Below are 57671 nucleotides of genomic sequence, written 5' to 3' on the forward strand. Positions count from 1 at the left end.
TCGACCCGGACCCCGTGCGCGGTCAGCCGTGCGGCCAGCTCGGCGGCCAGGGCGTCGAGTTCGCGGTACGTCAGGTGTCGGTCGCCGGCCTCCAGGGCGATCGCGCCGGGGGTGCGGAGCACCTGGGCGGCGAACAGCTCGGCGATGTCGGCGGCGGGCTCCTCGGCGGCGGTGGCGTTCCAGTCGACCAGGACGCGCCGGCGCTCCTGCCCGGTCAGCAGCGGCAGCCGCGCGGGCGGGCGGTGGGCGCCCTCGGGCAGGCCCGCCAGGACGGCGGTGAGCTGCCCGGCGAGCCGGCGCACCGTGGCTTCGTCGAACAGCCGCGGGTCGTAGCAGAGCCGCAGCGACAGTTCCGGGCCCGGGTAGGCCAGCAGGGCGAGCGGGTAGTTGGTGGTCTCGATGCCGTCCAGCTCGCGCAGCCGCAGGCCGTGGGCGTCGGCCGCGTCCTCGTCGACCGGGTAGTTCTCGAAGACCACCAGGCTGTCGAACAGGGCGGTCTGCTCGGGCAGTTCGGTGCAGGACCGCATCCGGACGAGCGGGACGAAGCCGTGCCGCCGGTCCTCGCTCTGCTCGCGCTGGAGGGTCCGCAGCCAGTCGAGCAGGGTGCCGTCGGCGGGCAGCGTGGTGCGGGTCGGCAGGGTGGTGATGAACAGGCCGGTCATCGTCTCGACGCCGGGCAGCTCGGGCGGCCGCCCGGAGGAGGTGGTGCCGTACACCACCTCGGCCCGCCCGGCCTGGCGGCCCAGCAGCACCGCCCAGGCGCCCTGGACGAGCGTGTTGAGGGTCAGCCCGGAGCCGCGCGCGAGGTCCTCCAGGGCCCTGGTCGCGGCGGCGGGCAGGGTGAACGGCACGGCCCGGGTGGACTCCGCGCGGTGGCTGCGCACCGGCTCCCGGTCGTACGGCAGCGGTGTGGCCTCGGCCAGGCCAGCGAGGCGGGTACGCCAGTGCCGTTCGGCCTCGGCGTGGTCGCGCTCGGCCAGCCAGGCCAGGTAGTCGCGGTAGGGGCGGCGCTCCGGCACGGTGCCGTACGGGACGTCCGCTCCCGGGCCGGCCAGGGCGGCTCCCGAACGGACCAGGGCGGCGTGCACCGCGAAGACGTCGGAGAGCACCTGGAACAGGCTCCAGCCGTCCAGCACCAGGTGGTGGAAGGACCAGAGCACCCGCACCCGGCCGTCCGAGAGCCGGATCAGCAGCAGCCGCTGCAGCGGGGCCTTCGCCAGGTCGAGGCCGCGGGCCCGGTCGCGGTCCAGCAGTTCGGCCGTCCGGGTGCGGCGCTCCTCCTCGGGCAGCTCGCGCCAGTCCAGGTGGGTGACGGGCACGGCCACCCGGCGGTGCACCACCAGCAGCGGCTCGGGCACCTCCTGCCAGCGGACGTGGGCGCGCAGCACCGCGGTGCGGTCGGTGACCCACTGCCAGGCCTCGGCGAGGCGCGCCGGGTCGGGCACCCCGTCGAGGACGAAGTCCAGCTGCTGGAAGTAGGCGCCGCTGTCCTCCTCGGCGAGGCCGTGGAAGAGCATGCCGGACTGGGTCGGGGTGAGCGGCAGGACGTCCTCCACCGCGCCCGGGTCGGCGCCGGTGATCCGGTCGACCGCCGCCTGGTCGAGCCGGGCCAGCGGGAAGTCGGACGGGGTGCGCCCGGCGGCGCCGGGGCGGGCCGCGTGGCGGGCGAGGTCGGCCAGCTCCGCGGCGAAGCGCCGGGCCAGCGCCTCGACGGTCCCGCCGCGGTGGACGGCGGCGGAGTGGAACCAGGTGAACTCCAGCGCGTCGCCGTCCAGGCGGCCGACCACCTCCAGCGGGTGGGGGCGTTCGACGGCCGGGTCGGCGTCCAGCTCCAGCGGCCGGAAGGTGCCGCGGAACAGCCCGTCCTGGCCGTCCGGCAGGGCGATGCGGCCCAGGTAGTTGAAGCCGATCCGGGCCGGCGGGAGCTCGGGCGCGGTGCCGGGGCGGCCGAGGTGGCGCAGCGCCTCGAAGCCGAGGCCGCGCCGGGGGACGGCGCGCAGCTGCTCCTTGACCTGCTTGAGGACGGTGTCCCAGTCGGCTCCGGCGGGGGCGGCCAGGGCGACGGGGTGGCGGGTGGTGAACCAGCCGACCGTACGGCTGAGGTCGAGGTCGGGGAACAGCTCCTCGCGCCCGTGGCCCTCGACGTCCACCACGACCCGCTCCAGTCCGCTCTCCCCGCACAACGCCCGGCCGAGCGCGCTCAGCAGCACGTCGTTGGCCTGGGTGCGGTAGGTGTCGGGCAGGGTGCGCAGCAGGGCGGCGGTGTCGGCGGCGCTCAGCCGGACGGTGACGGAGCGTTCGGTGGCGTAGGTGTCCGGGCCGTCCAGCTCCGCCGCGAACGGCTCGGCGCTCGGCGCGGGAACGGCCCGCGCCCAGTAGGCGCTCTCGTCCTCGAAGCCGCCCCCGGCGGCGAAGGCGCTCAGCCGCTCGGACCACTGCCGCAGCGGCGAGGACTTCGCCGGCAGCGCGGCGGCCCCGCCCCGGCCGTCCCGGCGGGCGCGGTAGGCGGTGTCGAGGTCCTCCAGCAGCACCCGCCAGGAGACCCCGTCCACCACCAGGTGGTGCACCGCCAGGTGCAGGACGGGCGGGCGCCCCTCGGCGCGCTCGTGCAGCACGGCGCGCAGCAGCGGCCCGCCGCCGCCCAGGTCGTAGGGGCCGAAGTGCGGGGTGTCCCGGTCCGGTCCGGTGTGCCGGGCCAGGGGGATCCGGGCGGCCGGATCCTGGATCCGCCACCGGACGGCCCCGGCGTCGTCCGGGGCGGTGAAGGCCGAGCGCAGCGCGTCGTGGTGGGCGACCAGGTCGTTCAGGGCGTCCTCCAGCGCCGCCCGGTCGAGGTCGTCGGGCAGCAGCAGGGAGAGCGCCTGGCCGAAGTGGCCGGCCCGGTCGGCGGCCCGCTCGAACCACCAGCGCTGGATCGGGGTCGGCACGGCGTCGCCGGTGGCGGTGACCGGCGCGGGGGCGGCCGGGGCTTGGGCGTCCTCCGCGGCCAGGGCGAGCGCGGCGACGGTCTGGTGGCGGTAGAGGTCCCGGGAGGTCACCGCCAGTCCGGCCTGCCGGGAGCGGGCCACCACCTGGATGCCGAGGATGGAGTCGCCGCCGAGGTCGAAGAAGTTGTCGTCGGCGCCGACCCGCTCCAGCCGCAGCACCTCGGCCCAGATGCCGGCGAGCGCGCGTTCGGCGGGCGTGCGGGGGGCGACGTGGCGGGTGGCGGGCGCGACCGGTCCCGGGTCGGGCAGCCGGCCGCGGTCGAGGGTGCCGTCGGGGCCCAGCGGCAGGGCGGTCAGCGGCACCACGACGGCGGGGACCAGGTGATCGGGCAGGGTCAGGGCGAGGGTGCGGCGCACCGCCTCGGGCTCGATCCGGCCGCCGGGGACGGGCACGGCGTAGCCGACCAGCCGCCCGGTGCCCTCGGTGAGGACGGCGGCCGCCTCGGCCACGCCCGGGCAGCGCCGCAGCGCCTGCGCCGCCTCCTCCGGGTCGGTCTGTAGCCCCCGGGGCTCGGCCCAGTGCTCGACCCGGCCGAGGTGCTCCAGTTCGCCGTCGGCCGTCCACCGCACCAGCTCCCCGGTGCGGTGGAGCCGCTCCCCCGGCGCTCCGTACGGGTCGGCGACGAGCCCCTGCTGCTGGGGGAAGTCCCCGGCGAGGTACAACTCGCCCGGGACGCCCACCGGTTGGGGTCGCAGCCCGCGGTCGAGGACGTACGCCCCGGTCCACCCGGGCAGGGCCGCCGCCAGGACGCCCGGGAGCTCCACGGGTGCCTTCCGGGCGTCGAGCAGCGCCCGCTGCTCCGCCTCGGGGATCATCGGCAGTTCGGCGAGGGTGCGCTGCGGCCCGTCCGCCATCCCGGCCAGCAGGTGGTGCAGCCGGTCCGCCAGCGCGGTCACGGTCCGCCGGTCGAACAGGTCGGTGTCGTACTCCACCGTCAGCGTGCAGCCGCCGGCCTCGTCGGGGGTGAACTCCAGCACCAGGTCGAAGCGGGCGGCCGGGCGGGGCAGCGGGTGGTCGGTGAAGCGCAGTCCGCCGGTGGGCGCCGGGGTGGTGGGGGTCTGCTGGACGACGACGACCTGGACCAGCGGGGTCCGGCTGGGGTCGCGGGGCGGGGCCAGTTCCTCGACCACCCGGTCGAAGGGCACCTCGGCGTGGGCGAAGGCGTCCAGCAGGGTGGTGCGCATGCTCTCCACGAAGCGGTCGACGGTGGCCCGTTCGTCCACGTCGCCGCGCAGCACCACGGTGTTGACGAAGAAGCCGGTCACCTCCTCCAGTTCCCGCCGCTCCCGCCCGTTGGTGACGGTGCCGAGGGCCACGTCCCGTTGGCCGGAGTAGCGCGAGAGCAGCAGCGCGGACGCCCCGGCGAACAGGGTGAACACGGTGGTGCCGCGGCCCGCGGCGAGGTGGCGCAGCCGCTCGACCAGTTCGGCCGGGAGGTGGTGGCGGTGCGCCGAGCCGTGGCCGGCGCGCTGGGCGGGCCGGGGGCGGTCGGTGGGCAGCCGCAGGGTCGGCAGGCCGGCCAGGGTGCGCTTCCAGTAGGCGAGGTCCGGTGCGTGGTCGGTGCGGCGGTGCTGCTCCCAGTGGGCGTAGTCGGGGTACTGGAGGGCGGGGGCGGGCAGGGTGTCCGGTTCGCCGGCGGCCTCCGCGCGGTGGAGTTCGGCCAGTTCGCGGGTGAGGACGCCCACCGACCAGCCGTCGGTGACGATGTGGTGCTGCGCCAGCAGCAGCAGGTGCTCGTCGTCGGCGAGCCGGATCAGCAGCAGCCGGGTGAGCGGGCCCGTGGTCAGGTCGTAGGGCCGGGCCAGTTCCTCGGCCAGCAGGCGGTCGGCCGCCGCGGCGCGCTCCCCGGCGGGCAGGGCGCCGAGGTCCTCGGTGCGCAGCGGCGGTTCGGCCCGTTCGGCGACCTGCTGGACGAGCCGTCCGTCGACGGTGGCGACGGTGGTACGCAGCGAGTCGTGCCGGGCGGTGAGCCGCCGCAGCGCCCGGCCGAGGGCCGCCCGGTCGAGGGGGCCGTGCAGCCGCAGGGCCACGCCGGTGTTGTTGGCGGTGCCGCCGGGGGTGAGGTCGTCCAGGAACCAGAGCCGGCGCTGGGCGCTGGACAGCGGCAGCGGCTCGCCGCGCGGGGCGGGCGGGACGGGCTCGTTCGGCGCGGCGGTGGCCGGCTGGTCGAGCAGCGGGGCGAGGGCGGCGACGGTGCGGGCGGTGAAGACGTCCCGCAGGGTGAGCCGGGCGCCCAGCCGTTCGGCGATCCGGGTCAGGGTGCGGGCGGCGAGGACGGAGTCGCCGCCGAGGTCGAAGAAGTCGTCCTCGGCGCCCACCGCGTCGAGGCCGAGGACCTCGGCCCAGATGGCGGCGAGGTCCCGCTCCCGCCCGGTGCGCGGGGCGAGCGGTGCGGCGGCGGTCCGCCGGGCGGGCGCGGGCAGCGCCCGCTGGTCGATCTTGAGCTGTGGGGTGAGCGGGAACGCGTCCAGGACGACGACGGCGGCGGGCACCAGGTGGGCGGGCAGCGCGGCGGCCAGGGCGGTGCGCAGCTCGGCCGGGTCGGGGGCGTGCCCCGGGTCGGTGGGCGTGGCGTAGCCGACCAGCCGGGTGTGTCCCGGCTCGTCCTCGCGGACGATGACGACGGCCTGGTCGACGGCGGGGTGGGCGCGCAGCGCGGCCTCGATCTCGCCGGGCTCGATCCGGAAGCCGCGGACCTTGACCTGCCGGTCGAGCCTCCCGAGGAACTCCAGCTCCCCGTCGGCGTTGCGGCGGGCCCGGTCGCCGGTGCGGTAGAGCCGGGCGCCGGGCGGGCCGAAGGGGTCGGCGACGAAGCGCGCGGCGGTCAGGCCGGGGCGGCCGAGGTAGCCGCGGGCGACGCCCTCGCCGCCGAGGTACAGCTCGCCGTCGGCGCCGGCCGGTTGGGGCCGCATGGCCTCGTCGAGGACGTACACCCGGGCGTGCGGCAGCGCGTCGCCGATGCCGGGGGTGCCGGTGCCGGCGGCGAGCGGTCCGGTCCAGGTGGCGACGATGGTGGCCTCGGTCGGGCCGTAGGAGTTGATCATGCGTCGGTCGGGCGCCCAGCGGTCGACCAGTTCGGCGGGGCAGGCCTCGGCGCCGACGATCAGGGTGCGCAGGTGGTGGCCGGCGCCGGCGGGGACGGTCGCCAGGGCGGCGGGCGGGATCAGGGTGTGGGTGATGCGGTGCTCGTCCAGGACGGCGGCGAGTTCCTCGCCCAGCCAGGGGCCGTCCGGGGGGATCACCAGGGTGGCGCCGGTGAGGACGGAGACGAACAGCTCCAGGACGGAGGCGTCGAAGCTGGGCGAGGAGAACTGGAGCACCCGGTCCCCGGGCCGGACCGCGTAGTTCTCGACGGCGGCGGCGGTGAAGCCGGCGATCCCGCGGTGGGTGACGACCACGCCCTTGGGGGTGCCGGTGGAGCCCGAGGTGTAGATCACGTACGCCGGGTGGTCGGTGCCCGCCACGGCCGGGACGCCCGGGTCGCCGGGGTCGCCGGGGTCGCCCGTCTCCAGCGTGTCGCGGACCGCGGCCGGATCGTCCAGCACGATCACGGGGTCGGCGTCGGCGAGCATCAGCGCCCGCCGCTCGGCGGGGTAGGCCGGGTCCACGGGCAGGAAGGCGGCGCCCGCCCGGACGACGGCCAGTTCGGCGGCGACGAGTTCCATGGAGCGCGGCAGGACCAGCGCCACCGTGCGCTCCGGTCCGGCGCCGCGCCGGCGCAGCTCGCGGGCCAGCCGCTCGACGCGTTCCGCGAGGTCCTGGTACGTCCAGGCGCGCCGGCCGTCGGTCACCGCGGGTGCGTGGGGCGTGCGGGCCGCCTGGGCGGCGAACAGCGCGTCGAGGGTCCGGGGTGCGACGGCTCCCGGGGCTTCGGCGGTGCCGCCGGCCTGCGGCGGAGCGGACGGGCGCACGGGCTGGGCAGGCCGGTCGGCCATGGCGGAAGGTCCTTCCGATGGGGGCGACGACGAGGGCACCGGGGCAGGCGGTAGCCGCCCCTCGGGCCCGGGGAACGGTGTGGCGGTGGTGCGGGAGTGCGGGAGTGCCGGGAGTGCGGCGGCGGCGGGGCCGGCCGGTTCAGCCGGCGGCGGCCCGGCGGGCCGTGCGGCCGGAGACCTGCACCCGGTCGATCCGGCCGGTGGCCGCGTCGCGGTGGAAGCGTCCGCCGGGCTCGGGGCGGCCGGTGTCCGGGTCGAGCAGGTCGTAGGAGAGGTCGGAGTAGCAGCGCAGCGGGAGCGGCAGGTCGCCGTCCACCGAGAGGGTGGCCGGTCCGTCGCCGGCCGACTCGACCCGGTAGCGGATCGAACCGTTGCGGTAGTCGCCCGCGCACTCGGCCAGGGCCGCGGCCTCGGCGAGCGGCACGGGGCCGGCGGCGCCCACCGGATCGATCGCCGCGGGCACCCGCACCCCGACCAACTCCTGGAGTTCGGCCGCGAGTTCCCGCCAGAGGGCGGTGGCGGCGCCGGCGTTGCCGGTGAAGGCGACCACGACGCCGCTGTCCGGGTCGGCCCGCAGGTGACAGGAGGTGCCCATGGCGTTGCCGTCGTGGCCGCACCAGAGCCGGCCGTCCTGCCGGTAGAGCGCCACTCCGGCGCCCCAGCCGTCCGCGAGCGCTCCGGGCCGGGCGCCGGGCAGGGCGCGGCGCATCAGCTCGGCGACGTCCGGGGGCAGTGCCTTGGCCCGGCCGACCAGGGCGGCGCCGAGGGCGGCGAGGTCCGCGGCGCTCGCCAGCAGGGCCCCGGCCGGGGCCTCCAGCGGGGCCAGGTTCTGCCGGACCGCCCGGGCCAGGCCGGTCGCGGCGTTGAGCGCGTGGCCGGTGGCGACGGGCCGCCCGGGGGCGGCGGTGTCGACGAACACCGCCGTGGTGCCGAAGGGTTCGAGCAGCAGGGCGCGCACCGCCTCGCGCCAGGGCATCCCGGTCACCGTCTCGACCAGGCGCCCGGCGGCGACGTAGCCGGCGTTGGAGTAGGAGAAGTCCGTCCCGGGCCGGAACAGCGCGTCCGGGGCGGTGCACACGGCGGAGAGGTAGCGCGTCGCGGTGGTGCGGGCGGCGGCGTCGGAGTCCGGCCCGGTGGGCAGTCCGCCGGTGTGGCCGAGCAGGTGGCGAATCGTTACTTCAGGCAGCTGTCTCAGCTCCGGAAGGTGCTCGGCCGCCGGTTCGTCGAGGTCGAGGTCGCCGTCGTCGGCGAGCAGCAGCACCAGGGCGGCGGTGTAGGGCTTGGTGAGCGATCCCACCGGGACGGCGGTGTCCTCGGTGAACGGCTCCCCGGTTCCGGTGTCCGCCACCCCGGTGTGCAGGGCGACGGTCTCCGCGCCGGTGTCCAGCACCAGTTGGGCACCGGGCACCCGGTGGGCGCGCGCGAGCGCGTCGAGCCGGTGCTGCAGCTCGCTGCGCGGGAGGAGCGGCGCCCGTTCTCGGACGGGCGCCGGGCTGGCGTACGGCATGACGGTAGCTCCCACTGGTTCTCGGCCGCGGGCGCGCCGGGCGCCGCGGTGGAATTGCGGATTGGTGTGCGGCACAGCGGGAATTCCCCGGCCTTCGGTGCCGTCTGCTCGATGCGCCCAGTTCAGGACGCGCGGGAACTCAGGACGCGCGGGAACGAGGGGATTCGGCGCACGCCCGGCCCGCGCCGGCCGGCCGCCCCGGGAACGGGAATCCCCGGGCACCCGCCGACCGCGCGCCGTACCGGCCACGCGGAGCCGTTCCGGGGACGCACCGTCGCGCCCGGGGCGGGCGGTACGAATGCGACCGGAATTCCCCCGCCGGGCGGTGAACGGCGGCCCCGCACAAGGGCGCGCGGTGAACCGCGAACCGGCCGAATACCCCTACCCCACCGGAACGATCCAACAGAAACCCGTCCCCCGTCGACGGACCGCTCTCCCGGCCCCCACCTGCGCAATGGCCGTATCCGGCATGTCCATCCCCCTTATTCGCGATCCACCCCCGCGCCCGCCGCGCGGTACGCGCCGACGCGGCCGAGGAGTCGCGCAATCCCTGCCGTCCCGAACGTCCGGACGACGAACGCGCAACAGTCTTCACGGCGGCTCAGCCGCTCGCAACCCCTACCGATTGAACGGAAAGTGGCCCCATCGGTAATCGGAACCCCAAAATCCCAGGTGCGACTCCCGGCCGTGGCCGGAACGGCCGATGTGGGGCGCACATTCTTTGGCTGAAAATACAAGGTTCAGATCTCACCAGTCACTCGAACAATCATTCGCGGCAATATTCGAGTGATTTCCCGGGCGCCTGTGACGGATGTGTCGGAACGCGACGGAATCAACCGGGTGTGTCGCGAGTGACACCACCCGGCCCCGCCAGCAGCCCCAGGGCCGCCTCGACGAGCGGGCCGGGAGCCGGGCCGACGTCCAGCACCGCGCCCCGCTCGTCCGGCTGGAGCGGCTCGAGCGCGGCGAGCTGCGAGTCGAGCAGCGAGCGCGGCATGAAGTGGCCGGTGCGCCCGCCGATCCGCTCCGCCAGCAGCTCGCGGCTGCCCGTCAGATGCAGGAAGAAGGCGTCCGGGCAGGCCTCCCTCAGGGTGTCCCGGTAGCGCCGCTTCAGCGCGGAGCAGGTGATCACCCCGCCGCCGCCCGCCGCGTCCCGTTCGCCCAGCCACCGCCCGACGGCCCGCAGCCAGGGCCCGCGCCGCGCGTCGTCGAGCGGGATGCCGGCCGCCATCCGGGCGATGGAGTCAGGACGGTGGAAGTCGTCCCCGTCCGCGAAGGGCACCCCCAGCCGCTCCGCGAGCAGCCTGGCCACCGTGGACTTGCCCGTGCCGGCCACCCCCATGACCACGACGCACGGGGTGCGGCGCGCACCACCGAGGGGCATCGGAGCGCCTACCACCACTTCACGGGCGGCCCCTGCGACCCGGCCGGGTACTCGTCCAGCGGAACCAGGCCCCGCTCCCAGCCGGTCAGCACGGGTTCCAGCACCCGCCAGGCCTCCTCGGCCTCGTCGCCGCGGATCGACAGCGCCGGATCCCCGTTCAGGACGTCCAGCAGCAGCCGGCCGTAGGCGGGCAGCTGCTGCGGCTCCATCCCCGCGGTCATCAGGATCGGCGCCAGCCCGTGGGCGTGGGCGCCGATGCCGGTCAGCTCCAGGGCCAGCCCCTCCGGCTCCAGCTCGAACCGCAGCACGTTGGGCCGGGCCTCCCCGCTGTGGCCGAACGGCAGGTGCGGCACCGGGCGGAAGTGCACCGCGACCTCCTTGCGGTCCTCGCCCAGGGCCTTGCCGCTGCGCAGCCGGAACGTCGTACCGGCCCACCGCCAGCTGTCCAGCTCCAGTTCCACCTCGGCGAAGGTCTCGGTGCGGCGCTCCGGGTCGACGCCCTCCTCCGCGGCGTAGGCGGGGACCTCACGCTCCCCGATCCGGCCGGGCAGGTAGCGGGCCCGCCGGGTGCGGTGCAGCACGTCGTGCTCGGTCAGCGGCCGCACCGAGCGCAGCACGTCCACCTTGCGGTCGCGCAGGTCCCGTTCGCCGAGCGTGATCGGCGGTTCCATCGCCACCAGGCAGAGCAGCTGCAGCAGGTGGTTCTGGACCATGTCCTTGAGCGCCCCGACGTGGTCGTAGTACCCGGCCCGGCCCTCCAGTGCCAGCGTCTCGTCCCAGACGATGTCCACGTGGGAGATGTGGGTGCTGTTCCAGATCGGCTCCAGCACCCGGTTGGCGAGCCGGCTGCCGAGCACGTTCTGGACGGTCGTCATGGCCAGGAAGTGGTCGACCCGGAACACCGCCCGTTCCGGCACCAGGTCGGCGAGCAGCCGGTTCAGCTCCTGCGCGCCCGCCAGGTCCTCGCCGAACGGCTTCTCCAGGACGATCCGGCTGCCGGCCGGCAGGCCCGCCGCGTGCAGGGCGGTGACCACGGCCGGGAAGAGCGCCGGCGGGAGCGCCAGGTAGACGGCCACCGGCCCCTCGCCGGCGACCACCGCGGCGACGTCGGCCGGGTCGGTGACGTCGGCCCGCCGGTAGTCCAGGGCGTCGAGCACCGCCTTCCTGGCGTCGGCCGGCAGGTCCCCGCCGTGCCGGTCGAGCCGCTCCTCGGCCCAGGCGCGGTACCGCCCGGTGTCCCAGTCCTCCCGGCTCGCCCCGGTCACCCGCAGCGAGTCGCCGACGTGCCCCGCCGCCCGCAGCGCGGCCAGTGCCGGCAGCAGGAAGCGGGCGCTGAGGTCCCCGGTCGCGCCGAGGATCGCGAGCCGGTCGATCATCCCCGCCCACCCCTCGCCCGGCCGAGGCTGACGCCGCCGGCGATGATCCCGATGTGGCTGAACGCCTGGGGGAAGTTGCCCATGAACTCTCCTGTGGACGGGTTGATCTGCTCGGACATCAGCCCCAGCGGGCTCGCCCGGGAGCACAGCGAGGCGTACAGCTCCTCGGCCTCGTCGATCCGGCCCTGGCCGACCAGGTTGTCGACCAGCCAGAAGCTGCACAGCACGAAGGCGCCCTCGTCGCCCGGCAGGCCGTCCGGGGACTCCTCGTGCAGGTAGCGGTGGAGCAGCCCGCCGCCCGCCGACAGCCGCTCGCTGACGGCCGCGACGGTCGCCACCATCCGCGGGTGGTCGACCGGCACCACCTGGCGCAGCGGGAGCGCGAGCAGGCTCGCGTCCAGTGCGCCGCCGCCGTCCAGGTGGGCGCTGAGGGTCCTGGCGTCCTCGTCCCAGGACTGCTCCAGGATCAGCCGGCGCAGCTCCTCGGCCGAGGCGCGCCAGCGGTCCGTCCGGGCGGGCAGGCCGAGCCGCTCGCCGATCTGCGCGGCCCGGTCCAGGGCCACCTGGCACAGGCCCGCCGAGTAGGTGAACACCCGGCCCTCGCTGCGCACTTCCCAGATGCCCTGGTCCGGCTGCCGCCAGGCCTGCGCGGCGGTGTCGGCCAGCCCGGCCAGGCCGTCCCACAGCCCGGGCTGGATCTCGCCGCCGGCCCGCAGCCACTGGTCGGCGCAGTCCAGGATCTCGCCGTAGACGTCGTGCTGGCGCTGGTCGGCCGCGCCGTTGCCCCAGCGCACCGGGGCGGAGCGCTGGTAGCCCTCCAGTTCGCCGTCCTCGACCTCGTCCGGCACCAGGCCGCCCCGCAGGTCGTACATGATCCGGGGCCCCCGGCTGGCCTCGAAGGCGTCGAGGACCCAGCCGAGGAAGGCGTCGGCCTCGCCGCGGAAGCCGATCCGGCGCAGCGCGAACACGGCGAAGGCGGCGTCGCGGATCCAGCTGTAGCGGTAGTCCCAGTTGCGGATCCCGCCGATCGGCGCGGGCAGCGAGGAGGTGGGCGCCGCGACCAGCGAGCCGTTGGCCCAGTCGTCGCAGAGCTTCAGCGTGATCGCGGCCCGCCGGACCAGGGGCTCCTGGGGGCCGTCGTACGCGAAGTGCCCCATCCAGCGGCGCCAGGCCTCGGCGGTGCCCTTCAGGGTCGCCTCGGCGTCGAAGCGGTGGTGCCGGTGGAAGCGGCCCCAGGAGAGCACCAGGTCCAGGTGTTCGCCCCGGCGCAGCTCGTGGGTGCTGTGCAGGCCGCTCAGCGGGCGGTTGGAGCGCAGGTGGAGCCGCAGGTCCGGGCGCCGGTTCGGCCGGACCTCCAGTCCGCTGAACAGGGCCCTGGCCTGGGCGCCGCCGCGCGGCTCCAGCTCCGCCCGCAGCCGGACGCTCCCGTCCACCACCACGGCCGAGCGCACCAGTTCGCCGCGGTCGGCGGGGGCGTCGTCGGTGAGGTCGGCGCCGGAGCGCACGGTCAGCGCGTCGGTGACGCGCACCAGGCCGGTGGGGCAGCGCAGTTCGGTGGTCAGGACGCCGGTGTCCGGTTCGTAGCGCTGCCTGGCCTCGACCAGTTCCTCCGGGGCGAGGGTGAAGTGCCCGCCCCGGGCGTGGTCCAGCAGGCCGCAGAACAGCGGTTCGGAGTCGAACCGGGGCAGGCACATCCACGGGATGGCGCCGTCCAGGCCGACCAGCGCGGCGGTCGCGCCGTTCCCGATCAGGCCGAGGTCCTCCAGCGGCAGGTAGCCCTTGCGCCGGCGGACCGGCCGGAACGGTGGATCGGGGTCGTACATGCCGTCTCGCTTCCGCAGCGCCGGGGGTTCGATCACCGCGGACACGGTCCGCGGGGGGCCGTTCAGAAGCTGATCATCACCTTCACGACGTCCTCCAGCTTCTTGTCCGACACCTCGAAGGCCCGTTCCATGTCGTCGAAGGCGAACTCGTGGGTCGTCATGTGCGACGGGTCGAGGCGCCCGCCGGCGAGCACCCGCAGGAGCCGCTCCATCCGCAGCCGGCCGCCCGGGCAGAGCCCCGTCGCGATCGTCTTGTCCGCCATGCCGACGCCCCACTCGACGCGCGGGATGCGGACGAACTCGCCCTCCCCGAAGTAGCCGGTGTTGGAGATGGTGCCGCCGGGCTTGGTGACCTTGACGCAGGTCTGGAAGGTCGCGTCCGCGCCGAGCGCCTCGATGGCGGTGTCGACGCCCTGCCCGCCGGTCAGCTCCATGATCCGCTCGACCACGTCCTCCCGGGTGAAGTCCACGATCTCGTCCGCCCCGTACGTCCGCGCGAGCTTCTGCCGGCTGGGCACCGACTCGACCCCGATGACCAGGCCGGCGCCGCGCAGCCTGGCCCCGGCCGTCGCCATCAGGCCGACCGGCCCCTGGGCGATGACGGCGACCGTCCCGCCCACCGGGATGGCGCCGTGCTCGGCGCCCATGAAGCCGGTGGAGAGCATGTCGGCGCAGTAGACCGCGTCCTGGTCGGAGATGGCGTCGGGGATCGCGGCGAGGTTGGCGTCCGCGTCGTTCACGTGGAAGTACTCGGCGAAGACCCCGTCCTTGAGGTTCGCGAACTTGAAGCCGCCGAGCGGCCCGCCGGACTGCGAGGAGTGGCCGTTCTGGGAGGCGAGGTCCCCCCAGTCGGGCGTGATGGCACCGACCAGCACCCGGTCGCCGGGGCGGAAGTCCTTCACCTCGCTGCCCACCTCGTGCACCACGCCGACCGCCTCGTGCCCGAGGGTCAGGTTCTCCCGGGGGCCGATGCCGCCCTTGACGGTGTGGGAGTCGGAGGTGCAGATGAGCGCCCGGGTCGTGCGCACCACGGCGTCGTTCGGACCGGGCCGCGGCACGGGCTTCTCCAGGAAGCCGACCCGCCCGATCTCCTTCATCACGAAGGCCTTCACTGGCCCGTCCTTCCTGTTGCCGCGCCACCACGGGGCTGTCGCACCACCACGGGGCTACGGGGCCGCACGGATCCCGCCCCACCGGGCGGCCGTGACCGGCCGCGCGGCCAACGGCTCCCACGTTCCCGGGGATCGGGCCGCTGCGCGATCCGGCCGCCCCCGGCAGCGGTGCATTCCGGTGAAAAAACGCGTGCTCCTGCCCCGGGCGCGGCGGGGGCGGCTGCTAGCGTCTGAGCGCGCACGACGGGACGGCGCACGACGGACGGCGGACAGCGGAGGTTGCGATGGCGGACAGCGGCGCGGAGCGGGCCTTCATCGGGTCGTTCACCTCGACGGGCGGGCGCGGGATCGTCCTGGCCTCGCCGGATCCCAGCACCGGGGCCCTCACCGCCACCGGTGTCGTCGCCGCCGTCGACCCGTCCTACCTCGCGCTCGGGCGGGCCGCGGACGGCGGCCCGGTGCTCTACGCCGTCTCCGAGACCGCGCCGGGCGCCGTCACCGCCTACGACATCGCCGGTCCGGTGCCCCGGCCGCTCGGCGGCCCCGTACCGGTGGACGGGGACGAGCCCACCCACCTGAGCGTCAGCCGGGGCCACCTGCTGACCGCCAACTACGGCTCCGGCAGCGTCAGCGTGCTGCCGCTCGCCGCCGACGGCACCCCGCGGCCCCCGAGCGGCGTCCTGCGCCACCGGGGCAGCGGCCCGCACCCGGACCGCCAACGGGGCCCGCACGCCCACCAGGTGCTCCCCGACCCGTCGGGGCGCTGGGTGCTCAGCGTCGACCTCGGCACCGACTCGGTGCGGATCTGCGCCCTGGACCCGGCCACGGGCGGGCTGACCCCGCACGGGGAGAGCGCACTGCCGCCCGGCACCGGGCCGCGCCACCTGGCCTTCCACCCCTCGGGCCGGCACGCGTACGTGCTCGGCGAGCTGCGCCCCGTCGTGACGGTCTGCCGCTGGGACGCCGAGGCCGGGGCGCTCGAACCGGTCGCGGAGGTCCCGCTGTTCCCCGACGGCGTCCAGGGCCCGGTCTCCCCCTCGGCCCCGGTGGTCTCCCCCGACGGCCGGTTCCTGTGGGCGGCGGAGCGCGGCACCGACACCATCGTGGTGCTCGCCCTGGACGGGACGGGCGAGCGGGCCCGGGTGCTCACCTCGGTGCCCTGCGGGGGCCGCTGGCCGCGCGACCTGGTGCTGGGCCCCACGGGCACCCGGCTGTACGCGGCGAACGAGCACTCCGGCGACGTCACCTGGTTCGACGTGGACGGCGTGACGGGCGTCCCGCGCCGGGTGGGCTCACTGGCCGTCCCGTCGGCGTCCACGGTGCTCTTCGTCTGAGGCCTCCTCACCGGAGGACGGCTCCCGGGCCGGCGGGCCGCTCACTGCTCCTCGTCGCGGACCACCACGACCGGGACGCTGGCGTGCCGGGTGCAGTGCTGGGCCACCGAGCCCAGCAGCATGCCCTTGAAGCCCCCGAGGCCGCGGCTGCCGACGACCAGCAGGTCCGCTCCCCGGGCCGCCTCGACCAGTGATCCCGCCGGGGAGCCGTAGCGCGCCTCGGTGCGCACCTCGACCGGCGGGTCCTCCCCCACGGCCTGCCGCACGGCCCGGTCGGCCTCCTGGCGCGCCCGGCCCTCCAGCTCCCGCTCGTCGGTGGCCGCCGGGGGGAACCAGCCGCGCGCGCCGTGGTACGTCGGGTACTCCCAGGCGATCACCGCCACCACCGCGCCGCCGGTGAGCTCCGCCTGGCGCACGGCCCAGCGCAGCGCCCGCTCGGACGACTCCGAGCCGTCCACCCCGACCACGATGCGGCCCTTCTCCTCAGGCTGGTCGGCCATGACTCCTCCTCGACTCGACGGCGGCGGAGGATCGCACCGGTCGGTGGTCCGCCGTCACCGGGCTCCGGGTCCAGCCTGGTACCGACCACCCCGGGTGCGCAGTCCGGCTGGTCCGGGCGGGTGCGTGGGCCCCGGGTCGAAAGCGCGACCCGGGGCCCGGCTGCGGCACGGGATCAGCCGTCGTTCTCCGGCGACGGCAGGTAGGCGCCGGGCACGTCCTCCGGGGCGAGGACCGCGTCCTCGCCCGGGTACGGCGTGGTCCAGTTGTGCGTCTGGTACCAGACCAGGTGCTCCATCTGCGCCGGGTTGGCGTGGTCCGGCACCGCGTTCGGGCCGGTCAGCCGCTGCTGCGACTTCCAGGCGTCCCAGCGGGCCGCGACGGCCTGCTCCGCCGCCGGCGGCGCGGTCGTGGCCGGCGCGGCCGCCGCCCGCAGGTCCTGCTGCCCGGGCACGTCGAGGCCGCAGGAGGGCGGGGTCCTCAGGCCGTCGGTCAGCGCCGTCCGGTTGGGCACCGCGTCGAACGGGGTGTAGTCCGGCCGGTCGGTGAAGGCCGTGGTCATCGGGGTGGCCGCGCTGTCCTTCTGGTTCATCGGGTGGATCCCGAGGATCTGCTCGATGGTGCGGACCATCGTGATCTGCGAGTAGTAGCGGCTGTCCACGGCGCCGTGCTGCGCCCAGGGGCTGATGATCTGGATCGGGGCGCGGTGGCCGTCCACGTGGTCGAGGCCGGCCTGGGAGTCGTCCTCGACGACGAAGATCGCCGAGTCCTTCCAGTACTCGCTGTGGCTGATCTCGTCGATGATCCTCCCGGTGGCCAGGTCGTTGTCGGCGACCTGGGCGGCCGGGCTCGCCGGGCCTCCGGTGTGGTCACTGGAGAGCCACAGCATGTTGAGGTCGGCCGGGCCGTTCTGCTCGAAGTCCTGCTTCCAGATCTGGTAGCGGTAGAGGTCCGGCACGTCGGTGTCGAACTTCGGGAAGCCGGGCACCGAGACGCTGTTGAGCGAGGGGATCGGCGAGGAGGACTTGAGGGCGTAGGCGCTGCCCTGCCCGGTCTCGTCCATGGTCCTGGCGTCGCAGTACAGGTTCTGCCAGGTGGCGTCGGCGGGCTTGTCCAGGAACTGGTGGAACTCGCCGAAGTCGCGGACGGTCCGGCCCGCGGCCTGCGCGCCCGTCCACAGGAAGCCGGAGCGCTGGTGGCCGAGGGCGTCGTCCTCGGTGTCGTAGCTGCGCTCGTACTCGCCGGCCGAGGACTCGGTGTACTCCGGATTGTCCGCCTGCATCAGCCAGTTGTGGCCCTCGGCGGAGTTGGTGCCGATGTCGTAGGTGTTGTCGTAGAGCCCGAACTGCTCGGCCAGCGCGTGCTGGTTGGGCGTCACGTTGGCGCCGAACTGGGCCAGCTTGGGATCGCCGTTGCCCTGGGCGACGTCACCGAAGACCTGGTCGTAGGTCCGGTTCTCCTTGACGAGCAGGAAGACGTGCTTGATCGGCGACGGGTCCCCGATCCGCTTGGGCACCGGCTCGGCCTTCGCCTTGTGGCCGTTCGCGAGCTTGACCGCGTTGTTGGTCCAGCCGTTCTGCCGGAAGACCCTGGCCGTCTGGGAGCGGATCTCCTTGTCGCCGGGCAGCGTGAAGGAGGTGAGGCTGGAGGTGGTGTCGTGGGTCTTGTGGGCGCCGGTGCTGTTGGGCCGACGGGCGTCGATGCCACGGGTGTTGGAGACGATCACCTTGGAGCCGACGGTGGCGACCTCCGCCGGGAAGTAGTCCGTGGGCAGCAGGCCGACGTAGCTCACCGGCTCCTGCGCGCCGGCGAAGCGGTAGACGGCCACCGCGTTCGCCCGGCCGAGGGTGACCAGCAGGCGGCCGTCCTCGGTGAGCGTCACCGCGGTGGGCTCGTAGCCGACGGAGGCCTCCGGCCACGGCTTGGTGGAGATGGTCTGGACGACCTTGTCGTGCGCGGTGTCGATCACCGACACCTCGTCACTCGCGGTGTCGGCGACGAACAGCACGCCGTTCTTCGCGTACAGCGCGGTCGGGTGCAGGCCGACGGGGATGGAGCCGACGGCCGCGGCCGGGGACGCGAGGTCGATCACGCTGACCGTGCCGGTGGTGGTGGCGGCGGTCGCCGGGTCGGCCGGCACCTGGGTGCCGTACGAGTTGACCGTGGTGTCCTCGGCGGTGGCCGCCCGTCCGCCCTCATTGGAGACGTACAGCTTGCCGCCGACCCGCACGACGCCGCGCGGCGCGTTGCCGACCGTCCAGCTCTGGCTGACCGCGCCGCTCGCCGCGTCGATCGCGACCACCCGGTTCTGCCCGTTGACCGCCGCGTACACGGTCGAGCCGTCGGCGGAGAACACCGCGCCGGAGGCGAGCGCGTGCTTGTCGCCGTCGGCCGGGATCGGCACCGCCACCGGCTTGGCGAGCGTGCCGTCGGGCTGCACGGTGAACCGGGTGTAGCCGTCCAGCTGGCCCAGCCACAACTGCTTGCCGTCCGGCGAGTAGACCGGGGACTCCTGGCCGACCGAGCCGTTGGGGATGCGCAGTTCGTCGGCCTTGTTGGTGCCGACGCGCTGCTGCACCTTTCCGGTCTTCAGGTCCACCACGACCAGTGCCGCGTCGCCGTCGGCGACCGCGGCGGCCAGGTGGCCGCCGTCAGGGCTGACCGTGGAGCCCATGATCTTGCCGTTGTTGATCACTTGCCGGCTGCCGTACGGGGCGAGGTACTGGTCGCTGGAGATCACCAGGCCGTCGGCGGTGGTCTGGCCGACCCGGTCGGTGCCGAACTGCTGGGTGCTCGCGAAAGCGGTGCCGGTGGCCACGGCCACCGCCGTGATGCAGGCCGTGGCGAGTGCGGCCCGGCGGCCCACCCGGCGGCCGAGGAGGACCACGTGCTCGTTCCGGCTGCGTCGACGACGCGTTACCTGCATGGCGTCAGCCCTTCGTTGGGTTCGGTGCGTTCGTTGGGGAAGCGAGCAGTGCGACCTGGCCGTCGAACTGCCACAGCGGGTTCGGTGCGTCCCCGGCCGGGGTGTGCACCAGGAAGTAGCCGTTCACTTCCTTCGGGCCGTCGCCGTCGGCCATCAGCCGTCCGTCCGAGGCCACGTCGAGCTGGTAGACGGCCGTCCCCGGCGCGTCCGTCCCGGGCAGGTGCCAGGTGACCACGCAGCGCCAGTCGTTGCCCGGCCCCTCCGGGTCGACCTGGCCGTCGCCCCGCTGGCAGGCCGCGCCGGCCCGCAGCTCGGCCTCCGTCACGGCGGGGCGGTGCAGCTGCTCGGTCTGCAGCCGGTACAGGTGCGCGAACACGGTGGCGACCTCCTGCTGGACCTTCGCCTGGGAGATCCCCGAGCCGGTCGAGGGGGTGGCCGCCGCGACGGCGCCGGTGGTCAGCGCGAGCAGCCCGGCCAGCGGCAGCACCCCGTAGGAGAGCGCGCGGCGCCCCACCCCGTCCTCGCTGCCGGTGGTGAAGTCCCGCCGGACGAAGAGCAGGTAGGCCGCCGCGGTGGCGACCGCGGCCCAGACCAGGCTGACCGCGACGGCGACCAGCAGTTCGTCGAGCCGGCCCGGTTCGGCGAACAGCCCGTTCCAGGCGACGAAGGCGTAGCCGGGCAGGGCGAGGCGCAGCGCCACCGGCAGCGGCAGCACCTGGGCGAGCTGCATCGCGACCGCCGCCAGCGCGGGGACCAGCAGCCCCATCGGCGAGCGGCCCAGCAGGACGGAGCCGAGCAGCCCGAGCGCCGCCAGCGCCAGGGTGGGCGCCAGCGCGCAGGCCCAGGCCAGCAGGACGCTCCCGGCGGCGTCCGACGGCGACAGCAGGTGCCCGTCCACGCCGACCAGCGGCTCGTCGCCGACCGCGGCGAGACCGCCGACCGCGCCGGAGGCCGCCAGGGCGACCACCAGCAGCACGATCACGGTGACGCTGGCCAGGGCCTTCGCCGCGAAGATCCGCCGCGGCGAGCGGACCGTCACCAGCAGATGGCGCCAGGTCCCGAGCCGGTCCTCCGCGGCGAAGACGTCACCCGCGACCACGGAGGTCAGCAGGGGCAGCGCCCAGGAGCCCGCGAAGCCCAGCACCACCAGCGGCCCGGCCCAGCCGGTGGCGTGCATCCAGCGGCCGAACAGGGTGTCGGAGGGCAGCGTGCCCTGCTGGGCGACGGCGGCGGTGAACAGCGCCGGGGCGGTCAGGCAGGCCAGCATCAGCAGTCTGATCCGCCACTGCGAGAGCAGCTTGACCAGTTCGAACCGGTACACCCGGGCCACCGGTACCGGGCGGGCGCCTGGTTCGGCGGCGGCGACGACCGCCGTGCGGCCGACTGCGGTTGCGTTCATCGCCCGTCCTCCTGCTGCTCGGTCAGGGCCAGGAACGCCGCCTCCAGCGGCGGCACCACCGGTGCGACCTCGCGCACCCGTACGCCCGCGCGCACCAGCGCGGCCACCAGCTCCTCGACGGCCGGTCCGGACGCGCGCACCACCGGCGCCCCGGCCGTACGTCCCGTCCCGGCTGCGGCCAGGACCCGCACCCCGGCGACGGTGGCGGCCACCCGCCGCGCGGCGGCCGGGTCGGAGGTGAGCAGCCGGTGGTCGAGTTCGCGGTGCTCCGCGGCCAACTCGGCGAGCGGGCCGGAGAAGCGGACCCGCCCGGTCGCCAGGATGGTGACCTCGTCGCAGAGTGCCTCCAGGTCGTCCATCCGGTGGCTGGAGAGCACCACCGTGACGCCGTCGGCGGCGAGCCGCCGCAGCGCCCCGTGCACGTGCTGCTTGCCGGCCGGGTCCAGGCCGTTGGACGGCTCGTCGAGGACCAGCAGCCGGGGTTCGGTGAGCAGCGCCGCGGCCAGTCCGAGCCGCTGCCGCATGCCCAGCGAGAAGCCCCGTACCCGGTCGTCGGCGACCTCGCTCAGGCCGACCTCGGCCAGCACCGCGTCGATCCGGTCGGCCCGGTCGCTCTGCCCGCGCAGCGTCGCCAGGGCGGCGAGGTTCTTCCGTGCGGTCAGCGAGGGGTAGAGCCCGGGCCCGTCCACGAAGCCGGCCACCCCGTGCGGTGCCGGCAGCGCCCGGCCGACCGGTCTGCCCAGCACCTCCAGCTCGCCGTCGTCGGCGACGGCCAGCCCGAGCAGCAGCCCGAGCAGGGTGGTCTTCCCGGCGCCGTTCGGCCCGGCCAGCCCGTGGATCCGTCCCGGTGTCAGCTCCAGCCCGACGGCGTCGAGCGCGACGACGTCGCCGAAACACTTCGTCAGTCCACGGGCGCGTACGGCAGGTTGGGTTTCCTTCATGGCTCCTTCTCGAAGTTCCCCAGGGAACCTAGGGGGTTGACCTGCCGCCGTCAGGAGCGCGCGGTTGAACACCGCTGGAACAGCAGCGGCCGGCGCTGTGGCGGTCCTGCGATCGCTTCCCGGGGTGCGGCGGCCGCGGACGCACCGAGTGGAAAGGTTCACATGAAAACGGATATCGTTTCGCTGGATCTCCCGCACCGAACCGGTTGCGGAGCCCGATGAACATGACAAACATGGGCGGAAGGCGAAGCCTCGAATGCGCACGGACACGGCGGGAGTCGGGATGCGAGTGGACGCCGCCCTGGCCGGCGCCTGGGTGGACCGCTGGGAGCGCCAGCAGGAGCGGTACGCGGTGGAACGCGAGGAGCGGTTCACCGTCATCGCCGACGTCCTGGAACAGACCGTCGGCCGCCGGCGACGGCCGCTCGTCGCGGACCTCGGCAGCGGCCCCGGCTCGCTGTCGGCACGGGTCGCGGCCCGCCTGCCGCACGCCGAGATCCTCGCCGTCGACATCGACCCGCTGCTGCTCGCCCTCGGCCGCGCCCGGCACCCCGAGATCGCGCGCTGGGTCGAGACCCTGATCGGGCGGCCCGGCTGGGTCGAGGACCTCGGCCTCGACCGCCCACTGGACGCCGTGGTGTCCACCACCGCGCTGCACTACCCGCCGCCGGACGCGCTGCTCGGGATCTACCGCGACCTCGCCGGTGTCCTGCGGCCCGGCGGCGTCCTGGTCAACGGCGACCACCTCATCCCCGAGGACCGGCCGCTCGCCGAACTCGCCCTCGCGATCGGCCGCCGCCGCGCCCAGCGCAAGGGCACCGGCGCCGCCGAGGACTGGTCCCAGTGGTGGGCCGCGGCCGGGCGGGTCCCCGAGTTCGCCGACCTGCTGACGGCCCGCGAGCGGCAGTTGCCCCCGACCGACGGCCCCGGCAACGGCCTGTCGGCGGCCCGGCACGGCGAACTGCTGCGGGAGGCGGGCTTCCGCCAGGCCGGACCGGTGTGGCAGTACGGCACCAGCTCCGTCCTGGTCGCGCTGCGCTGAGCCCCGCTCACGGCCCTTGTGGATAAGGCGGGTTCCGGATCGGCACAGTCTTTGCGATGGCGTGACAGAAAGCGCCCTGTCGATCACCCAGGGAAAGGGTTACCGTTGCCCGAGGTCGCCGACGCCTCCGCGGTGGGAGCCGCGCGCGGGTGTCCGACCGCCCGCGTGCCACACCGACGCGCGGACCGCCGGGGGGACGAGGGCCGACACGGGGCAGCCTGTCGGCGGCTGCGGCCCCCGCACGCCGACTTCTCAGGGAGAGCTGGTTTCGCATGCGGCCCTTACCGCTGTATCTCGAACCACGACTGGAGGCCCCGCTCCGATCCCTCCTGGAGGAACACGACCTCCTGCACACGCTGACCGACGCCCTGGGCTCCCCCCTCAACCTGCTCCTGCCCGAGCAGATCGCGGACAACCTGGCCCGCTTCCAGGCCGTCTACCGCAAGCACCACCTCACCGGCCGGATCCACTTCGCCCACAAGGCGAACCGCTCCAGCGCCCTCGTCCGCCGGCTCGCCGCCACCGACGCCGGACTGGACGTCGCCTCGCTCGCCGAACTCCAGCACGTGCTCGGGGCCGGCTGCGCACCCGACCGGATCATGGCGACCGGGCCGAAGAACCGCGAGTACCTCTGGCTGGCGGCCCGCACCGGCGTCACCGTCCACCTGGACTCCCGCGCCGAACTCGACGAGCTGGCCGACCTGGTGCGCAAGCACGCCCTGCCCCCGGTGCGCGTCATGCCGCGGCTGTCCGGCTTCCGGGCCCCGGGCGTCACCGTGCTCACCCGGCCGAGCCGGTTCGGCACCGACGTCGCCGAACTGGACGAGCTGCTCGACGCGCTGGAACGCCACCGCGACGCCGTCGAGACCACCGGCGTCGCCTACCACCTGGACACCACCGGCATCGCGGAGAAGGCCGTCGCCCTGGAAACCTGCATCACGGTGATGAACGAGTGCCGGCGCCGCGGCCTGCACCCCCGCACCATCGACATCGGCGGCGGGTTCGGCGTCAACTACCTGGCCGACGCCGCCCAGTGGGAGCGGTACACCACCGAACTGGCCGACGCCGTCCTGGGCCGGCGGCCCCCGCTCACCTGGCAGGGCCACGGCTACGGGCTGCGCGCCGAGTCCGGCCGGCTGCGCGGCGCCCTCGGCCTCTACCCGGCGCACCGCCCGGTGGCCGCCGAGGCCTACCTGGACGAGCTGCTCTCCCACCCGGCGCCCACCCTCGGACGGCCGCTCGGCACCCTGCTGCTGGAGAACCTGTACGACCTGGCGGTGGAGCCCGGCCGGGCCCTGGCCGACCAGTGCGGGGCGACGCTCGCCCGCGTCCTGGAGGTCCGGCACACACCGGCCGGCGCGTGCCTGGTGCGGCTGGAGACGAACGCGCGGGACGTGGGCCTGGAGGAGCACGGGGTGCTGATGGACCCGCTGCTGATCCCCCGACCGGGTACCCCGTCCGCGCCCGGCGGCCCGCCCGAGGAGCCGGTCGGCGTCCACCTGATCGGCAACCTCTGCCTGGAGACCGACCTGATCACCCGCCGGACGGTCTTCCTGCCCCGCCTCCCCGCCCCCGGCGACCTGCTCGCCTTCGCCAACACCGCGGGCTACCTGATGGACTTCGGCGCCGGCGAGGCGCTGCGCCAGCCCGTCGCGCGCAAGGTCGCCGCGTACCGGCAGGACGGCGCCTGGCGGTGGCGACTGGACGAGCAGTACTGGCCCGTCGACGTGGCGGCCGCAGGACACCGGGGGGACGGACACGCATGAGGTACGACAGCATCACCGACGCGATCGGCAACACCCCGCTGGTCCGGATCGACCCGGCGGTCACCGGCCTGCGGCACGTCGACCTGTACGCCAAGCTGGAGCTGCTCAACCCGTTCGGCTCGGTCAAGGACCGCGCCGCCTGGAACATGACCCGCGAGGCCCTCCCCGGCGCCGTCGAGCGCGGCGAGACCATCGTGGAACTGTCCAGCGGCAACACCGCCAAGGCGCTCGCGCTGATCGCCGGCATGCACGGACTGCCGTTCAGGAGCGTCACCAACCGGATGAAGGTCCCCGAGATCAAGGACCTGCTCCTGCTGCTGGGCGCCGAGATCGAGGAACTGCCCGGCCGCACCGAGTGCCTCGACCCGACCGACACCGACGACCCGCTCACCCGCATCCACCGGATGCTCTCCGAGAGCGGCTCCGGCTACCTGCACACCGACCAGTACTACAGCCGGCTCAACCTCGACGCCCACCTCACCGGCACCGGCCCCGAGATCGTCCGGGACCTCGACGGCCGCGCCCCGGACCACTTCGTCGCCTGCGTCGGCACCGCCGGCTCGTCCACCGGCGTCGCCGCCGTGCTGCGCGCCCACGACCCGGGCGTGGAGGTGGTCGGACTCGTCGCCCACAAGTCCGACTTCATCCCGGGCATCCGCACCATCGACGAGGTGCACGAGGTCGGGCTGTTCGACCCGGCCACCTACGACTCCATCGCCACCGTGACCGCCGACCAGGCCATCGACGGCATGCTCACCCTGGTGCGCCGCTGCGGCCTGCCGGCCGGCCCGACCGGCGGCGGCGCCTACTTCGGCGCGCTGCGCCACCTGCGCACCGTGGACGCCGAACTGGCCGAGCGGGGGACGGGCGAGCGGCACACCGCCGTCTTCATCGTCTGCGACCGGGTGGAGAGCTACCTGAGCTACATCCGCCGGCGCCGGCCCGAACTGTTCAACCAGCCCGCCCGGCCGAACTCGGTGGGCACGGTGACCCCCGCCGAACTGGCCGCCGCCCGGGTCGTCGACGTCGACGCCGCGCGGAAGTGGATCGCCGAGGAGCGCCCGCTGGTGGTCGACCTGCGCGGCCCGTTCGCCTACGCGGCGCTGCACATCGAGGGCTCGATCAACATCGTCGACGAGCTGTTCGACGAACTCCTGCACGGCGGCCTGCCGTTCGGCACCCACCAGCCGGTGCTGCTGGCCTGCCCGGTCGGCGAGAAATCGGCCACGTACGCGGCGCTGCTCACCCGGATGGGACACCGGGACGCGCGCAGCCTGGCCGGCGGCATCATCGCCTGGCGCGACGCGGGCGCGCCGCTGGTCCGGGACTGAGCGGAGGCGGCCCATGACCACCCTCGACGAACTCCGCGACTGGCACCGCGGGCTGCGGGCACAGTTCCCCATCATCACCGGCAACCCCGAGCAGGCGTACCTGGACAGCGCGGCCACCTCGCAGAAGCCCCGGGCGGTGCTCGACACCGTCCAGCGCTACCTGACCACCGGCAACGCCAACGCCGGCCGCGGGACGTACACCTGGGCCAACGCCACCACCGCGCTGGTGGAACGCACCCGCACCCGGGTCGCCCGCTTCCTGGGCGACCCGGCCCCGCAGCAGCACTCCGGCGTCCACTTCGTCAGCGGCGCCACCGAGGGGCTGCGCGCGGTGGCCCTGGACTGGCTCCCCCGCCACCTGCGGGACGGCGACGAGATCATCGTGCCGTTCGCCGACCACCAGGCGAACGCCCTGCCCTGGCTGGAGGCGCAACGGCTGCTGGCCCGCCAGGGCGTGCGGATCACGGTGCACGAGCTGCCGTACGACCCGGCCTCGCACGACTACGACCACCACGCGCTGGCCGAACTCGTCACCGGGCGAACGGCGTTCGTCGCCGCCACCCATGTGCACCACGTGTACGGCGGCGACATGAACGTGCACCGCATCCGGGCCGCGGTCGGGCCCGGGGTGCCGATCTGCCTGGACGCCGCGCAGAGCGTCGGCCACCTGCCGGTGGACGTCGCCGCGCTGGACGTGGACTTCGTGGTCTTCTCCGGACACAAGGCGATGGCGCTGCCCGGCACCGGCGCGGTCTGGGCCCGCAACACCCGGGGCCCGGCCTTCGCCCCCGGCGGCTGGAGCGGCACGCCCAACACCAGTGGGATCGCCGGGCTGGAGGCCGCCCTGGACTGGCTCGACGCCGCCGGGCCGGAGCGCATCCGGCGGTGGAACACCGCCCTGGCCGCCCGGCTCACCGACGGGCTGCGGACCCTGGAGCCGTACGAGGTCCTCGGCTGCCAGTCGAGCCTGGCCGCGGACTCCGCGGTCCAGCAGCGCGAGGGCATCGTCACCTTCCGGCACCGCGGGATCGGCTCCAACGACCTGGGCTTCGTCCTCGCCAGCCACGGCCTGATGGTGCGCTGCGACGGCCACTGCCAGGCGCGGGCCGGCGAGAGCGAGAGCTCGGTGCGGGTGAGCCTGCACATCTACAACAGCCCGGAGGAGGTCGACCTGCTGCTCTCCGTCCTGCGCTCGCTGTAGGGCGTGTCTGACAATTCGCGCCAGGCAGGCGACGGGAATTGTCAGACACGCCTGGGCCTGTCCTGGGACTCGCGCCGTCACATCCGCTGGAGGTTGCGCACCAGTCCGGTCATCTTCGGCGACGGGGCGACGTTGAGCTCCCGCTGCAGGAACGAGCGGTAGTGCTGGTAGGAGCGCAGCGCGCTGGCGAGGTTGCCCTCGGCGAGGTGCACCTCGACCACGATCCGGTGGGCCGTCTCCCGGACGGGGTCGATGGCGATCGCCGCCAGCGCGGTCTGGAGAGCCGGCAAGTAGCGCTCCTCGTCGCACAGTTGGTGGGCCAGGCCCTCCAGGGCGTACAGCCGCAGCTGGTCCCAGCGCTCGCGCTCCAGGGTCAGCCACTCCTCCTCCCAGCCCGGCAGCAGTTCGGCGGAGAGGTCGTCCACGAGCTCGTCGCAGCCGGCCGGCAACCGGTCCGCGCCGGCCACGACCCGTTGCGCGGAGCGGCGCGCGGAGCGCAGGTCCACCCCGACGACGGGTGCGAGGCGCAGCCACTGCCCCGGGCTCTCGATCGCGATGGCCCGGCCGCGTCGCCGCGCGTGGTAGAGGGCGGTGCGCAGGTTCGCGGCCGCGCGGTACTGGGTGCAGTCCGGCCAGAGCCGTTCGGCGGCCGCGCCGCGCTGGACGCCGTCGTCGTGCAGGGCGAGGAAGGCCAGCAGGTGCTGCGCGCTCACCGGGAGGGAGACACAGCCTCCCGCGTCGGTGGCCTCGAAGCCCCGCAGCAGTTCGATGCTCGGACCGTCCCACAACACACCCCCACTCTGCCGCGCCGCGCCGTCACCCGCACCCGTTCGGGCGCGCACCGGTTGCGGCCGAGGCCTGTCACCGCCGTGTCCGTACGGCCCCGGCCCGGCGTCACGCGGACGTCGTACGGACGTTGCGGCACCGTCACGGTGACGCCGAGGCGGCGTCACCGCCGTCGTCGCCGACCGTCACGACCGCGCCCCCGGCCGACCGGCCGACACCCTAATGGGCCGCCGCCGAACGGGTGTTGGAGGGGGACGCCGTTTCACCGCGGGCACCCGGACCGGTCCGCGGACCGGCCGACGGTCACCGTGCGTGCATCCACCGGCCCGTGGCACGGAGCATGGCGGGAGCGGCTGCGCCACGAGGACGCGACGCGCCCGCGACGGCACCCACGCGCCGGCCGTGACGCTCCCCGGCACACCCGGGCGACGCCCGGCCCGTTGACTGGCACCACCTGCCGCCCCGGTGGAGCGCACCCGACGCCCCGCCCGACACCGGAAAGGCGATGCCCCATGAAGGCCCGATCGGTGCTGCGCGACGTCCGCGCCCCCGAGGAGGAACTCCTCGGGGACCCGGCGGTGTGCATCGCGGTCCTGGACGGTCCCGTCGATCTGTCGCACCCCTGTTTCGAGGGCGCGGACCTCACCCGGCTGGACACGCTCGTCGCCGAACCGGCCGGCTCCGGCCCGATGTCGCTGCACGGCACCCATGTCGCGGGCCTGCTCTTCGGCCGGCAGGACAGCCCGCTGGCCGGGATCGCCCCGCACTGCCGCGGGCTGCTCCTGCCGGTCTTCACGGACGCGGGCGAGGGGCGGGTGCCCCAACTCGACCTGGCCAGGGCCGTCGAACGCGCCGTGCAGGAGGGCGCCCACGTCATCAACATCAGCGGGGGCGAGATCGGCCGGGGCACCGAGCCGGAGCCCATGCTGGCGAAGGCGCTGCGGCTGTGCGACGAGCGCGGGGTCCTGGTGGTCGCGGCCGTCGGCAACGACGGCTGCGACTGCGCCCAGGTGCCGGCCGCCACCCCGACGGTGCTCGCCGTCGGCGCGGCCGGCCCCGACGGCGAACCGCTGGACATCAGCAACTGGGGCTCCGCGTACGCCTCCCACGGCCTGCTCGCCCCCGGGCGGGACATCGAGGGCGCCGCCCCGGGAGGGGGGAGCGCCGCCCTGACCGGCAGCAGCTTCGCCACACCGCTGGTGTCCGGGGTCGCCGCCGTGCTGGTCGGCGCGCAGGTGCGGGCGGGGCGCCCGGCCGACCCGCGGGCGGCCGGCCGGGCCCTGCTGCGGGGCGCGCGCTCCGTGCCCTGCGCACCCGCCGAGGCGCCGGAGTGCCGGCGCCGGCTGGTCGGACATCTGGACGCGGCCCGGGCGTACGAGCTGATCACCCACGCGGACGACCTGACGGACCGCCCGGTCCGCGCCGGGACCACGGCGGCGGCCGCCCGCCGCGCCACCCTCTCCCCCGAGGTCGGGGTCGCCACGGCCGGCGCACCCTCGCCAATCGGGACCTCCCCACACGACTCGCACGAGGGAGCCAGCACCATGGACACCCAGAGCGTTCCCGCCGCCACCCCCGAGGCCCTTCAAGCCGCCCAGCTCGCAGCGGCCGCGCAGGCGGCCCCTGCCGCCGCCCAGGCCGTGCCGGACCCCGAGGCCGTTCAGGCCTTCCTGGCCGCGCAGAGCGCACCGTTCGAAGCCGTCACCCCGGCCGCAGCCGTCGCCGGGGTGACGGGCGCCACCGCCGCGGGCGCCCAACCCCTGAGCCCCGCCCCCGTCCCGCCGCCCGAAGCGGTGCACGCGCCCGCCCCGGCCATGCCCGCGCCGCCAGTCGGCGCCACGGCGCTCGGGCAGGCCCCGGCGGCCCCCTGCGCGTGCCAGGGCGGCGGACCGTCGACGGCCGGGCTGTCGGGTGCCGGGCCGTCGATGGCGGGGCCACCGGGCGGCTCACCCGCGGGCGGCGGCGTCCGACCCTCCTGCGCCTCCACCAACAACCGCCCGTTGGTCTACGCGATCGGCGAGATCGGCGTGGACTTCCTGACCGAGGCCCGCCGGGACAGCTTCCGCCAGCTGATGCCGACCATCCAGGTGCCCGACCCGGACCATCCGGGCGTGACGAAGGAGCAGCCCGCCAATCCCTACAGCGCCGAACAGCTGCACGCGTACCTGACCGCCAACCCGTGGGCCTCCGACAAGGTCACCTGGACGCTGAACCTGGACAGCACGCCGCTCTACGCGCTGGAGGCCGAACCCGCCGCCGGCATGGACTGGGCCACCGACCCCCTCGTGTTCATCGGGGCCACGAAGGCGGACGTGCAGGCGATGATCGACGACCACTCCAAGCTCGCGGACGCCCTGCTGGCCCTCGCCTCGCCCGCTCGCCCGGTCTCCACGGTCTACCGGTCGTTCCGGGACGCGCACTACGGCCAGCACCTCCGCTCGGACAAGGACGACCAGTTCGTCTCCCGGATCTCGATACCAGGGCGGCTGACCGACCGGACCGTCCGACTGTTCTCCGGGCAGGTCGTGCCCGTGGTCGAGGTCAAGAGCCGTGGCATCTTCATCTGGCATCAGAAGCAGCTGGTGGACACGGTGGTGGAGGCCGTCATGAAGCAGGCCCAGGACGAGCACCTGACGGTCAACGAGGACTACGTCCGCAAGACCATCGACACCTTCCTCGACAAGCTCTACTACCAGTTCCGCAACCTCGGACAGACCTCCGCCGACCGGGCGCTCAACGCCGCCGGGACGAACGCCTACTCGATCGCCGGTCCGATCAGCAAGGCCATTCTGCTGGGCCAGAGCGTCCCCAGCACCACGACGGAACCCAGCCAGCCGATCTCGCTCTACTGCATCGACACCATCTCTGTGGAGAAGAGCCCGTACTGCCGCATGGGATCGGACTGCCAGGACGTGAAGGTGACGTTCTTCGACCCCGAGAACGACCGGCGCGCGCGGGTCTCCATGCTGTTCACGATGGACGTCAGCGACGAGTACCCCGTCACCCTGGCGCCGCCCCACCAGTTCCTGGAGAGCTGAACCCCAGACACCGCCGGCACCCACGCCGACGGAACGGCCCCACGCCACCCCTCAGGAGGAGGCGGATCATGAGAACCCCCGCACCGGCCCCCAGGATCGCGCCCAGACTGCCGGTCCTCGCCCCGCCGGTCCGCAGGGACGGCCGGGACGAAGCCGGCCGCCTGCCCGACAACCCGGGCGCCGCACCGGCCCGGTCGGTCTGCGCCGACCTCCCCGGCCCGGCCCGGGGCATGTGCTACGCCGCCCTCTGACGCCCCGCCCCGACGGGCCCCGCCGAGGACGGAACGCGACCAAACGGAACAACCGACACGACGAGAAGGGATGAGCAGAAATGACCAAGGAAGAATTCCGCGAGGAGCACCGGGAGTGGTCCCCCACCCCGCAGCTTCCGAAGCTCGCCCCGCCGGTGGACCGCACCGGCCGCACCGGCGGCGCCCTGGGCGGCACCCCCGGTGTCGAGGCCGACGCCTGGTGGGACCAGGCCCTCAACATCGGCGGCAGCCTGCTCAAGTCGTTCCTCTGATGAGGCACCCCACGCCGGCGACGGGCCCCGAACGGTCCGGCGCCGGCCACCCCGCCCGGTGACGCGGCCACGCACGACCGGCCACCGGAACACCGGACAGGAGAGACAGGACCATGTACGAGCAGCCGCCGCCCCAGGTGCCGCCGATCGACCGCACCTTGGGGTACGACGCCGATCTGAAGGTGGTCAAGGAAGTCGCCGACATCGACCCCAGCCCGCAAGGGAGCATGTCGTCCCTGAGCGTGAACCTCGGATTCATCGCCGGCCCCGAGCCGTCCGAGGCGGTGACCAACCCCGCCAGGGAGAGCGCGGCCACCGCCGCGAACCCGGTCACGCAGATCATGGACGGTCCCGGGGGGCTCTACGGCCCCAGCTTCGCGGACCCGGCGCCCTGGGTCTGCGACGGTGCCCCCACCCCCGGCTGCATGCCGGCCCCGCCCCCCGTGATCGGAGGCTTCATCTGACCCCTGCCGACCGTCCCGGGCGGCTCCGCCCCGGGCCTGCGAGCAGGTCCGCCCCGGGCCGCCCGGCCGGCGGAACCACCACCCACGAAGGGAAGAGCGACCATGACCATGGAAGACGTCCGCGAGGGGTACCGGGCATGGACCCCCACCCCGCAGCTCCCGACGCTCGCCCCGTCGATCGACCGCAGCGGCCGTGCCGCCGGCGCCCTGGGTGCTTCCCCCGGCGTCGAGGCCGACGCCTTCTGGGACACCGCGTTCAAGGTTCTCAAAACGGTGGCCCCGATCGCGCTGGCGGCGCTCTGACGGGATACGCCCACGGGCACCGCGTCCACGCCGTGCCGGCTGCGAGGCCCACCCGCCTCGCAGCCGGCACACCGCTGCCCAGGGATCAGCGCAGACCGGCGAAGAGGTCGTTCTCGGGGACGGCCGTACCCGTGGTGTCCTTGACCCGCACGAAGGTCTCCATGCCCATCAGTTCGGTGAACCGTTCCTTCCCCATCTTCAGGAAGAAGATGTTCTCGCCCTGGCTGGCGTGCGCGGCCAGGGCGTCGAACTTCCGGCCGCCGAACGCGGTGGTGTCCACCCAGGTACTGATCTCCTCGTCCGGCAGGCCGATCTCCGACATGTCGGGCATCTCGGCCGCCTCCGCCGGGTCCGGCTCCTCCCGGTCCCCGCCGAACTCCCGCATCACCTCGCCGAAACGCTGCATCGCCGAGCGCGGCGCCGTCGTCCAGTAGACCTTCGACGCCGGCTCCTCGACCAACTCCAGCGCCGCCATCGTGATGCGGTGGGCCTGGATGTGGTCGGGGTGGCCGTAGAACCCGTTCTCGTCGTAGGTGACGACCACGTCGGGCCGGTACTGCCGCATCAGTTCGGCGAGGCGGGCGGCGCCCTCCTCCACCGGCGTGCGCCAGAACGACCCGGGCGCGTCGTTGCTCGCCCAGCCCATCATCCCGGAGTCGGCGTACTCCAGCAGCTCCAGGTGAGTGACCTTCAGCACCTCACAGCTGGCCTCCAGTTCCTGCCGGCGCATCGCGGCGACGGCCTCCGGGTCGTGCCCGGGCTCGCCCGGCTTGACCCCTCCCGGTCCGTCGCCGCAGCGGCCGTCCGTACACGTGACGAGGACCGTGCGGACGCCCTCCGCCGCGTACCGGGCGAGGACACCCCCCGTCCCGGTGGCCTCGTCGTCGGGGTGGGCGTGCACCGCCATCAGCGTCAGGGGCCGGTCAACCATGAGAATCCATCCTCCGGTGTGAAAAGTACTCGCCCCAGTCTGCGCCACGGCGAGGGGTGGTCGCTCCCGAAATCCCGCTCACCGACCGGGAAGCCCGCCGGCCAGGGTGACGGGCAGGCCCGCCTCGATGCGGCTCTGCAGGCGGCCACCGTGGACACCCGGGGTGTCGAACACGCCCTGGCCGTCGGGGTCGTCGTCGGCGCCGGCGCACAGGACCTCGGGCACCAGCACCGCCTCGGCGCCGGCGAGCGCCGGGTAGTCGGCGGCGAGGTAGGCGGGCGCCAGGACGGGGCCGTGCAGGGTGCCCTCGACCAGATCGGGCTCGAATCCGGCGGACAGCACGGTGACCCGGGCGTGCAGGTCCCCGTGGAGCATGACCAGCTTGTCGGTCATGTTGCCGACGAAGGCCTCCACGTGGACGCTGCCGCGGACCAACAGCTTGGCGTCCCCCTCCAGGTAGACGGCGGCCGCCCGCAGGTCGCCGAGCACGATCAGCGCGGGGCAGCCGTCGTCGAGGTTGAGGACGGCGCCGCTGACGTCGAGGTCGCCGTCCACGACGTAGCCGGTGCCGTACGGCTCGGTGGCGTCGAGGTCGAGGTGCCCGTCGATCGACAGGGCACCGGAGTGGACGTCGTACGACTCCTCGTAGAGGTTCTCGTACGAGGAGACGGGCAGGCCGCGGCGCTCGAAGAGGGCCACGGACTCGTCCCAACTGTGCAGCGTGGTAGCGATGTTCATGGGACGAACTCTGCCACGCGGCACTGTCAGCCGATCGCGACCGGATCGAGACCGATCGTTTCGCCCGCGGGCCGGCCCGCAAGCCCCGACCCGCGGGCGAGGGGGCGGGCCCCCTCGCCCGCACCGGTCAGGACAGGTAGTCCTCCAGCCCACCGTCGCGCCGGATGTCCAGGGTGACGCAGTGGAACCCGCCGCCGAGCACCCGGGAGTGCCGCAGCCGGTGCGGCAGGACGGTGATCCCGGCGTGCTCCAGCACCTTGATCAGGCCCTCCTGGCCGGACTCGACGATCGCCGTGTCCGGGGAGACCATCAACAGGTTCATGCTGATCCAGCTCTCGCTGAGCGCGTGCTCGGGGGTGTCGCCGGAGGGCTCGGCCGGCGGGCACCACAGGACGTCCCAGCCCTTCAGCGGCTCCGGGACGGTGTCCGGTCCGATCCGCTCGGGGTTGAGCAGCACCAGCCCCGGCCGCAGCAGCGCGATGGTGCTGTCGATGTGGGTGTAGCCGTAGATGTCGCGCAGCGGGTGCAGCCGCAGGCCGCCGTCGCCGAGCAGGCCGAGGGTGGACTCCAGCCACCGCAGGCCGAGTTCGTTGCCGCTGCGGGAGACCTGGTAGAAGACGTCCCGGCCGAGCCGCAGCACGTTCGCGGCGTCGAAGACCGGCTCGGCCTCGCCGAGCAGCGGCAGCCCGTCCGCGTCGAACTCGAAGAGTTCGTCGCCCAGTCGCGGCCGGGGAGCGGCCAGCCAGCGCGCCCCGCGGCGCAGGTAGTCCTGGAAGAGGCCGCGTAGTCCGAAGACCTCGAAGTAGCGCTGCCGCATCGGGCTCGCCACCTCGATCAGCGTCTCGCCGACCACCAGGGTGAGGTCCCGCGGACAGTAGGAGTGGAAGCCGCCGTCGGCCTCCCAGAGCGGGGAGGAGAAGCCGGCCGCGTGGTCGACCGCTTCGGGCTGGTGGACGGTGACGCCGAGGCCGCGCAGGGTGGCCACCAGCGCGTCCAGGTCCTCCTCGGTCTCCTCCACGACCTGCCGCGAGTAGGGGCCGACCTCGATCGAGGCGAGGTCGGCGGCACTGGTCTTCGGGAAGCAGGACAGCCAGGAGGACGGCTCGCTCTGCTCGGGCAGCCGGGCGCCGACGGCGGTCCCGACCACGATCTCCCGCAGTGTGCTGAACTCGTCCCAGCTGTGGACCGGACGGGCCGAATCGGACATGGCTCTCCCTTGACACGGGTTTGGGGAATCGTGGACGACACGGCGCACGCGACGGCTCGGAACGCACGGCCTCGAACCGCGTCGCCGGACGGATTAATCGCCGGACCGGCTCCGGCCGACCGCGGCGTACGGGAATTCACCGGCCTGGCAGTCGAATTCGCCTTTCGAAGGGCCGGGATCGACTGTCAAGCTACCCGGACCACCACGGCCGCGCAAGGACCGTGATCGGCACCGAATGGGCCGTCCCGACGCACCTGCGCGCGCCTCGCCCGTTGTTCGACTCCCGTTATTCCGACGCTGATCAATACCCGTGTGTCGCCCCCGGGGCCGGTCGGCGCACGGGCCGGGCCGAAGGCCCCGCGGCCTCCCCGGGCGAGCGCCCCGGCCCCGCGCTCACCACCGCCAGGCCCGGCGGATCCGGCTCCCGCCCGCCAGGGCCAGCAGCGCCCCGCCCGCCGCGGCGACCCCGGCCACCGCCAGGTTCTGCCGCTGCGCCCGGCGCCGGTCGGCGACGGCCGCCCGGGCCGAGGCCGCCAGGAAGGCCCGTTCGACCCCGGCCGTGGCCAGCTCCCCGGCCGCCACCCGCCGCATCAGCTGCTCCAACCGGCCGCCCCGGCACAGCAGTTCCGGATCCCGGTCGGAGGCCGCCCAGCCCCGGGCCGCCGCCGAGAGCCTGCGCTGCTCCCCCAGCGCCTCGCGGCCCTCCGCCAACCAGCCGCGCAGCCTGGGCCAGGCCTGCGGCAGCGCCTGGTGGGACAGCTCGACGGTGTCCCGGTCCACCACCACGAGCCGTGCCCGGACCAGCCGTTCCACCATCTCCGGCACCCCGGGGTCGTCGAACTCGGCCCGCCGGACCGGCTTGCGGGTGCCCTCGTCGCCGCCCGGCACCAGGGCGCCGCCCGACACCGGCCCACCGCCGGGCCCCAGCCCCTCGCCCAGGCCCGGCACGCCGGCGGCGGCCTCCTCGCCGGCACCGACCAACTCCCCGCCGAGCCGCAGGAACACCGACCGCGCCCGCGCCTGGTCGGACGCGTCCAGCCCGTTGTACAGCGTCTCCGCCGTCCGGGCCAGCGCGCCCTCGAAGCCTCCGGTGGCCTGGAACCCGGCCAGGGTGAGCGCGTTGCCGCTGCGCCGCCGCCAGGTCTCCAGCAGCGCCGCGGACACCAGCGGGAGTGCGCCCGGCTGCTGCGCGGCGGTCGAGATGAGGACGGCCAGCAGCGCGCCCTCGACGGTACAGCCGGACCGTGCCGCCGGCTCGGTGATCGCCCGCCGCAGCTCGTCCGGCGCCGGACGCCCCACCGACAGCATCCCGTGCCGCCCGGCCGTCTCGGCCAGTCCCGGGTACTCGGCGAGCAGTGGCCCGCACTGGTCCGAGCGGAGCACCAGCACCACCCGGCAGCGGGCGGGCGCCGCCGGCGGCAGGCCGTCCGGCGCCTCGCCCGTACCGCCCGTGGCGGTCGCCACCAGCGCGTCCAGGAAGCGCGCCCGCTCGGCGGCGTCCCGGCAGCGGGTGAGCAGCTGCTCGCCCTGGTCCACCACCAGCACCGGGTCCCCGGCCGTCGCTCCCGCCCCGCCGCGCGCCGTGTCCCCGGCTCGCTGCCCGAGCCGGGCGAGGGCCAGCGCGTACGCCTCCATCGGCCGTTCACCGGGGGTCAGCAGCGCCACCGGGACACCGCCGTCGGCCGGGGGCCGCTGCGCCCCACCCCCGGCCGCCGGTCTCCCGGGATCCGCACCGGCGGCCGGAACCCCGCCGAGCCGGGCCTGTAACCCGGCTCTGACCAGCGAGGACTTGCCCGCCCCCGACGGCCCGGAGACGATCACCAGCCGCCGTTCGGTCAGCAGGGCGATCAGCCGTCCCAGCAGCGCCTCCCGGCCGAAGAACCGCTCGGCGTCGACGGCCTCGAACGCGGCCGCGCCCGGATAGGGGGCCCGTCCGACGTCCTGGGCGCGCCGCCGGGCCGCGGTCTCGGCGGCCAGCTCGGCGGCGAGCAGCTGCCAGCGGTGCTGCCACTCCCGCACGTCCCCGCCGCAGGCCTGCACATAGGCGAGGGTGACCGCCAGGCTGGGCAGCCGCCGTCCTCCCGCCGCCACCGACAGACTGGCCGCCGAGCAGTGGGCGCGGAGCGCCAGTTGACGGTACGGCAGGCCTCCGGCCCGCTCCCGAAGGGCCCGCAGATCACCCGCGAAGCGCAGCAGCGGCCCGTCCCCGGGGTCAAGTGGACTTTCCCGACGCGGCACTACGGCCCCCTTCTCCGTTGAAGCGGTGTCCTGAAAACCTCGCGTGCCACACGCGCCACGCGCGCCGCGCGTGCCTCGTGTCCATCCCCCCCGTTGATTCATCATGCACAGGACCGTCGGCGTCAAACAATGGTGCGTGCGGGTCGGTTGTTCCGAGTTGGTGTTCAATGTCCAGCCGCACGGCGCCGAACAAAGCCGGTGGGATAGAACCGGAACCCGCAGCCTTCGCTGACTTCGGAGATATCCATGAAGTTCACGCGGTACTGCCGTTCCCTCCTGTCGACACCCGCGATGGCGGTGGAGCGGTACGCCAAGAGCCATCAGTCCGGGGCCGACATCGCCATGGTCGACCTGGAGGACTCGGTCCCACCCGCCCGAAAGGAGGAGGCCCGTCGGCTCGCCGAGGAGTTCTTCACCCTCCCGTCCACCAAGCTCGCGCGCAGCGCGGTGCGCATCAACACCCTTTCCGGACCGGAGGGTCTGCGCGACCTGATCGCCATCACCCGGTACCGGGTCAAGCCGGACCTGGTGCTGATCCCGATGGCGGAGTCCGCCCGGGACATCGAGATCGCCGCCGGCGCGCTCGCCTCGGACTGCCCTCAGACGGAGTTCCTGGCCGTCGTGGAGACCCCGCTGGGCATCGAGCACGCGCCCGCCATCGCGGCCGCCGGGCACCGGCTGCGCGGGCTGGTCTTCGGCTCGGCCGACTACGCCTTCGCGGTCGGCGCCCGGCTCTCCTGGGAGGCCCTGACCCACGCCCGCGGCCGGGTGGTCAACAGCGCCCGCGCCGCCGGGGTGGAGGCGATGGACGCCCCGTTCTTCGAGGTCACCGACCTCGCCGGGCTGCGCCGGGAGGCCGGGCTCGCCCGGGACTTCGGGTTCAGCGGCAAGATCGCCGTCCATCCGCGCCAACTCGGTCTGATCAACGAGGTGTTCAGCCCGGGCGAGGAGCTGCTGGAACGTGCCCGCCGGGTGGTCGCGGCGGGTCTGGAGAACGGCCGCTCGGTCACCGTGGTGGACGGGGTGATGGTCGGCATGCCGTTCTTCGAGGCCTCGCAGCGGCTGATCGAACAGTTCGACCCGCCCCGGCCCGAGGTCTCCCCCCACCCCCTGCACCACCCACGACAGCACCCACGGGGCCACGCGCCCACCGACACCCCGAACCACTCGACGGAGAAGTGACGATGACCGAAGAATCCATCCTCGGCCCACGCCGGTACCGCAACGCCGAGGCCATGCTGGCCAGCGCCGACCCGGTCTGGCAGGCGGCCGCCGCCAACGGCCTGATCGGCATCACGGCGGACTCGGAGTCGAACAACCGGTTGATCGTCCGCGAGACCGGCCACGAGTTCGCCAACATGGTCTCCTGCTCGTACCTGGGCCTGAACAACCACCCCGCGCTGCTGGCCGGCGCGGTGGACGCGCTGACCGAGTCCCGCAGCACCTCGCTGGTCATCTCCACCACCCGGATCCGGCACAACCTGCTGGTCCGGCTGGAGGAGGAGCTGGGCGAACTGTTCGGCGCCCACATCCTGCCGGGGGCGTCCTGTACCTCGCTCACCGCCGGCATCCTGCCGCTGATCGCCTCCGGCCACCTGGACGGCACCTGTCAGGGCGGCGGCGGGCCCCGGGTGATGGTCTTCGACCGCTTCTGCCACTTCTGCATGGCCTACGCGAAGCCGATCTGCGCGGACGAGTCGCTGGTGCTGACCTGTCCGCACAACGACCTGAACTACCTGGAGGACATCTGCCGCAAGTACCCGCGGGTCGCCTACGTGGCCGACGGCGCCTACTCGATGGGCGGCACGGCGGCCCTCGACGGACTACTCGAACTCCAGGACCGCTACGGACTGTTCCTCTACATCGACGACTCCCACTCGCTGTCCATCATGGGCGAGCGAGGTGAGGGCTACGTCCGCTCCCGGCTGGAGATGAACCCGCTGACGGTGATCACCGCGAGCCTCGGCAAGGGCTTCGGCACCAGCGGCGGTGTCGCGATGCTCGGCAACCGCGAGCAGTTCGAGTTCCTGCACCGGCACGCCGGCCCGGTCGGCTGGTCGCAGAACATCCCGCTGCCGCTGGTCGGCGCCTCACTGGCCAGCGCGGCCATCCACCGCTCCCCCGAACTGGCCGACCTCCAGGCGAAGCTGACCCGCAACATCGAGCTCTTCGACGAACTGCTGCCGACCACCTTCGCGGGCAACGGCCTGCCGGTGCGCCGGGTCGACGTCGGGGACGCCGAGCGCGCGGTCAAGCTGTCCGCCCAGCTCTTCGAGCGCGGCTACTACAGCTCGGCGGTGTTCTTCCCGATCGTGCCCAAGGGCGAGGCCGGGCTCCGACTGATGATGCGCGCCGACATGGACGAGCCGATGATCCGCGACTTCGCCGGCCACGTCAAGGAACTCACCGCAGACCTCTAGGACCTGGGAGCAGCCGCGATGGACACGACCGAACCCGCCGGCTACCGGCGGATCGGCGAGCGCCGCTACCGCGAGGTGGTCGGGCGCTACTACGAGGAGTTCGAGGTCGGCGAGGTGGTCGAGCACCGCCCCGGGCGGACCGTCACCGAGCTCGACAACGTGCTGATGAGCATGCTGAGCATGAACGACGCCCCCCTGCACATCGACGCCGCCTACAGCGCGCACACCCCGTGGGGGAAGCCGATCGTCTCCAGCCTGGTGACGCTGAGCATCGTCGGCGGGATGACCGCCCGTTCGACGAGCGGGCGCACCATCGCCAACCTGGGCTGGGAGAACATCCGGATGACCCACCCGGTGTTCGCCGGCGACACGCTCTACGCGGAGACCGAGACCCTCGCCAAGCGGCTCTCCGAGAGCCGCGCCGGGCAGGGCATCGTGCGCTGCCGCACCACCGGGACGAAGTCCACCGGCGAGACCGTGGTGGTGTTCGAACGCAGCTTCCTCGTCCCGCTGCGCGGCCACGGCCTGGACGAGGTCGCGGGGTACTGACACACGAACCGGGGAGGCGGGCCGGTCGGCCCGCCTCCCCGGCACGCCGCTCAGTCCGCGCGGCGGACGTCCACCAGCACCTTGCCCACGGTCTCCCGCGCGGCCATCGCCCGGTGCGCCCCGGCCACCCCGGACAGCGGCACCGTCCGGTCGATCCGCGCCACCAGCCGTCCCTCGGCGGCGAGCCGGAACATGTGGTCGGCGACGCCCTCGAACAGCTTCCGGTCCGTCAGGACGTGCTTGAGCCAGAAGCCCTGCGCCCCCGCCGAGCGCTCGGTCAGCTGGCCCATCGTGAAGCTGTCCTCGACCCCCTCCCGCGCTCCGACCGACACCAGCCGCCCGAAGGGGGCCAGCGCGGCCAGCCCGGCGCGCAGCACCGGGCCGCCGACGGAGTCGAGGAACAGGTCCAACCCGCCCGACTCCGCGAGCCGTTCGGCCAGGTCGGGGTCCGCCGGGTCGAGCACGGTGTCGGCGCCCAGCGAGCGCACGAACTCCCGCTTCTGCGGGGTGGAGGCCAGCCCGACCACCCGGCCCGCGCCCAGTTCCCTGGCCAGCTGCACCGCCAGGTGGCCGACCCCGCCCGCGGCCGCGGTCACCGCGACGGCCTCGCCGGGCCGCAGCCGGCCCGCCAGGGTCAGCGCGCCGTAGGCCGTCGCCCCCTGCTCCAGCAGCCCGAGCGCCTGCTCGTCGTCCACGTCGTCCGGCACCTCCACGGTGTGCGCCGCCTCGGGGACGGCCACCTCGGCGTACCCGCCTCCGGTGCGCAGCAGCGCGACGACCCTCCGGCCGTCCTCGCGGCGCCGCCCGACCACGTCGACGCCGAGCACCGCCGGCAGCGGGAAGCGGAGGTACTCGCCGGTGCGGCATTCCAGGTCGGCGTAGTTGAGGCCGGCCAGGGTGACGTCGACCAGCACCCGGCCGGGGCCGGCCTGCGGCTCCGGCACCGTCTCGACGCGGAGTTCCTCCGGCCCGCCGTAACGGTGGATCACCAGCGCGCGCATCCCGCTCCCGTCCACGGTCACCTCGTCCTTCTCGTCCGTCTCGTCCATCCCGTCGATCTCCTCCGTCGGGTCCGGGGTCCGTTCGGACCTCATCCGGCGAACAGCGCGAGCAGCGCGGCCTCCAGGGCGCGGACGGCCTCCGGGGTCTCGGCGATCACGCCGTACATCAGCGAGCCGTCGGCGGGCCCGAAGTCGCTGCTGAACAGCACGCCGGTGCCGGTCTGTGGGTCGAAGGCCAGCCCGGCCGCGGCGGTGGCCGCCACGGCCTCGGCGAGGGACGGCGCCCGCAGGCCGCCGAGCTCCAGGATGTGGCGCGAGCCGCGGTGTTCCGCGCGCAGCAGGCGGCCGAAGAAGATGTCGAGCAGGTGGCTGGAGCCGGTGAGCCGGGCGTTGGTCTCGTGGAAGTAGATCTCGCCCTCCGGGGTCAGCACGGCGTCCGCGCTGACCGTGCCCCGGTAGCCGATCACCCGCAGCACCTCGCACAACCGGGCGCCCTGGTCCACGAGTTCGGCCAGCACCTCCGGGTCCGGCGTGACCGGCGGGGTGATCTCCCCGACCACCACCGGCCGCATCAGCATCTCGCCGCAGCCGGCGAGCGACACGGCCGCGTCGTCGATCAGGAACTGGGCGTACAGCGGCACGGAGTCGGCGAAGTACCGCTCCACCACGACCCGTTGGCCGCGCCCGCCGGTCAGCCAGGTCCACCGCTCGGCGACGTACCCGGCGACCGCCGCCCGGTCCGGCAGCGGCACCACCCGCTCGGCGCCGACCGCCTCCACCTTCTCGTCCCGGGCGAGGATCTCGTTGCCGAGGCCGCCGCCCTGGTACTCGACCTTCACCATCACGCTGTGCCCGCGCGCCAGCAGCCGCTCGATCGCGGCCTCCACCTCCGCCGGCGTGCCCGCCACCAGCCCCAGCGGGATCGGCACCCCGGCGCCGGCGGCCAGCGCCCGGAACCCCGCCTTGCTGTTGACCAGGGCGTTGCCGCCCTGCGCGGCGAAGGGCCGGCCGGGCATGGCGTGGGCCACGCCGAGCGCGTCCGCCAGCTCGGCGACCGCGCCGTTCGGCGAGATGGCCAGCACCTCGTCGACGGTGCGCCCGTCCAGGACGCGGCGCAGCTCGGCGCGGAAGCCCGGGTCGGCCAGGCGGTCGGTGGTGAGCACCTGGTCGCCCTGGGCCCCCGGCGGCGGCACCACGAAGGTCAGGGCGTCGGCCCGCACGCCGGTCAGCCCGGTGACGTACGCCAGGAACTCCGGGTCGGGGCCGCAGGGCAGCACCAGGACGTCGCCGTCCTCGGCCCACCAGAGCATCCGCTGTGCCGCGCACCCGGAGAAGAGCCGCTCCCGCGGCGTCATCCCGGTGAGGTCCCCGACCATCTCCTCGGTTCGGCTGTTCGCGATGCAGAGCGTCGTCATCTGGTGGACTCTCCCGGCGTTCGGCGCTGGTGCGGCTCAAGGTCCCGTGTCACCCACGGCACGGGTGTGACGTGCGCTACCGGTGTAGCGCACCGGGGTTGTTCTGGTTCGGCCCTCGGTCATTGAACAAAACGCCGAACAACCGCCGGGTCCGCGACCCGCGCGGCGGGACGGGCCCGCCCTGTTCGCCGCCGTCCTCGGCTACGGTGTCGCCGTACTCGCCGCGGCAGCCGTCGGACCGCCCGTACGGCAGCCGGCCCGACCGCCACGGCTCCATCCGCAGAGAGGGACGCACTCCCATGACCACCACCGTCGCCGCCTACGCCGTACCGGCCCCCAAGGCCCCGCTGGAGCGCACGACCATCGAGCGCCGCGCGGTCGGCGAGCACGACGTGCTGATCGACATCGCCTTCGTCGGCATCTGCCACTCCGACATCCACCAGGCCCGCGAGGGCTGGGGCGAGGCGATCTTCCCCATGGTGCCCGGGCACGAGATCGCCGGTGTCGTCGCCGAGGTCGGCCCTGGCGTCACCCGGTACGCCGTCGGCGACCGGGTCGGCGTCGGCTGCATGGTCGACTCCTGCCGCGTCTGCGACAACTGCCGGGCCGGCCTGGAGCAGTACTGCGCCGACGGCCCGGTGTGGACGTACAACGCCGTCGGCAAGGACGGCCTGCCCACGTACGGCGGCTACACGAAGAACGTGGTCGTCGACGAGAACTACGTCGTCCGCATCCCCGACGCGCTGCCGCTGGACAGGGCCGCCCCGCTGATGTGCGCGGGCATCACCACCTACTCCCCGCTGCGGCACTGGAAGGCCGGCCCCGGCCGGAAGGTCGCCGTCGTCGGCCTCGGCGGGCTCGGCCACATGGGCGTGCAGATCGCCCACGCGCTCGGCGCCGAGGTCACCGTGCTCTCCCAGTCCCTGCGCAAGAAGGACGACGGCCTGCGGCTGGGCGCCGACCACTACCGCGCCACCGGCGACCCGGCGACCTTCCAGGAGCTGGCCGGCACCTTCGACCTCGTCCTCAACACCGTCTCCGCCCCGCTGGACGTCGCCGCCTACTTCTCGCTGCTGCGCACCGACGGCGCCATGGTCAACCTCGGTCTCCCGGAGGAGCCGCTGCAGGTCGACCTCCGGTCGGTGTACGGCAACCGCCGCAGCATGAGCAGTTCGGGCATCGGCGGCATCGCCGAGACCCAGGAGATGCTGGACTTCTGCGCCGAGCACGGTGTGGCGGCCGAGATCGAACTGATCGGGGCCGAGCAGATCAACGACGCCTACGAGCGCGTCCGCGCCGGCGACGTCCGCTTCCGCTTCGTCATCGACACCGCCACCATCTGACAACGGGCCGGGAACCGACCGCCCCGGGCTCCGGGCCGGGCGCGGTTCCGGTCGGGGACCGGGGCCGCACCGGGAACGGTGCACCGGGGCGCGGGGGTTCAGCGGGATCTCAGCAGTGTGTCACCGGGGCGTCAACGCCCCTGGAGGCGCTTGACGTTGTCGCCGAAGCTCCAGCCCTTCGAGCCGTCCCAGTTGATCGACCAGGTCATGAGCCCCTTCAGCGAGCCGCTGAAGGCGTTCCACGACTGGCCGACCAGGCCCGGGTCCATGTAGCCGCCGCCCGCGCCGGGCTGGGCCGGCAGGCCGGGCACCTGCTTGTCGTAGGGCACCTTGACGGTGGTGCCCTGGATGGTCAGGCCGTTGTTCAGGCAGGTGGTCTGCGCGGTGAAGCCCTGGACGGTGCCGGCCTGGTAGGAGTCGCCGGAGCAGCCGTACATGCTGCCGTTGTAGTACTGCATGTTCAGCCACCACAGCCGGCCGTTGTCGGCGTACTTCTTGACGATCGGCAGGTAGGCGCCCCAGATCGAGCCGTAGTTGACGCTCCCGCCGGTGACGTACGCGGTCTCGGGGGCCATCGTCAGGCCGAAGCCGGCGGGCATCTGGGCCAGCACGCCGTCGATGATGCGGATCAGGTTGGCCTGGGAGGCGGACAGCGTGTTGATGTTGCCGCTGCCGGACAGGCCGGTCTCGATGTCGATGTCGATGCCGTCGAAGTTGTACTTCTTGAGGATCGGGACGACGGTCGCGACGAACTTGTCGGCGACGGTGCTGGAGCTCAGGTCGATGCCCGCGGCGGCGCCGCCGATCGACATCAGGATCGTCGCCCCGGCCGCCTTGGCCTGGCACATCTCGGCGGGGGTCGAGACCTTGACGTTGGTGTCCATGCCGTCCTGCCACAGCACGGTGCCGTCCGAGAGGATCACCGGGAAGGCGGCGTTGATGACGTTGTAGCCGTGCGCGGCCATCCGGCTGTCCGTGATGGGGACCCAGCCCATGCCGGGGTGGACGCCGTTGGAGGCGCCGTCCCAGTTCTCCCAGTACCCCTGGAGGACCTTGCCGGAGGGCTTGGGCTTCGTGGGGCAGGTGTCGCCCGGCGGGGTGGTGGTGGGCGGCGGCGTGGTCGGCGTGGTGCTGGTGGGAGGCGGGGTGGTCGGCGGGGTGCTGGTGGGCGGCGGGGTCGTGGGCGTGGTGGCGGTCGGCGAGGGGCTGCTGCCGCCGGGGCCGGTGAGCGACACGTCGTCCGCGTAGAACGCGGGCTGCCCGTACCACCCGTGCAGGTAGACGGTCACCGAGGTGGTGTTCGCCCCGGTGGTGAAGCCCACGCTGAGCTGGCCGTACGAGGCGCTGCTCGCCGTCCAGGTGGACGGGTCGCTGCCGCCGCCGGTGCCGGTGGCGCCCAGGTAGACGTAGCTGCCCTGGACGTAGGCGCTCAGCGTGTACTGGGAGTTGGGCTGCACGCTGATGGTCTGGCTGCACTGGGCGGTGTCCTGGCCGGTCGGCGTGGCCTGGAGCGCGGAGGCACCGGAGTGGACCGGGCTGCCGACGGCCGCGGCGGTGCCGCCGGAGCAGGTCCAGCCGGAGAGTCCGTTCTCGAAGCCGGGGTTGGCCACCAGGTTGGGGGTGGCGGCCCCGGCCGTGACGGTGGTGCCGGCCACGGCGAGGCCGGCCCCGATGACGGCGGCGGCGCTCACCCCGGCGAGGGAGCGGTGCAGGACGGTCGCCCCGGGCCGGGCGCGACCGGTCCGGTCCACCCGCGTCGCGCGCTCCACGGCCGCCCGCCGCGGCCGGGGAGTTCCGAGCGGCTCGCTCCCGCCCGACGGGCGCGGCGTGCGTGACCTCCGACGAAACATGCTGTGCTCCCTTTCCGCCGAGCGTCATGGACATGACCGACGCGTGGGGGCGTGACGCCCGGCTCTGGGTGAAGTGGGGGGGGATGTGCGGAGCAGTGCCCGACCGGATCGTAGGAGGGGCGGCAAGGCACGTCAATAGGTCTGGACCATTTGAGGTCTGGACCAATTTCCCCGCATGCTTCCGAACGTCATGACAGGGCGCCCGCACCGATCCGGGTCGGTGCGGGCGCCCTGGAGGCCGATCTCGGGCCGCGGCTGTGGCTCCGGTGAGGGGGCGTCAGACGGTCCGCGGGGCGGTCATCAGCGCCGTGATCTCCTCGGCGAGCTGCGGGCCGAGCTCGCCCCAGCCGTCCTTGTAGCCGTAGACCCCGGCCAGGGTGCGGGCCTCGTAGTCGCCGTTGAGGATCTCGACGTCGTCGGCGGTGATCAGCCCGGGGTGGGCGACGCCGACGGCCGACGAGACCTTCAGCAGCTCCTTGCGCAGGGTGCGCAGGTAGTTGGCGGTCCGGTCGGCCTTGGACGCCGGGTCGACGCCGCGGGCCAGCCACGGGTTCTGGGTGGCGATGCCGGTGGGGCACTTGTCGGTGTGGCACTTCTGCGCCTGGATGCAGCCGATCGACAGCATCGCCTCACGGGCCACGTTGATCATGTCGGCGCCGAGGGCGAAGGCCACCGCGGCGTTCTCGGGCAGCCCGAGCTTGCCCGAGCCGATGAAGGTCAGGTCGTCGGTCAGCCCCAGCTCGGCGAAGGTGCCGTAGACCCGGGAGAAGCCCATCCGGAACGGCAGCGACACCGAGTCGGCGAACATCCGCGGCGCCGCCCCGGTGCCGCCCTCGCCGCCGTCGATCGTCACGAAGTCGACCCCGCGGTCACCGCGCGCCATCAGGGTGGCCAGCTCCTGCCAGAAGCCCAGCTCCCCCACCGCGCTCTTCACCCCGACCGGCAGGCCGGTCTCGGCGGCGAGCAGCTCGACGAAGTCGAGCATCGAGTCGACGTCGCCGAACGCGGTGTGCCGCGACGGGGAGGCGCAGTCCTTGCCGACCGGGATGCCGCGGATCCCGGCGATCTCCGGGGTCACCTTCGCGCCCGGGAGCATCCCGCCCAGCCCGGGCTTGGCGCCCTGGGAGAGCTTGATCTCTATCGCCTTGACCGGGGCGCCGGCGACCACCTCCTTCAGCTTGTCCAGGTTGAAGCCGCCGTCCTCGTCGCGGCAGCCGAAGTACGCGGTGCCGAGCTGGAGGACGAGGTCACCGCCGTTGCGGTGGTGCGGGGAGAGGCCGCCCTCGCCCGTGTTGTGCATCGTGCCCGCCAGCGCGGCCCCCTTGTTGAGCGCCGTGATGGCCGCGCCGGAGAGCGAGCCGAAGCTCATCGCCGAGATGTTCACCACGCTCGCCGGCCGGAACGCCTTGGCGCGCCCGCGCGGCCCGCCCAGCACCTTGGCCGAGGGCAGCGGGGCCTGCGGGTCGTGGGCGTCGGGCAGCGTGCCGGCGAAGGTGCGCTGCTTCAGGTAGGCGTGGCCCTGGACGTGCTCGACGTCGACCTCGGTCCCGAACCCGAAGTAGTTGTTCTCCTCCTTCGCCGACGCGTAGATCCAGGTGCGCTGGTCACGGCTGAAGGGGCGCTCCTCCTCGTTGGAGGTCACGATGTACTGCCGCAGCTCCGGCCCGATCCGCTCCAGCAGGTACCGGGCGTGCCCGACCACCGGGAAGTTCCGGAGCAGCGCGTGCCTCTTCTGGACGAGGTCGCGGGCAGCCAGGATCGCCACCGCTGACGCGGCGACCGCGCCGATCTTCCGGGCTTGCATGGACGTTCCTCCTCGGTGTCGGACGGCGGGCACGCGGGCTCGCGGGCATCGGCGTCCGTCGAACAGTGCCAAATGATGTTAAGAGGCCCGGTCGACGGGTCGGCGGTCAGGGGCCGCACCGGGCGGCCCGGACACGCGGACGCTCCCGCCGTCGGGTTCGTGACGGCGGGAGCGGATCCCCGGGAGTGCTCGCCGGGTCAGTGGAAGCCGAGCGCGGAGGGGGTGACGGCCGGACCGTCGGCCCGCCGCGGATTCGCCGGCGCCGCGAGGGTCAGCGCCGCGAGCTCCGCCCCGGCCCGTTCGATCCGCCGCGGCAGGGTGTCGGTGCGGCTGTCGCCCGTACCGCCCCAGTCCTCGGAGGCCGCGAAGACGGCGGTCGGAGCGACGAGCGCGCGCTGGTAGGCGAAGAGCGGACGCAGCGCGTGCTCCAGGGCCAGCGAGTGGCGCGCGGTGCCGCCGGTCGCGCCGATCAGCACCGGCTTGCCCTCCAGGGCGCCGGGGTCGAGCAGGTCGAAGAACGACTTGAACAGTCCGCTGTAGGAGGCGGAGAAGATCGGGGACACGGCGATCAGCGCGTCGGCCGTGCTCACCTGCTCCAGCGCGTCGCCCAGGGACGGCGAGGGGAAGCCGGACAGCAGGTGGTGCGAGATGGGGGTGGCCAGCGGGCGCAACTCGTGTATCAGCACCCGGACTTCACGGCCCGAGCGGGCCAGCTCGGCGGAGGTGGCCTCGGTGAGGCGGTCCGCCAGCAGGCGGGTGGAGGAGGGCAGGCTGAGGCCGCCCGAGACCACGGCCAGCGTGATCGGCGAGGTCGGCGAGGTCGGTTCCATGGGGAAGAACTCCGTCCTGGTCAGGAGGTGGCGGGGGCGTCGTCCCCGGGCGTGGCGGGGGCGTCGTCCCGGAGCGTGGCGTGGGTGGGGGCGTCGGGAACGGTCGCGGGCCGGCCCTTGGCGAACTCCTCGCGCAGCACCGGCACGACCTCCTCGCCGAGGATGTCGAGCTGCTCCAGCACGGTCTTCAGCGGCAGGCCGGCGTGGTCCATCAGGAACAGCTGGCGCTGGTAGTCGCCGACGGCCTCGCGGAAGCCGAGGGTGCGCTCGATGACCTCCTGCGGGCTGCCCACGGTCAGCGGGGTCTGCTCGGTGAACTCCTCCAGCGAGGGCCCGTGGCCGTACACCGGCGCGTTGTCGAAGTACGGACGGAACTCGCGCACCGCGTCCTGGGAGTTCTTCCGCATGAACACCTGCCCGCCGAGGCCGACGATCGCCTGCTCCGGCGTGCCGTGGCCGTGGTGGGCGAAGCGCTCGCGGTAGAGCTCGACCATCTTCCGGGTGTGCTCCTGCGGCCAGAAGATGTTGTTGTGGAAGAAGCCGTCGCCGTAGTAGGCGGCCTGCTCGGCGATCTCGGGGCTGCGGATCGAGCCGTGCCAGACGAACGGCGGCACGCCGTCCAGCGGGCGCGGGGTGGCGGTGAAGCCCTGCAGCGGGCTGCGGAAGCGGCCCTCCCAGTCCACCACGTCCTCGCGCCACAGCCGGCGCAGCAGCGCGTAGTTCTCCACCGCGAGCGGGATGCCCTGGCGGATGTCCTGGCCGAACCACGGGTAGACCGGGCCGGTGTTCCCGCGCCCGAGCATCAGGTCGACGCGGCCGTCGGCGACGTGCTGCAGCATCGCGTAGTCCTCGGCGATCTTCACCGGGTCGTTGGTGGTGATCAGGGTGGTCGCGGTGGAGAGCACGATCCGCTCGGTCCTCGCGGCGATCCACCCGAGCATGGTCGTCGGCGAGGACGGGACGAACGGCGGGTTGTGGTGCTCGCCCATGGCGAAGACGTCCAGGCCCACCTCCTCGGCCTTGAGCGCGATGGCCAGGATCGCCTTGATGCGCTCTCGCTCGCTCGGTTCCCGGCCCGTGGTCGGGTCGACCGTCACGTCACCGACGCTGAATATCCCGAACTGCATGGGGTTTCGCCTATCCCTCGGCTGGTCGCGGCCCGGTCGGGCCGCCCATCGAAACCTAGGCAACCGACGACGGGCGGACGGACTTCGCAACGCATCGCCAGTTGCCCGGCAGCGCACTGCCGTCGGCGACGGGCCGGGGTGGCCGTGCTCGTGCGTTGTCGGAACAGTCCCGGGCGCGGAGCGAGCAGAACCTCCCGCCGACCGCGGGCTGGTGTCCTTGGCGTGACGCCCCGCCGATCCGGCCGGGCCGTGGACACGGGCCCGCTCCTGCCGCGCCGGGCGGGCGACGCCGGACGGGCTCGGGCCCTGGGTGGGGAACCACCCGGAGCCCGAGCCCGTCGGCATGCGTCAGAACGGCGGCATAACGGCGGCAGTTCGCTGCCGGCACGCCGGCAGCGAACCGTCCGAACGCCTCAGAGGCCGAAGCGCGCCCGGTGCGAGGCCGGGACGAGGTCGGCGTACTCGGGGTGCCTGATGATCCAGCCCCGGACGAAGGGGCAGTAGGGCAGGACGGCGAGCCCCTGCTCACGCGCCGCGTCCAGCGCCGCGCGCACCAGCACGCCGCCCAGGCCGCGTCCTTCGAACCGGGGGTCGATCTCGGTGTGGATGAAGGCGATCTCGCCGCCGGACCGGTGGTACTCGGCGAAACCGGCGAGCTCCCCGCCGTCACGGATCTCGAAGCGCGACTTCTCCGCGTCGTCGCTGACGGTCTGTCCCATGGTCTTCCTCCTGCTGGTCGCGGCATTGGCCGCCGCTGGAACGCGCGGCACCGGAGCGGACCTCCGGAGCCCCTCGGTGTCGGTCCTCAGGCTAGGAACGTGCCTGGCCGGGGCCTGTTCCGACGGTGCACCGGCTGCGGTCGGTCCGCGCACCGAACGGAAGCCGAACCTCCGCCGAGGGCGCTCGACGCCCTCGGCGGCGTCCCGTCCCGGCGACCGGTCAACCGCGCCCGCCGCCCTGTTCGTAGAGCGCCACCAGCACGCCGTGCACCGGCTCTCCCGGCGGGGCCTCGGCGGCCTCGTCCACCAGGGCCTGGAGGGCGGCGCCGAGGCGCGCGGCCTGGTCGGCGGTCAGCCGCAGGTGCCGCAGCACCAGCAGCGGTTCCTGCGGGGCCTTGGCGCACTCCTCGGCCACCGCCCCGAGCAGCGCGGTGGTCGGCCCGGCGTCCGCTCCGGCCACGGTGATCCGCCGGGCGGTGCGCTGGTAGAGGTGCTCGCTGCCGCCGCGCACCTTCCTGGTCTCCACGATGCGGACGACGCCGGCGTCCTGGAGCACCTTGAGGTGGTGCGCCACCGTGCCCTTGCGGCTGTCCAGCAGCGCCGCCAGCCGGCCGACGGTGACGGGTTCCCCGCCGAGTGCCAGCAGCAGCCGCTGGCGCAGCGGGTGGGAGAGCGCCTTGTACTGCCGCGGGCTCTCGATGGTGAGTTCCTGGTCCTGGGTCTGATCCTCCACCCGTAAAGCGTCCAATTTTCTTGACGCTTTCGCAAGCCGCGTGCTCTACTCGTGCCGACCTGATCGATCATCACCAGCGGGGGGCAACAGATGGCGGGGCTTCAGTCGGCCGAGATCACCGGGATCGTCACCGAGGTGAGCCGGCTCACCACCGAGCTCTACGTCTTCCCCGAGGTCGGCGAGCGGATCGCCGGGCGCCTCGCCGAGGCGCTGTCCCAGGGCCGCTACCACCGGGCCGAGGATCCCGAGACGCTCGGCCGGCTGGTCACCGAGGACCTCCGGTCGGTCAACGCCGACGGCCACCTGCGGCTGAAGTTCCACCCCCACCCGATCCCCGCGGACAAGGAGGACGGCGCCGTCCTCGCCGAGCTGACCAGGGCCGCCGACCTCTCGCTGGGCGGCGTGCCCCGGATCGAGCGCCTGGAGGGCGGGGTCGCCCTGCTGAAGCTCGCGCCGATCCTCTTCCCGCTCGACATGACCGGCGGATCGCTGGACGCCGCGCTCGCCCTGGTCGCGCGGGCCGAGGCCCTGATCCTGGACCTGCGCGAGTGCGTCGGCGGCCACCCGTACACGACCGCCCACATCTGCGGCCACCTCTTCGACGAGCCGACGCACCTCAACACCCTCTACGACCGCGAGGAGGACGCCGAGCAGCAGTTCTGGAGCCCCGCCCAGGTGCCCGGCCCGCGGTTCGGCGGCAGCAAGCCGCTCTACGTGCTGATCAGCGCGGCCACCTTCTCGGGCGGCGAGGAACTCGCGTACGACCTCCAGCAGCGCGGCCGCGCCGTGGTGGTCGGCGAGGTGTCCGGCGGCGGCGCCAACCCCCGCCGGGGCTTCACCCTCCACCCCCACCTGGAGGCCACCATCCCGACCGCCCGCTCGATCAACCCGGTCTCGGGCGGCAACTGGGAGGGCACCGGCGTGATCCCGGACACCGCGACGGACCCGGCCCTGGCCCACGAGGTGGCCCACCGCGCGGCGCTGGCCGAGGTGGCCCGGCTCGGCGGTGACACCCCGTCCGCCGAGGAGGCCCGGCGGGCGCTGGGCGGCCGGGCCGAGGACCGCCCCGCGCCGTCGGACGACCGGCTCTGACGCCCGGCGCCGCCGGCCCTCACCTCACCAGGGCCGGCGGTGCAGCGCCATGTGCACGGTGTCCACGACCTGGATCAGCGCGGCCCGGGTGGTGCCCGTGGGATGGACCCCGCCGACGAGCAGGAAGCCGTGCATCACCCCCTGGTAGCGCGTGGCCACCACCGGCACCCCGGCCGCTCGGAGCCTGGCCGCATAGGCCTCGCCCTCGTCCCGCAGCACGTCGGCCTCCGCGGTGACCACCAGGGCCGGCGGCAGCCCGGCGAGTTGCTCCAGCGACGCCCGCAGCGGCGCGGCCGTCGCCTCCGAGCGCCGGTCCCGCTCGGGCAGGTAGTCGTCCCAGAACCGGCGCATGTGCTCACGGTGCAGGAAGTAGCCGGTGGCGAACCGGCGGTAGGACGGGGTGTCGAAGTCGGCGTCGGTCACCGGATACAGCAACACCTGCTGGACCAGCGGAAGTTCACCGCGCTCCCGGGCCAGCAGCGTCAGCGCCGCCGCCAGATTGGCCCCCGCCGAGTCCCCGACGACGGCGATCCGCTCCCCCGCCAGCCCGATCTCATGACCGTGCTGGTGGATCCACCGGGCCACCGCGTAACACTGCTCGACGGCCACCGGGTAGCGCGCCTCCGGGGCCCGGGCGTAGTCCACGTACACGACGGCCGCGTCCGCACCCAGCGCGAACTCCCGCACCAGCCGGGCGTAGCAGTCGGCGTCACCGAGCGACCAGCCCAGGCCGGGCAGGAACAGCACCACCGGACTGGGCCGGGCGGCGCCGACGGGCCTGGTCACCTGGACGTGCACCCGCCCCGCGGATTCACAGGGCAGGGCGAGCCACTCCGACTCGATGCCCCACGGGTCGTCCTCGAACTCGTCCTCGTCCTCGAACTCGCCGTCGGCCGGCCACTCGTCCGACCAAGCGCTCGGCCAGCCATCCGGCCAACCGTCCGACCCGGCACCCGGCGCGAGGTCACAGGCGAGGAAGGAGAGGTCCGGCAGCTCCGTGGCGGACCGGCCGGCCCCGGCGTCCAGGAACTCCTGGAGCGCCCGGTCGAGCACCGGGCGCCGGTCAGGCTGCGGGGTGGGCTCGGACAACTCGTCGCTCCTGACCTGATCGAAGGGACGCGGCAAGGCGTTGCGCGCCCCGGCGTGGACTCGGTCCGAGCCGAGCGGAACGCCGGTCCGCCCGAGCCGGTGACACGCCACCGACCGTACTGCCGGGGCGTCGGCGCCGCTGGTCTGATCGTGCACGGATTCCGGCCGGGGCGAGCGGCGCGTCGACCGCCCCCACGACGAGCGCCTCAATGTCCATCGGGTGCGGTTTCCTCGATCGGGAGATCCGCCGACTGTACACGATCGGCTTTGCCGGCATCGTGGATGAGTTCCGCGACCGCGGTGGGCCGGGAGACGGCCACGCTGTGGGAGGCGTCGCGCAGTTCGAGGACGGTGGCACCGGCGCGCTCGGCCGTGAAGCGCTGGACGGCCGGCGGCAGCGCCCGGTCGGCGCCCGTCACCAGGGCCCACGAGGGCTTCGCGCGCCAGGCCGCCACCGTCGGCGCGTCGATCAACACCCGCTCGGCTACGGGGCGTTGGATCGCGGCCAGCACCTGAGCCAGCTCCGCGTCGAGGTCGGCGGCGACCAGCGGCCGGAAGCAGTCCGCGGGTACCGAGAGCTCCGTCGCCCGCTCGGTGCCGCCGGTGGTGAACTCCGTGTGCCGCAGCCGGGAGATCAGCGGCGAGGGGGCGAAACGGCGCGCGAGCGCGCAGTAGTTCTCCCCCACGTCGGGCAGGTAGGCGGCCACGTAGACCAGCGCGAGGACGTTGGGGGCGGCCCCGGCCTCGGTGATCACGGCGCCCCCGTAGGAGTGGCCGACCAGGACGACGGGGCCGTCGATGCCCGCGACGACGTCGGCCAGGTAGGCGGCGTCATGGGCGAGGCCCCGCAACGGGTTCGCGACGGCGAGGACCGTCAGTCCGCGGCGGTGGAGCTCGGCGACGACGCCGAACCAGGTACTGGCGTCGGAGCAACCGCCGTGGACGAGCACGACGGTGGGCCGGGTGGAGGGCATGGCGACCTTTCGACTGGCGCCGGACGGCCGGACGCGACAGGGCTGCGGGGGCGGGTTCAGGCCGGGTTGCGCCGGTCGGCGTGGGCGGCATGGGCCTGCCCCGCCGAGGAGATGGGCGGCGGCTCGTCGTGACGATTCTCGCCGCGCACCGGACCGGGTGACCACCGACCGACGTAGGGATTGCCCGACGAAGCTTCATCGCTCTGTAGCAAGGCCACCGGGACGGGTGCCCACGAAGCACGTTCCCGCTGCTCCGGGGGCCGTGCGTCCGCAGGCGTGCAGGATCCGCACAGCGGTGGGCGCTGACGGGCAAGTCCGTCGGCGCCGGGCCGCCTAGCGTTCCCGGGACAGGGAGCGAGGGGCTCTCCTGGGGCCGCCCGACGACGTCGACTCCCCCGTACCGTCGCGTCGTCGGGCGTCCGGTGGGCAGTGTGAGAGAGGACGAGCGAGTGGTGCGTCGATGACCGGGACCGACGGCGGACAACACGGCACCGCGAGCGGTTCGGCCTGGTCGCCGTTGCGCCGACGGGTCTTCCGTGACCTCTGGCTGGCCCAGTTCACCTCGAACGTGGGCAGCTGGATGCAGACCGTCGGGGCGCAGTGGCTGCTGGTCGGCCACGGCGCGGGCCAGGTCTCCCTGGTCCAGCTCGCCGCGGGCCTGCCGGTGCTCTTCCTCGCCCTGCCGGCCGGGGTCCTCGCGGATCTCGTGAACCGGCGCCGCCTGCTGCTGGCGATGCAGGCCGCCATGGCGCTGGTGGCCGCGGTGCTGACCGCGCTGGCCTTCGCGGGAGTGCTCGGGCCCTGGACGCTGCTGGCCCTCACCTTCCTCCTGGGCTGCGGGAACGCGCTCAACGGCCCGGCCTGGCAGGCGGTGCAGCCCTCGCTCGTCCCCCGGGAGGAGTTGCGCCAGGCCGCGGCCCTGGGGGCGGTGAACATGAACCTGGCGCGCGCCGTCGGCCCGGCCCTCGGCGGGATCCTCGTCGCCGCCCTCGGGGTCGGCTGGACCTTCGCCGTCAACGCCGCCTCCTTCCTCGCGATCCTGGTGGTGCTGGCCGGTTGGCGGCCCGGGGACCAGGAGCGGTCGCCGCGGCCGGGGCAGGAGCGCGAGCACCTGCTGGCGGCCATGCGCGCCGGCGGCCGGTACGTGCGCAGCGCACCGCGGATCCGCCGGATCCTGCTGCGCAGCGCCCTGTTCGTGCCCGGCGCCTCCGCCCTGTGGGCGCTGCTGCCGGTGTCCGCGCACGAGTCCCTCGGGCTCGGTGCGGCCGGGTACGGCGTGCTGCTGGGCGCCGTCGGGCTGGGAGCGGTCGCGGGAGCGGCGGTGCTGCCGGCGGTGTCCCGACGGATCGGCGGCAACGGCTCGCTGGCGCTCGCCGGGGCCGTCTTCGCGGGCGCGCTGGTGGCCCTGGCCGTCGGCGGCAGCGTGCCGGTGGCCTTCCTGGCCCTGGTCCTGGCCGGAGCGGCGTGGATCACCGCGCTGTCCACCCTGAACGCGAGCCTCCAGGTCGCCCTGCCGGCCTGGGTGCGGGCCCGCGCCTCCGCCTTCTACCTGCTCGTCTTCCAGGGCGGCAGCGCCCTCGGCTCGCTGGTCTGGGGGCAGGTGGCGCAGCACGCCGGCGTGTCGGTGGCGATGCTCCTGGCGGCGGTGACCCTCCTCGGCGGGGTGCTGACGCTGCGGCTGCTGCCGCTGCTCGGCGGCCAGAACGACCCGACGCTCTCGGAGGCCTGGCCCGAACCCCGGCTGGCCGTCGAGCCGGCGCCGCAGGACGGGCCGGTGCTGGTGACCGTGACGTACGAGGTGCGGGCGGAGCGGCGTCCGGCCTTCGCCGCGGCGATGCGGAAGGTGGAGGCCTCCCGGCGCCGGACCGGAGCGGTCACCTGGGGCCTGTACCGGGACGCCGCCCGGCCGGAGCGGTTCGTCGAGACGTTCACCGTGACGTCGTGGTCGGAGCACTGCGCCCAGCACCACGGGCGCTACACCGGCACCGACCGCGCCTTCGAGGCCGAAGCCCGCACGCTGCTCACCCGGGAGCCGACCGTCACCCACGCCACCATGGCGCGCTGACGGGCCTTCGCGGACGGCGGTGCCGCGGGCCCGCGAAGCGGCGGCCACGAACGGCGTACCCTCGGGAAGCTGCGAACGGCAGCAGGACGGGTGCGACGGGAGAGGGCGGACATGGCAGGGTCGGGCGGTCCGCTGTCCCGTAGTGGACTGCGCGGCCGGGAGGCCGAGCTCGAGGAGCTCCAGGCACTGATCACCTCGGTGGCCCGCACCGGGGGCGGAGGGCTGGCCCTGATCCAGGGGGAACCCGGCATCGGCAAGACCACGCTGCTCGCCGAGGCCGTCTCCCGGGCCGGGGCCGCGGGTTTCGCGGTCGGCCTGGGCAAGGCCGAGGAACTGCACCACGTCGTGCCGCTCTCGTCCCTGGCGGCCAGTCTCCTGCACGGCGACCGGCCGCTGTTGTCCGACGGCGCCTTCGTCGATCTGGCCCGCCGTCACGACCAGCGGATCTGGCTGGTGGAGCGCCTGGCGGAGGCCGTCGAGGCCCTGGCGGGCAGCGGGCCGGTGCTGATCGGCCTGGACGACGTGCAGTGGGCCGACGCGCTGAGCCGGTTCGCCCTGCAGCAGCTCCCGACCCGGCTGCGGACCTCGCCGGTGCTGTGGCTGCTGACCGCGCGACAGGAGCCCGCCGGCCCGGCGGAGGAGGTCGTCGCGGCGGCGACCGGCAACCTTCCGACGGTCACGGTGGCCCTGGGCCCGCTGTCCGGCGCGGCCATCGGCCAGCTGGCCGACGACGCCCTCGGAACGGCGGCCGACACCTTTGTACGGGACCTGCTCGGCGGCGCCGGCGGGAACCCGTTCCTGGCGGTCGAGCTGCTGGCGGGGCTGCGGACCGCCGACGCCGCGGAGCAGGCCGTGCCCTCCGGACTCGTGGCGGGCGTGCGCGGCAGGCTCGGCTCCCTGCGGCCCGACACGCTGCACTTCCTCCGGATGGGGGCGGTGCTGGGCCGCAGGTTCGGCTTCCAGGACGCCGCCGCGCTCTGCGGCCAGTCGGCCGCCGCACTTGTCCCGGCACTGGAGGAGGCCGTACGGGCCGGGCTCCTGGACGACGACGGCGACCACCTGGTGTTCCGGCACGACCTGCTGCGCCAGGCGGTCTACGCCGACGTCCCGCCGTCGGCCCGCAAGGCCCTGCACCGCGAGGCCGCGCGCCACCTGGTCGCCGCCGGCGGGCGGCCGGTCGACGCGGTGCCGCACATCCTCCGGGGAGCCGTACCCGGGGACGAGGAGGCCGTGGCGCTGCTGCGGCGGGCGGCCGAGGACGTGCTGCCGGTCACGCCGGGCCTCGCGGCCGACCTGATGACGCGTGCCCTCGAACTGGTGCCGTCGCCGGGGCCGCTGAAGTTCGCCGTGGGCGAGCAGGCGATCCTCACCCTGACCCGGGCCGGCCGGAACCGGGAGGCGCTGTCGGCGGGCGACCGGCTGCTGGCCGAGCGGCCGCCGCTGGCGACCTTCGGCCGGCTCCAGGCCGCCCTCGGCGGGACGCTGTGGTCCCTGGACCTCGCCGAGGAGTTGCGCCGCCGGACCGAGGCCGCGCTCACCACCGGCGGCTCCGCGCCGGAGATCTGTGCCAGGCTGGCCGCCCTGCGCGCGCTGGCCCTGTCCCGTGGCCGTGATCTCGTCGCGGCGCGTGAGGCCGGCGAGGCCGCGCTGCGCGCCGCCACCGCCGCCGGTGACCGGGAGGCCCACGTCCTGGCCCTGTCCGGGCTCGGCGAGATCGCGCTGAACGCCGGTGAGACGGCGCTCGGGCTGGAGCGCTTCGCCGCGCTGAGCGCCATCGACTCCGGCTTCCTCCCCGAGGAGATCGTCGCGCACCTGCACGCGGACGACTTCGCGGCGGCCGAACGCCTGCTCCTGGGGCCGGCGGACAAG

At 74.3% G+C, this 57671-nt stretch carries 42 protein-coding genes and 1 pseudogene (2 of these 43 cut by a window edge); 17 read left to right on the plus strand and 26 right to left on the minus strand.

Features of this window, described 5'->3' with window-relative positions:
- From ACGF13_RS32195 to ACGF13_RS32220, 6 genes are all read right to left on the minus strand, one after another.
- Nucleotides 1-6923 carry the beginning of a non-ribosomal peptide synthase/polyketide synthase gene (locus tag ACGF13_RS32195; RefSeq protein ID WP_392881997.1) on the minus strand. The gene continues 10951 nt to the left of window position 1, outside the view, so only the first 6923 of its 17874 coding nucleotides appear in the window; it begins with the start codon at nt 6921-6923; its stop codon lies beyond the left edge, outside the window.
- A 139-nt stretch (nt 6924-7062) separates the two neighbouring features.
- Nucleotides 7063-8430 (minus strand): serine hydrolase domain-containing protein, encoded by a 1368-nt coding sequence (locus tag ACGF13_RS32200; protein ID WP_392881999.1) that lies wholly within the window; start codon nt 8428-8430, stop codon nt 7063-7065.
- Between the two features lie 832 nt (nt 8431-9262).
- The gene (locus ACGF13_RS32205) at nt 9263-9814 is read right to left on the minus strand and encodes a gluconokinase (RefSeq protein ID WP_392882001.1); all 552 of its coding nucleotides are present in this window, start codon (nt 9812-9814) and stop codon (nt 9263-9265) included.
- An 8-nt stretch (nt 9815-9822) separates the two neighbouring features.
- Nucleotides 9823-11190, minus strand: coding sequence for a glucose-6-phosphate dehydrogenase (locus ACGF13_RS32210; protein ID WP_392882003.1), 1368 nt, complete (start codon nt 11188-11190; stop codon nt 9823-9825).
- A complete protein-coding gene (locus ACGF13_RS32215; RefSeq protein WP_392882265.1) occupies nt 11187-13013 on the minus strand; it encodes a glycoside hydrolase family 15 protein in 1827 nt (608 codons plus the stop codon). The genes ACGF13_RS32210 and ACGF13_RS32215 overlap by 4 nt, the downstream gene beginning before the upstream one ends.
- Before the next feature lie 62 nt (nt 13014-13075).
- The gene (locus ACGF13_RS32220) at nt 13076-14125 is read right to left on the minus strand and encodes an NAD(P)-dependent alcohol dehydrogenase (RefSeq protein WP_392882005.1); all 1050 of its coding nucleotides are present in this window, start codon (nt 14123-14125) and stop codon (nt 13076-13078) included.
- Nucleotides 14126-14409: 284 nt separating this feature from the next.
- Between ACGF13_RS32220 and ACGF13_RS32225 the strand changes: the two genes are divergently transcribed.
- Complete coding sequence (locus ACGF13_RS32225; RefSeq protein ID WP_392882007.1) at nt 14410-15459, plus strand: lactonase family protein; 1050 nt, start codon at nt 14410-14412, stop codon at nt 15457-15459.
- A gap of 41 nt (nt 15460-15500) precedes the next feature.
- Here ACGF13_RS32225 and ACGF13_RS32230 read toward each other — a convergent pair whose 3' ends face one another.
- The 4 genes from ACGF13_RS32230 to ACGF13_RS32245 form a co-directional block, all read right to left on the minus strand.
- Nucleotides 15501-15959, minus strand: a complete 459-nt coding sequence (locus ACGF13_RS32230; protein WP_392882009.1) for a universal stress protein — start codon at nt 15957-15959, stop codon at nt 15501-15503.
- 173 nt (nt 15960-16132) lie between these two features.
- Nucleotides 16133-18883: an alkaline phosphatase family protein gene (locus ACGF13_RS32235; RefSeq protein ID WP_392882011.1), complete on the minus strand. Its 2751-nt coding sequence runs from the start codon at nt 18881-18883 to the stop codon at nt 16133-16135.
- A gap of 4 nt (nt 18884-18887) precedes the next feature.
- Nucleotides 18888-20282, minus strand: coding sequence for an ABC transporter permease (locus ACGF13_RS32240; RefSeq protein ID WP_392882014.1), 1395 nt, complete (start codon nt 20280-20282; stop codon nt 18888-18890).
- On the minus strand, nt 20279-21223 hold the full coding sequence (locus tag ACGF13_RS32245) for an ABC transporter ATP-binding protein (protein ID WP_392882017.1): 945 nt from the start codon (nt 21221-21223) through the stop codon (nt 20279-20281). The genes ACGF13_RS32240 and ACGF13_RS32245 overlap by 4 nt, the downstream gene beginning before the upstream one ends.
- A 283-nt stretch (nt 21224-21506) precedes the next feature.
- Here ACGF13_RS32245 and ACGF13_RS32250 point away from each other — a divergent pair, with 283 nt between their 5' ends.
- The 4 genes from ACGF13_RS32250 to ACGF13_RS32265 all read left to right on the plus strand — a co-directional run bounded on the left by ACGF13_RS32250 (nt 21507) and on the right by ACGF13_RS32265 (nt 26563).
- Entirely contained in the window at nt 21507-22265 is a 759-nt protein-coding gene (locus ACGF13_RS32250; protein ID WP_392882019.1) for a class I SAM-dependent methyltransferase, read from the plus strand.
- Nucleotides 22266-22537: 272 nt separating this feature from the next.
- Nucleotides 22538-24031: a Y4yA family PLP-dependent enzyme gene (locus ACGF13_RS32255; protein WP_392882021.1), complete on the plus strand. Its 1494-nt coding sequence runs from the start codon at nt 22538-22540 to the stop codon at nt 24029-24031.
- The gene (locus tag ACGF13_RS32260; protein ID WP_392882024.1) at nt 24028-25362 is read left to right on the plus strand and encodes a pyridoxal-phosphate dependent enzyme; all 1335 of its coding nucleotides are present in this window, start codon (nt 24028-24030) and stop codon (nt 25360-25362) included. Before ACGF13_RS32255 ends, ACGF13_RS32260 begins: the two co-directional genes overlap by 4 nt.
- Before the next feature lie 13 nt (nt 25363-25375).
- A complete protein-coding gene (locus ACGF13_RS32265; RefSeq protein WP_392882027.1) occupies nt 25376-26563 on the plus strand; it encodes an aminotransferase class V-fold PLP-dependent enzyme in 1188 nt (395 codons plus the stop codon).
- Nucleotides 26564-26640: 77 nt separating this feature from the next.
- On the opposite strand, the gene ACGF13_RS32270 is transcribed toward ACGF13_RS32265, so the two are convergent.
- Nucleotides 26641-27354: a BTAD domain-containing putative transcriptional regulator gene (locus ACGF13_RS32270; RefSeq protein WP_392882030.1), complete on the minus strand. Its 714-nt coding sequence runs from the start codon at nt 27352-27354 to the stop codon at nt 26641-26643.
- A 507-nt stretch (nt 27355-27861) separates the two neighbouring features.
- Between ACGF13_RS32270 and ACGF13_RS32275 the strand changes: the two genes are divergently transcribed.
- The 5 genes from ACGF13_RS32275 to ACGF13_RS32295 all read left to right on the plus strand — a co-directional run bounded on the left by ACGF13_RS32275 (nt 27862) and on the right by ACGF13_RS32295 (nt 31677).
- Nucleotides 27862-30387 (plus strand): S8 family serine peptidase, encoded by a 2526-nt coding sequence (locus tag ACGF13_RS32275; protein WP_392882032.1) that lies wholly within the window; start codon nt 27862-27864, stop codon nt 30385-30387.
- 68 nt (nt 30388-30455) lie between these two features.
- Nucleotides 30456-30638 (plus strand): hypothetical protein, encoded by a 183-nt coding sequence (locus ACGF13_RS32280; RefSeq protein ID WP_392882035.1) that lies wholly within the window; start codon nt 30456-30458, stop codon nt 30636-30638.
- Between the two features lie 80 nt (nt 30639-30718).
- Nucleotides 30719-30910, plus strand: a complete 192-nt coding sequence (locus ACGF13_RS32285) for a hypothetical protein (RefSeq protein ID WP_392882038.1) — start codon at nt 30719-30721, stop codon at nt 30908-30910.
- A 113-nt stretch (nt 30911-31023) separates the two neighbouring features.
- On the plus strand, nt 31024-31374 hold the full coding sequence (locus ACGF13_RS32290; protein ID WP_392882040.1) for a hypothetical protein: 351 nt from the start codon (nt 31024-31026) through the stop codon (nt 31372-31374).
- Between the two features lie 102 nt (nt 31375-31476).
- Nucleotides 31477-31677, plus strand: coding sequence for a hypothetical protein (locus ACGF13_RS32295; RefSeq protein WP_392882042.1), 201 nt, complete (start codon nt 31477-31479; stop codon nt 31675-31677).
- A gap of 85 nt (nt 31678-31762) precedes the next feature.
- On the opposite strand, the gene ACGF13_RS32300 is transcribed toward ACGF13_RS32295, so the two are convergent.
- The 4 genes from ACGF13_RS32300 to ACGF13_RS32315 form a co-directional block, all read right to left on the minus strand.
- Nucleotides 31763-32608, minus strand: a complete 846-nt coding sequence (locus ACGF13_RS32300) for a PIG-L family deacetylase (protein WP_392882044.1) — start codon at nt 32606-32608, stop codon at nt 31763-31765.
- 78 nt (nt 32609-32686) lie between these two features.
- The gene (locus ACGF13_RS32305) at nt 32687-33346 is read right to left on the minus strand and encodes a hypothetical protein (RefSeq protein WP_392882047.1); all 660 of its coding nucleotides are present in this window, start codon (nt 33344-33346) and stop codon (nt 32687-32689) included.
- 127 nt (nt 33347-33473) lie between these two features.
- A complete protein-coding gene (locus ACGF13_RS32310) occupies nt 33474-34553 on the minus strand; it encodes an inosamine-phosphate amidinotransferase 1 (protein WP_392882049.1) in 1080 nt (359 codons plus the stop codon).
- 393 nt (nt 34554-34946) lie between these two features.
- Entirely contained in the window at nt 34947-36791 is a 1845-nt protein-coding gene (locus ACGF13_RS32315; RefSeq protein ID WP_392882051.1) for a hypothetical protein, read from the minus strand.
- 246 nt (nt 36792-37037) lie between these two features.
- Here ACGF13_RS32315 and ACGF13_RS32320 point away from each other — a divergent pair, with 246 nt between their 5' ends.
- The 3 genes from ACGF13_RS32320 to ACGF13_RS32330 are packed head-to-tail and all read left to right on the plus strand — an operon-like array spanning nt 37038 to nt 39760.
- Entirely contained in the window at nt 37038-37973 is a 936-nt protein-coding gene (locus ACGF13_RS32320) for an HpcH/HpaI aldolase/citrate lyase family protein (RefSeq protein WP_392882054.1), read from the plus strand.
- 2 nt (nt 37974-37975) lie between these two features.
- Nucleotides 37976-39211 (plus strand): aminotransferase class I/II-fold pyridoxal phosphate-dependent enzyme, encoded by a 1236-nt coding sequence (locus ACGF13_RS32325; RefSeq protein WP_392882056.1) that lies wholly within the window; start codon nt 37976-37978, stop codon nt 39209-39211.
- An 18-nt stretch (nt 39212-39229) separates the two neighbouring features.
- Complete coding sequence (locus ACGF13_RS32330; protein WP_392882058.1) at nt 39230-39760, plus strand: MaoC family dehydratase; 531 nt, start codon at nt 39230-39232, stop codon at nt 39758-39760.
- A gap of 50 nt (nt 39761-39810) precedes the next feature.
- Here ACGF13_RS32330 and ACGF13_RS32335 read toward each other — a convergent pair whose 3' ends face one another.
- Together ACGF13_RS32335 and ACGF13_RS32340 are read right to left on the minus strand one after the other, a co-directional pair.
- Nucleotides 39811-40809, minus strand: coding sequence for a zinc-binding alcohol dehydrogenase family protein (locus ACGF13_RS32335; protein WP_392882060.1), 999 nt, complete (start codon nt 40807-40809; stop codon nt 39811-39813).
- Between the two features lie 41 nt (nt 40810-40850).
- The gene (locus ACGF13_RS32340; protein ID WP_392882063.1) at nt 40851-42176 is read right to left on the minus strand and encodes a peptide ligase PGM1-related protein; all 1326 of its coding nucleotides are present in this window, start codon (nt 42174-42176) and stop codon (nt 40851-40853) included.
- Between the two features lie 299 nt (nt 42177-42475).
- On the opposite strand from ACGF13_RS32340, the gene ACGF13_RS32345 reads away from it, so the two are divergent.
- Nucleotides 42476-43519 carry an NAD(P)-dependent alcohol dehydrogenase gene (locus tag ACGF13_RS32345; RefSeq protein WP_392882066.1) on the plus strand — a complete coding sequence of 348 codons (1044 nt, stop codon included), beginning with the start codon at nt 42476-42478 and terminating at the stop codon, nt 43517-43519.
- Between the two features lie 131 nt (nt 43520-43650).
- Here ACGF13_RS32345 and ACGF13_RS32350 read toward each other — a convergent pair whose 3' ends face one another.
- From ACGF13_RS32350 to ACGF13_RS32380, 7 genes and pseudogenes are all read right to left on the minus strand, one after another.
- On the minus strand, nt 43651-44754 hold the full coding sequence (locus tag ACGF13_RS32350) for a chitinase (RefSeq protein WP_392882266.1): 1104 nt from the start codon (nt 44752-44754) through the stop codon (nt 43651-43653).
- Nucleotides 44755-44796: 42 nt separating this feature from the next.
- A pseudogene (locus ACGF13_RS32355) lies at nt 44797-45369 on the minus strand (carbohydrate binding domain-containing protein); the annotation flags it as partial.
- 277 nt (nt 45370-45646) lie between these two features.
- Nucleotides 45647-47173, minus strand: coding sequence for an FMN-binding glutamate synthase family protein (locus tag ACGF13_RS32360; RefSeq protein WP_392882068.1), 1527 nt, complete (start codon nt 47171-47173; stop codon nt 45647-45649).
- Between the two features lie 197 nt (nt 47174-47370).
- Complete coding sequence (locus tag ACGF13_RS32365) at nt 47371-48003, minus strand: CE1759 family FMN reductase (RefSeq protein WP_392882070.1); 633 nt, start codon at nt 48001-48003, stop codon at nt 47371-47373.
- 20 nt (nt 48004-48023) lie between these two features.
- Entirely contained in the window at nt 48024-49130 is a 1107-nt protein-coding gene (locus ACGF13_RS32370; RefSeq protein ID WP_392882073.1) for an LLM class flavin-dependent oxidoreductase, read from the minus strand.
- A 413-nt stretch (nt 49131-49543) separates the two neighbouring features.
- Entirely contained in the window at nt 49544-49849 is a 306-nt protein-coding gene (locus ACGF13_RS32375) for a GNAT family N-acetyltransferase (protein ID WP_392882075.1), read from the minus strand.
- Nucleotides 49850-50069: 220 nt separating this feature from the next.
- Nucleotides 50070-50582: an ArsR/SmtB family transcription factor gene (locus ACGF13_RS32380; protein WP_392882076.1), complete on the minus strand. Its 513-nt coding sequence runs from the start codon at nt 50580-50582 to the stop codon at nt 50070-50072.
- Between the two features lie 90 nt (nt 50583-50672).
- Between ACGF13_RS32380 and ACGF13_RS32385 the strand changes: the two genes are divergently transcribed.
- Nucleotides 50673-51674: a S41 family peptidase gene (locus ACGF13_RS32385; protein ID WP_392882079.1), complete on the plus strand. Its 1002-nt coding sequence runs from the start codon at nt 50673-50675 to the stop codon at nt 51672-51674.
- Nucleotides 51675-51698: 24 nt separating this feature from the next.
- On the opposite strand, the gene ACGF13_RS32390 is transcribed toward ACGF13_RS32385, so the two are convergent.
- Both ACGF13_RS32390 and ACGF13_RS32395 read right to left on the minus strand, forming a co-directional pair.
- A complete protein-coding gene (locus ACGF13_RS32390) occupies nt 51699-52763 on the minus strand; it encodes an alpha/beta hydrolase (RefSeq protein ID WP_392882082.1) in 1065 nt (354 codons plus the stop codon).
- A 206-nt stretch (nt 52764-52969) separates the two neighbouring features.
- The gene (locus ACGF13_RS32395; protein ID WP_392882084.1) at nt 52970-53737 is read right to left on the minus strand and encodes an alpha/beta fold hydrolase; all 768 of its coding nucleotides are present in this window, start codon (nt 53735-53737) and stop codon (nt 52970-52972) included.
- Between the two features lie 460 nt (nt 53738-54197).
- Between ACGF13_RS32395 and ACGF13_RS32400 the strand changes: the two genes are divergently transcribed.
- Both ACGF13_RS32400 and ACGF13_RS32405 read left to right on the plus strand, forming a co-directional pair.
- Entirely contained in the window at nt 54198-55802 is a 1605-nt protein-coding gene (locus ACGF13_RS32400) for an MFS transporter (RefSeq protein WP_392882086.1), read from the plus strand.
- 111 nt (nt 55803-55913) lie between these two features.
- Nucleotides 55914-57671, plus strand: the 5' portion of a protein-coding gene (locus tag ACGF13_RS32405) for an AAA family ATPase (protein ID WP_392882089.1). The gene runs 990 nt beyond the window's last position; only the first 1758 of its 2748 coding nucleotides appear in the window; the start codon lies at nt 55914-55916; the stop codon falls past the right edge of the window.

This window comes from Kitasatospora sp. NPDC048286, assembly GCF_043201735.1.
GTDB lineage: Bacteria > Actinomycetota > Actinomycetes > Streptomycetales > Streptomycetaceae > Kitasatospora.

Coding starts and splice junctions, on each gene's coding strand:
- ACGF13_RS32200 (WP_392881999.1), bottom strand. CDS start 8,430: ATGCCGTACGCCAGCCCGGCGCCCGTCCGAGAACGGGCGCCGCTCCTC.
- ACGF13_RS32205 (WP_392882001.1), bottom strand. CDS start 9,814: ATGCCCCTCGGTGGTGCGCGCCGCACCCCGTGCGTCGTGGTCATGGGG.
- ACGF13_RS32210 (WP_392882003.1), bottom strand. CDS start 11,190: ATGATCGACCGGCTCGCGATCCTCGGCGCGACCGGGGACCTCAGCGCC.
- ACGF13_RS32215 (WP_392882265.1), bottom strand. CDS start 13,013: ATGTACGACCCCGATCCACCGTTCCGGCCGGTCCGCCGGCGCAAGGGC.
- ACGF13_RS32225 (WP_392882007.1), top strand. CDS start 14,410: ATGGCGGACAGCGGCGCGGAGCGGGCCTTCATCGGGTCGTTCACCTCG.
- ACGF13_RS32230 (WP_392882009.1), bottom strand. CDS start 15,959: ATGGCCGACCAGCCTGAGGAGAAGGGCCGCATCGTGGTCGGGGTGGAC.
- ACGF13_RS32235 (WP_392882011.1), bottom strand. CDS start 18,883: ATGCAGGTAACGCGTCGTCGACGCAGCCGGAACGAGCACGTGGTCCTC.
- ACGF13_RS32240 (WP_392882014.1), bottom strand. CDS start 20,282: ATGAACGCAACCGCAGTCGGCCGCACGGCGGTCGTCGCCGCCGCCGAA.
- ACGF13_RS32245 (WP_392882017.1), bottom strand. CDS start 21,223: ATGAAGGAAACCCAACCTGCCGTACGCGCCCGTGGACTGACGAAGTGT.
- ACGF13_RS32250 (WP_392882019.1), top strand. CDS start 21,507: ATGCGAGTGGACGCCGCCCTGGCCGGCGCCTGGGTGGACCGCTGGGAG.
- ACGF13_RS32255 (WP_392882021.1), top strand. CDS start 22,538: ATGCGGCCCTTACCGCTGTATCTCGAACCACGACTGGAGGCCCCGCTC.
- ACGF13_RS32260 (WP_392882024.1), top strand. CDS start 24,028: ATGAGGTACGACAGCATCACCGACGCGATCGGCAACACCCCGCTGGTC.
- ACGF13_RS32265 (WP_392882027.1), top strand. CDS start 25,376: ATGACCACCCTCGACGAACTCCGCGACTGGCACCGCGGGCTGCGGGCA.
- ACGF13_RS32275 (WP_392882032.1), top strand. CDS start 27,862: ATGAAGGCCCGATCGGTGCTGCGCGACGTCCGCGCCCCCGAGGAGGAA.
- ACGF13_RS32280 (WP_392882035.1), top strand. CDS start 30,456: ATGAGAACCCCCGCACCGGCCCCCAGGATCGCGCCCAGACTGCCGGTC.
- ACGF13_RS32285 (WP_392882038.1), top strand. CDS start 30,719: ATGACCAAGGAAGAATTCCGCGAGGAGCACCGGGAGTGGTCCCCCACC.
- ACGF13_RS32290 (WP_392882040.1), top strand. CDS start 31,024: ATGTACGAGCAGCCGCCGCCCCAGGTGCCGCCGATCGACCGCACCTTG.
- ACGF13_RS32295 (WP_392882042.1), top strand. CDS start 31,477: ATGACCATGGAAGACGTCCGCGAGGGGTACCGGGCATGGACCCCCACC.
- ACGF13_RS32300 (WP_392882044.1), bottom strand. CDS start 32,608: ATGGTTGACCGGCCCCTGACGCTGATGGCGGTGCACGCCCACCCCGAC.
- ACGF13_RS32305 (WP_392882047.1), bottom strand. CDS start 33,346: ATGAACATCGCTACCACGCTGCACAGTTGGGACGAGTCCGTGGCCCTC.
- ACGF13_RS32310 (WP_392882049.1), bottom strand. CDS start 34,553: ATGTCCGATTCGGCCCGTCCGGTCCACAGCTGGGACGAGTTCAGCACA.
- ACGF13_RS32320 (WP_392882054.1), top strand. CDS start 37,038: ATGAAGTTCACGCGGTACTGCCGTTCCCTCCTGTCGACACCCGCGATG.
- ACGF13_RS32325 (WP_392882056.1), top strand. CDS start 37,976: ATGACCGAAGAATCCATCCTCGGCCCACGCCGGTACCGCAACGCCGAG.
- ACGF13_RS32330 (WP_392882058.1), top strand. CDS start 39,230: ATGGACACGACCGAACCCGCCGGCTACCGGCGGATCGGCGAGCGCCGC.
- ACGF13_RS32335 (WP_392882060.1), bottom strand. CDS start 40,809: ATGGACGAGACGGACGAGAAGGACGAGGTGACCGTGGACGGGAGCGGG.
- ACGF13_RS32340 (WP_392882063.1), bottom strand. CDS start 42,176: ATGACGACGCTCTGCATCGCGAACAGCCGAACCGAGGAGATGGTCGGG.
- ACGF13_RS32345 (WP_392882066.1), top strand. CDS start 42,476: ATGACCACCACCGTCGCCGCCTACGCCGTACCGGCCCCCAAGGCCCCG.
- ACGF13_RS32360 (WP_392882068.1), bottom strand. CDS start 47,173: ATGCAAGCCCGGAAGATCGGCGCGGTCGCCGCGTCAGCGGTGGCGATC.
- ACGF13_RS32365 (WP_392882070.1), bottom strand. CDS start 48,003: ATGGAACCGACCTCGCCGACCTCGCCGATCACGCTGGCCGTGGTCTCG.
- ACGF13_RS32370 (WP_392882073.1), bottom strand. CDS start 49,130: ATGCAGTTCGGGATATTCAGCGTCGGTGACGTGACGGTCGACCCGACC.
- ACGF13_RS32375 (WP_392882075.1), bottom strand. CDS start 49,849: ATGGGACAGACCGTCAGCGACGACGCGGAGAAGTCGCGCTTCGAGATC.
- ACGF13_RS32385 (WP_392882079.1), top strand. CDS start 50,673: ATGGCGGGGCTTCAGTCGGCCGAGATCACCGGGATCGTCACCGAGGTG.
- ACGF13_RS32395 (WP_392882084.1), bottom strand. CDS start 53,737: ATGCCCTCCACCCGGCCCACCGTCGTGCTCGTCCACGGCGGTTGCTCC.
- ACGF13_RS32400 (WP_392882086.1), top strand. CDS start 54,198: ATGACCGGGACCGACGGCGGACAACACGGCACCGCGAGCGGTTCGGCC.